Origin of the sequence: Streptomyces rectiviolaceus (genome assembly GCF_039533825.1) — a bacterium.
GTDB lineage: Bacteria > Actinomycetota > Actinomycetes > Streptomycetales > Streptomycetaceae > Streptomyces > Streptomyces rectiviolaceus.
In genome coordinates this window covers 1-56,819 of sequence record NZ_BAAAUG010000147.1, presented here as the reverse complement: position 1 = coordinate 56,819, position 56,819 = coordinate 1, and the positions used below count along the sequence as shown (strand labels likewise).

The 56,819-nt window shown below is 70.7% G+C and carries 51 protein-coding genes; 31 read left to right on the top strand and 20 right to left on the bottom strand.

From position 1 onward, the window contains the following. The coding region (locus tag ABD378_RS33930; protein ID WP_344527320.1) for an AAA family ATPase at positions 1 to 665 on the bottom strand (665 nt) is incomplete at its 3' end. Between the two features lie 184 nt (positions 666 to 849). Between ABD378_RS33930 and ABD378_RS33925 the strand changes: the two genes are divergently transcribed. The 3 genes from ABD378_RS33925 (at position 850) to ABD378_RS33915 (ending at position 4,016) form a co-directional block, all read left to right on the top strand. Beyond that, a complete protein-coding gene (locus ABD378_RS33925; RefSeq protein ID WP_386546167.1) occupies positions 850 to 2,652 on the top strand; it encodes an ABC transporter ATP-binding protein in 1,803 nt (600 codons plus the stop codon). A gap of 59 nt (positions 2,653 to 2,711) precedes the next feature. Continuing rightward, the gene (locus ABD378_RS33920; RefSeq protein ID WP_344527318.1) at positions 2,712 to 3,263 is read left to right on the top strand and encodes a DinB family protein; all 552 of its coding nucleotides are present in this window, start codon (positions 2,712 to 2,714) and stop codon (positions 3,261 to 3,263) included. 90 nt (positions 3,264 to 3,353) lie between these two features. Beyond that, the gene (locus ABD378_RS33915; RefSeq protein WP_344527316.1) at positions 3,354 to 4,016 is read left to right on the top strand and encodes a M15 family metallopeptidase; all 663 of its coding nucleotides are present in this window, start codon (positions 3,354 to 3,356) and stop codon (positions 4,014 to 4,016) included. On the opposite strand, the gene ABD378_RS33910 is transcribed toward ABD378_RS33915, so the two are convergent. Further along, positions 3,910 to 5,184, bottom strand: a complete 1,275-nt coding sequence (locus ABD378_RS33910; RefSeq protein ID WP_344527314.1) for an MFS transporter — start codon at positions 5,182 to 5,184, stop codon at positions 3,910 to 3,912. The two genes, ABD378_RS33915 and ABD378_RS33910, sit on opposite strands and share 107 nt — an antisense overlap. A 142-nt stretch (positions 5,185 to 5,326) precedes the next feature. Here ABD378_RS33910 and ABD378_RS33905 point away from each other — a divergent pair, with 142 nt between their 5' ends. Next, on the top strand, positions 5,327 to 6,283 hold the full coding sequence (locus tag ABD378_RS33905; protein ID WP_425583917.1) for a GlxA family transcriptional regulator: 957 nt from the start codon (positions 5,327 to 5,329) through the stop codon (positions 6,281 to 6,283). 13 nt (positions 6,284 to 6,296) lie between these two features. On the opposite strand, the gene ABD378_RS33900 is transcribed toward ABD378_RS33905, so the two are convergent. Next, entirely contained in the window at positions 6,297 to 6,950 is a 654-nt protein-coding gene (locus ABD378_RS33900) for a TetR/AcrR family transcriptional regulator (RefSeq protein ID WP_344527310.1), read from the bottom strand. Positions 6,951 to 7,085: 135 nt separating this feature from the next. Here ABD378_RS33900 and ABD378_RS33895 point away from each other — a divergent pair, with 135 nt between their 5' ends. Further along, the gene (locus ABD378_RS33895; RefSeq protein ID WP_344527308.1) at positions 7,086 to 7,646 is read left to right on the top strand and encodes an NAD(P)H-dependent oxidoreductase; all 561 of its coding nucleotides are present in this window, start codon (positions 7,086 to 7,088) and stop codon (positions 7,644 to 7,646) included. A gap of 4 nt (positions 7,647 to 7,650) precedes the next feature. Here the strand turns inward: ABD378_RS33895 and ABD378_RS33890 are convergent, their stop codons facing one another. Next, a complete protein-coding gene (locus tag ABD378_RS33890; RefSeq protein ID WP_344527306.1) occupies positions 7,651 to 8,577 on the bottom strand; it encodes an SDR family oxidoreductase in 927 nt (308 codons plus the stop codon). 141 nt (positions 8,578 to 8,718) lie between these two features. On the opposite strand from ABD378_RS33890, the gene ABD378_RS33885 reads away from it, so the two are divergent. Both ABD378_RS33885 and ABD378_RS33880 read left to right on the top strand, forming a co-directional pair. After that, positions 8,719 to 9,402, top strand: a complete 684-nt coding sequence (locus ABD378_RS33885; protein ID WP_344527304.1) for a TetR/AcrR family transcriptional regulator — start codon at positions 8,719 to 8,721, stop codon at positions 9,400 to 9,402. Positions 9,403 to 9,426: 24 nt separating this feature from the next. Beyond that, a complete protein-coding gene (locus tag ABD378_RS33880) occupies positions 9,427 to 9,888 on the top strand; it encodes an SRPBCC domain-containing protein (protein ID WP_344527302.1) in 462 nt (153 codons plus the stop codon). A 5-nt stretch (positions 9,889 to 9,893) separates the two neighbouring features. On the opposite strand, the gene ABD378_RS33875 is transcribed toward ABD378_RS33880, so the two are convergent. The 3 genes from ABD378_RS33875 to ABD378_RS33865 are packed head-to-tail and all read right to left on the bottom strand — an operon-like array spanning position 9,894 to position 13,157. Then, positions 9,894 to 10,583, bottom strand: coding sequence for a YoaK family protein (locus ABD378_RS33875; protein ID WP_344527300.1), 690 nt, complete (start codon positions 10,581 to 10,583; stop codon positions 9,894 to 9,896). Between the two features lie 55 nt (positions 10,584 to 10,638). Then, on the bottom strand, positions 10,639 to 12,183 hold the full coding sequence (locus ABD378_RS33870; RefSeq protein WP_344527298.1) for a carboxylesterase/lipase family protein: 1,545 nt from the start codon (positions 12,181 to 12,183) through the stop codon (positions 10,639 to 10,641). Further along, complete coding sequence (locus tag ABD378_RS33865; RefSeq protein WP_344527330.1) at positions 12,180 to 13,157, bottom strand: MBL fold metallo-hydrolase; 978 nt, start codon at positions 13,155 to 13,157, stop codon at positions 12,180 to 12,182. The genes ABD378_RS33870 and ABD378_RS33865 overlap by 4 nt, the downstream gene beginning before the upstream one ends. Before the next feature lie 187 nt (positions 13,158 to 13,344). On the opposite strand from ABD378_RS33865, the gene ABD378_RS33860 reads away from it, so the two are divergent. Beyond that, positions 13,345 to 14,289, top strand: a complete 945-nt coding sequence (locus ABD378_RS33860) for a helix-turn-helix domain-containing protein (RefSeq protein ID WP_344527296.1) — start codon at positions 13,345 to 13,347, stop codon at positions 14,287 to 14,289. On the opposite strand, the gene ABD378_RS33855 is transcribed toward ABD378_RS33860, so the two are convergent. Continuing rightward, on the bottom strand, positions 14,286 to 15,578 hold the full coding sequence (locus tag ABD378_RS33855; RefSeq protein ID WP_344527294.1) for an ROK family transcriptional regulator: 1,293 nt from the start codon (positions 15,576 to 15,578) through the stop codon (positions 14,286 to 14,288). The genes ABD378_RS33860 and ABD378_RS33855 overlap by 4 nt on opposite strands. Before the next feature lie 193 nt (positions 15,579 to 15,771). Between ABD378_RS33855 and ABD378_RS33850 the strand changes: the two genes are divergently transcribed. From ABD378_RS33850 to ABD378_RS33835, 4 genes are all read left to right on the top strand, one after another. Beyond that, positions 15,772 to 17,094 (top strand): ABC transporter substrate-binding protein, encoded by a 1,323-nt coding sequence (locus ABD378_RS33850; protein WP_344527292.1) that lies wholly within the window; start codon positions 15,772 to 15,774, stop codon positions 17,092 to 17,094. Positions 17,095 to 17,105: 11 nt separating this feature from the next. Then, positions 17,106 to 18,116, top strand: coding sequence for a carbohydrate ABC transporter permease (locus ABD378_RS33845; RefSeq protein ID WP_344527290.1), 1,011 nt, complete (start codon positions 17,106 to 17,108; stop codon positions 18,114 to 18,116). Next, entirely contained in the window at positions 18,109 to 19,005 is an 897-nt protein-coding gene (locus ABD378_RS33840) for a carbohydrate ABC transporter permease (RefSeq protein ID WP_344527288.1), read from the top strand. Before ABD378_RS33845 ends, ABD378_RS33840 begins: the two co-directional genes overlap by 8 nt. Positions 19,006 to 19,088: 83 nt before the next feature. After that, positions 19,089 to 20,453, top strand: a complete 1,365-nt coding sequence (locus ABD378_RS33835) for a GH1 family beta-glucosidase (RefSeq protein WP_344527286.1) — start codon at positions 19,089 to 19,091, stop codon at positions 20,451 to 20,453. A 117-nt stretch (positions 20,454 to 20,570) separates the two neighbouring features. Here the strand turns inward: ABD378_RS33835 and ABD378_RS33830 are convergent, their stop codons facing one another. The 3 genes from ABD378_RS33830 to ABD378_RS33820 all read right to left on the bottom strand — a co-directional run bounded on the left by ABD378_RS33830 (position 20,571) and on the right by ABD378_RS33820 (position 23,469). After that, positions 20,571 to 21,020: an SPW repeat protein gene (locus ABD378_RS33830; RefSeq protein WP_344527284.1), complete on the bottom strand. Its 450-nt coding sequence runs from the start codon at positions 21,018 to 21,020 to the stop codon at positions 20,571 to 20,573. A 113-nt stretch (positions 21,021 to 21,133) separates the two neighbouring features. After that, positions 21,134 to 23,029: an ATP-binding cassette domain-containing protein gene (locus ABD378_RS33825; protein WP_344527282.1), complete on the bottom strand. Its 1,896-nt coding sequence runs from the start codon at positions 23,027 to 23,029 to the stop codon at positions 21,134 to 21,136. Continuing rightward, complete coding sequence (locus ABD378_RS33820; protein ID WP_344527280.1) at positions 23,026 to 23,469, bottom strand: NUDIX hydrolase; 444 nt, start codon at positions 23,467 to 23,469, stop codon at positions 23,026 to 23,028. The genes ABD378_RS33825 and ABD378_RS33820 overlap by 4 nt, the downstream gene beginning before the upstream one ends. Positions 23,470 to 23,769: 300 nt before the next feature. Here ABD378_RS33820 and ABD378_RS33815 point away from each other — a divergent pair, with 300 nt between their 5' ends. Genes ABD378_RS33815 through ABD378_RS33805 form a run of 3 tightly spaced genes read left to right on the top strand, consistent with a single transcriptional unit; the run spans position 23,770 to position 26,098 of the window. Then, on the top strand, positions 23,770 to 24,450 hold the full coding sequence (locus ABD378_RS33815) for an ABC transporter permease (RefSeq protein WP_344527278.1): 681 nt from the start codon (positions 23,770 to 23,772) through the stop codon (positions 24,448 to 24,450). After that, positions 24,447 to 25,127, top strand: coding sequence for an ABC transporter permease (locus ABD378_RS33810; protein WP_344527276.1), 681 nt, complete (start codon positions 24,447 to 24,449; stop codon positions 25,125 to 25,127). The genes ABD378_RS33815 and ABD378_RS33810 overlap by 4 nt, the downstream gene beginning before the upstream one ends. Next, positions 25,124 to 26,098, top strand: coding sequence for an ABC transporter substrate-binding protein (locus ABD378_RS33805; protein WP_344527274.1), 975 nt, complete (start codon positions 25,124 to 25,126; stop codon positions 26,096 to 26,098). Before ABD378_RS33810 ends, ABD378_RS33805 begins: the two co-directional genes overlap by 4 nt. A gap of 10 nt (positions 26,099 to 26,108) precedes the next feature. Here the strand turns inward: ABD378_RS33805 and ABD378_RS33800 are convergent, their stop codons facing one another. From ABD378_RS33800 to ABD378_RS33765, 8 genes are all read right to left on the bottom strand, one after another. Next, positions 26,109 to 27,272, bottom strand: coding sequence for an ABC transporter ATP-binding protein (locus tag ABD378_RS33800; protein ID WP_344527272.1), 1,164 nt, complete (start codon positions 27,270 to 27,272; stop codon positions 26,109 to 26,111). Positions 27,273 to 27,294: 22 nt separating this feature from the next. Further along, positions 27,295 to 27,939 (bottom strand): LutC/YkgG family protein, encoded by a 645-nt coding sequence (locus ABD378_RS33795; RefSeq protein ID WP_344527270.1) that lies wholly within the window; start codon positions 27,937 to 27,939, stop codon positions 27,295 to 27,297. After that, entirely contained in the window at positions 27,936 to 29,423 is a 1,488-nt protein-coding gene (locus ABD378_RS33790; protein WP_344527328.1) for a lactate utilization protein B, read from the bottom strand. Before ABD378_RS33790 ends, ABD378_RS33795 begins: the two co-directional genes overlap by 4 nt. 23 nt (positions 29,424 to 29,446) lie before the next feature. Further along, positions 29,447 to 30,208 carry a (Fe-S)-binding protein gene (locus tag ABD378_RS33785; RefSeq protein WP_344527268.1) on the bottom strand — a complete coding sequence of 254 codons (762 nt, stop codon included), beginning with the start codon at positions 30,206 to 30,208 and terminating at the stop codon, positions 29,447 to 29,449. A 101-nt stretch (positions 30,209 to 30,309) separates the two neighbouring features. Continuing rightward, the gene (locus tag ABD378_RS33780) at positions 30,310 to 31,812 is read right to left on the bottom strand and encodes a rhamnulokinase (protein ID WP_344527266.1); all 1,503 of its coding nucleotides are present in this window, start codon (positions 31,810 to 31,812) and stop codon (positions 30,310 to 30,312) included. Between the two features lie 290 nt (positions 31,813 to 32,102). Next, a complete protein-coding gene (locus tag ABD378_RS33775) occupies positions 32,103 to 34,142 on the bottom strand; it encodes a bifunctional aldolase/short-chain dehydrogenase (protein WP_344527326.1) in 2,040 nt (679 codons plus the stop codon). Between the two features lie 5 nt (positions 34,143 to 34,147). After that, a complete protein-coding gene (rhaI, locus tag ABD378_RS33770) occupies positions 34,148 to 35,317 on the bottom strand; it encodes an L-rhamnose isomerase (protein WP_344527264.1) in 1,170 nt (389 codons plus the stop codon). Between the two features lie 33 nt (positions 35,318 to 35,350). Beyond that, the gene (locus ABD378_RS33765) at positions 35,351 to 38,548 is read right to left on the bottom strand and encodes an alpha-L-rhamnosidase (RefSeq protein WP_344527262.1); all 3,198 of its coding nucleotides are present in this window, start codon (positions 38,546 to 38,548) and stop codon (positions 35,351 to 35,353) included. Between the two features lie 342 nt (positions 38,549 to 38,890). Here ABD378_RS33765 and ABD378_RS33760 point away from each other — a divergent pair, with 342 nt between their 5' ends. The 8 genes from ABD378_RS33760 (at position 38,891) to ABD378_RS33725 (ending at position 47,704) form a co-directional block, all read left to right on the top strand. Next, positions 38,891 to 40,387 (top strand): sugar ABC transporter ATP-binding protein, encoded by a 1,497-nt coding sequence (locus tag ABD378_RS33760; protein WP_344527260.1) that lies wholly within the window; start codon positions 38,891 to 38,893, stop codon positions 40,385 to 40,387. Further along, positions 40,384 to 41,424 (top strand): ABC transporter permease, encoded by a 1,041-nt coding sequence (locus ABD378_RS33755; RefSeq protein ID WP_344527258.1) that lies wholly within the window; start codon positions 40,384 to 40,386, stop codon positions 41,422 to 41,424. Before ABD378_RS33760 ends, ABD378_RS33755 begins: the two co-directional genes overlap by 4 nt. Further along, complete coding sequence (locus ABD378_RS33750) at positions 41,417 to 42,415, top strand: ABC transporter permease (protein ID WP_344527256.1); 999 nt, start codon at positions 41,417 to 41,419, stop codon at positions 42,413 to 42,415. The genes ABD378_RS33755 and ABD378_RS33750 overlap by 8 nt, the downstream gene beginning before the upstream one ends. Positions 42,416 to 42,453: 38 nt before the next feature. Continuing rightward, entirely contained in the window at positions 42,454 to 43,545 is a 1,092-nt protein-coding gene (gene rhaS, locus ABD378_RS33745; protein WP_344527254.1) for a rhamnose ABC transporter substrate-binding protein, read from the top strand. A gap of 57 nt (positions 43,546 to 43,602) precedes the next feature. Next, positions 43,603 to 44,613, top strand: a complete 1,011-nt coding sequence (locus ABD378_RS33740; RefSeq protein ID WP_344527252.1) for a LacI family DNA-binding transcriptional regulator — start codon at positions 43,603 to 43,605, stop codon at positions 44,611 to 44,613. A 67-nt stretch (positions 44,614 to 44,680) separates the two neighbouring features. After that, positions 44,681 to 46,000, top strand: coding sequence for an alpha/beta fold hydrolase (locus ABD378_RS33735; RefSeq protein ID WP_344527250.1), 1,320 nt, complete (start codon positions 44,681 to 44,683; stop codon positions 45,998 to 46,000). Positions 46,001 to 46,040: 40 nt separating this feature from the next. Then, positions 46,041 to 46,793: a PIG-L deacetylase family protein gene (locus ABD378_RS33730; RefSeq protein WP_344527248.1), complete on the top strand. Its 753-nt coding sequence runs from the start codon at positions 46,041 to 46,043 to the stop codon at positions 46,791 to 46,793. A gap of 74 nt (positions 46,794 to 46,867) precedes the next feature. After that, complete coding sequence (locus ABD378_RS33725; RefSeq protein WP_344527246.1) at positions 46,868 to 47,704, top strand: enoyl-CoA hydratase/isomerase family protein; 837 nt, start codon at positions 46,868 to 46,870, stop codon at positions 47,702 to 47,704. A 32-nt stretch (positions 47,705 to 47,736) separates the two neighbouring features. Here the strand turns inward: ABD378_RS33725 and ABD378_RS33720 are convergent, their stop codons facing one another. Continuing rightward, positions 47,737 to 48,672 carry an SDR family oxidoreductase gene (locus ABD378_RS33720; RefSeq protein WP_344527244.1) on the bottom strand — a complete coding sequence of 312 codons (936 nt, stop codon included), beginning with the start codon at positions 48,670 to 48,672 and terminating at the stop codon, positions 47,737 to 47,739. Between the two features lie 129 nt (positions 48,673 to 48,801). On the opposite strand from ABD378_RS33720, the gene ABD378_RS33715 reads away from it, so the two are divergent. From ABD378_RS33715 to ABD378_RS33680, 8 genes are all read left to right on the top strand, one after another. Next, a complete protein-coding gene (locus ABD378_RS33715) occupies positions 48,802 to 49,482 on the top strand; it encodes a helix-turn-helix domain-containing protein (protein WP_344527242.1) in 681 nt (226 codons plus the stop codon). Between the two features lie 78 nt (positions 49,483 to 49,560). After that, positions 49,561 to 50,529 carry an NADPH:quinone oxidoreductase family protein gene (locus ABD378_RS33710; RefSeq protein WP_344527240.1) on the top strand — a complete coding sequence of 323 codons (969 nt, stop codon included), beginning with the start codon at positions 49,561 to 49,563 and terminating at the stop codon, positions 50,527 to 50,529. After that, positions 50,526 to 51,707: an acyl-CoA dehydrogenase family protein gene (locus ABD378_RS33705; RefSeq protein WP_344527238.1), complete on the top strand. Its 1,182-nt coding sequence runs from the start codon at positions 50,526 to 50,528 to the stop codon at positions 51,705 to 51,707. Before ABD378_RS33710 ends, ABD378_RS33705 begins: the two co-directional genes overlap by 4 nt. Next, the gene (locus tag ABD378_RS33700) at positions 51,704 to 52,831 is read left to right on the top strand and encodes an acyl-CoA dehydrogenase family protein (RefSeq protein ID WP_344527236.1); all 1,128 of its coding nucleotides are present in this window, start codon (positions 51,704 to 51,706) and stop codon (positions 52,829 to 52,831) included. Before ABD378_RS33705 ends, ABD378_RS33700 begins: the two co-directional genes overlap by 4 nt. A gap of 123 nt (positions 52,832 to 52,954) precedes the next feature. After that, a complete protein-coding gene (locus tag ABD378_RS33695; protein WP_344527234.1) occupies positions 52,955 to 54,550 on the top strand; it encodes an ABC transporter substrate-binding protein in 1,596 nt (531 codons plus the stop codon). 32 nt (positions 54,551 to 54,582) lie between these two features. Then, positions 54,583 to 55,548 (top strand): ABC transporter permease, encoded by a 966-nt coding sequence (locus ABD378_RS33690; protein ID WP_344527324.1) that lies wholly within the window; start codon positions 54,583 to 54,585, stop codon positions 55,546 to 55,548. Next, positions 55,541 to 56,419 (top strand): ABC transporter permease, encoded by an 879-nt coding sequence (locus ABD378_RS33685; RefSeq protein WP_344527232.1) that lies wholly within the window; start codon positions 55,541 to 55,543, stop codon positions 56,417 to 56,419. The genes ABD378_RS33690 and ABD378_RS33685 overlap by 8 nt, the downstream gene beginning before the upstream one ends. Before the next feature lie 41 nt (positions 56,420 to 56,460). Then, the coding region (locus ABD378_RS33680; RefSeq protein WP_344527322.1) for an ATP-binding cassette domain-containing protein at positions 56,461 to 56,819 on the top strand (359 nt) is incomplete at its 3' end.

Sequence of the window (56,819 nt, the reverse complement as noted above, 5' to 3'; positions counted from 1 at the left end):
AGCGGCTCGGCAGCCGCCCCGTGCCGGACGCCGCGCGCCCGCTCCATGAACAGCCGTACCGCCGGCCCCGGTTCCTCGTCCGCCCCCGGCGCGCCGACCGGGAGCGGTCCGAGGCGCAGCACCAACTCCTGGCCGAGGCCCAGTGGTTGACGCCCGGTGGCGAGTACGCGGACGCCCGGCGCGCGCTGCAGCAACGACTGCACCAGGCGCACGCACTCATCGCGTACGGGATCGAAGTCGTCGAGAACCACGAGCACCCGGCGCGACCTGAGCCGTGACATGAGCTCCCGCTCGCCGAAACCGCCCTGCTCACAGGCGTCCTGCTCATATGCACCCTGCTCACGGGCGCCCTGCTCGTTCCCGGCCGCGAGCGGGTCCTGCTCCTGCTCGCCCCCGCCCACTTCCCCGTCCATGGCCTCGATCACCGCCCGCGCCATCGACTGCCCCCGCGCCGGACCGCCGTCCCACCACCGCACGACCACCACGCCGTCCGTCAGCTGGCTGCCCACCGCCGCCGCGGCATGCGCCGCGAGGGTGCTCTTGCCGACGCCCGCACCGCCGACCACCGTCACCAGCCTGCTCTGGGCCAGCAGGCGGCGGAGCCGTGACAGCTCATCGGCCCGGCCCATCAGACCACCCCCGCGCACACGCACTCGCCCTGCCATCCCCTTCACGCTCGGGCCCTTCCACGCCGCGAGCCCTGCCGCCCGCCCCACCACACTCGCCGTGCAGAATCGTCACTGCATCGAATTCGACAGATCCTCTAACTCCGTGTCCCGATCTGGGTTACGGGGCGAAGGGCCCGGCGGCCAGTCAGGTAGATCAGCCGTCACCGGCGTCCTGCCTGACGTGACCAAGAAAGAGCCGGAGCAACCGGCCCACGAGAGGCCGACAGCGCAGAGACCCGCGCAGGAGCGGCTCTCAGCCGCCGAGACCTGGCGGGCGCTGTACCGCTACTTCCGCCCGCACCGCTGGGTCGTCGCGCTCGGCGCCCTGTGCACGCTGATCGGCGCGGCCACCGGCCTCGCCCAGCCGCTCGCCGCGAAAGCCCTGGTGGACCGGCTCGGCAGCGACGACTCGATCGCCGGGATCATCCTCCTGCTCACCGCGCTCGTGGTGATCGGCACCGCCATCGAGTCCGTCGGCGCGTACGTCCTCGAACGCACCGCCGAGTCCGTGGTCCTCGCGGCCCGGCGCACCCTGATCGGGCGACTCCTGAGACTGCGCGTGCCGGAGGTGGAGCGCACCCAGCCCGGCGACCTGATGTCCCGGATCACCTCGGACACGACACTGCTGCGCGCGGTCACCACGCAATCCGTGGTGTCCGCCGTCGCGGGCGGACTGACCTTCATCGCGACGATCGTGATGATGGGCCTCATGGACGTCGTCCTGCTCAGCGTCACACTCGGCGTGATCGTGCTCATCGGCGGCGCCGTGGCCCTGGTGATGCCCAAGATCGCACAGTCGACGGAGCGGGCCCAGGAGGCGGTCGGCACCATATCTACCGCGCTCGAGCGGGCGTTCGGTGCGTTCCGCACGCTCAAGGCCTCGGGCGCCGAGGCGCGCGAGACCGCCGCCGTGCAGGCCGCCGCGCAGGAGGCCTGGCGGCACGGCGTGCGCTCCGCCAAGTGGCAGGCGGTGGCCTGGAGTTCGGTGGGCTTCGCCGTGCAGGTCTCGTTCCTGGCCGTCCTCGGCATCGGCGGCGCGCGCGTAGCGTCCGGCGCCATCTCGGTCTCGACGCTCGTGGCGTTCCTGCTCTTCCTCTTCTACTTGATCGACCCCGTGTCCCGTCTCGTCGAGGGCGTCTCGCAGTACCAGGTCGGCTCGGCGGCCATCGCGCGGATCGTGCGGGCCGAACGCCTGGAGACGGAGGACGTCACCGAGCCCGACCGGCGGCCGGAGCGGACCGGCCCCGCCGCCGTCGCCTTCGAGGACGTGACCTTCCGCTACCGGGAGGGCCTTCCGTACGTCCATCACGGCGTGAGCTTCGACATCCCGGGCCCCGGCATGACCGCCTTCGTCGGCCCCTCGGGCGCGGGCAAGACCACGGTCTTCGGCCTGCTTGAGCGCTTCTACGACGCGACGGGCGGCCGCGTCCTCGTCGATGGCCGCGACGTGCACGAGTGGCCGCTCGCCGAACTCCGTTCCGTCATCGGATACGTGGAGCAGGACGCGCCCGTCCTCGCCGGCACCCTGCGCGAGAACCTCCTCTTCGGGGCGCCCGGCGCGACCGGCGACGAGATCCAGGACGTACTCGTACGCGCCCGACTGGACACGCTCGTCGACCGGCTGCCGGACGGTCTGGAGACGCTGGTCGGACACCGTGGCTCCCAGTTGTCCGGCGGCGAACGCCAACGCGTGGCGATCGCCAGGGCGCTGCTGCGCAAGCCACGCCTACTGCTCCTCGACGAGGCGACCTCGCAGCTCGACGCGGTGAACGAACTGGCCCTGCGGGACGTCGTCGCCGAGGTCTCACAGGAGGTGACGGTCCTCGTCGTGGCGCACCGCCTTTCGACCGTGACGCTGGCCGACCGGATCGTGGTGATGGACGCGGGGCGGGTCCGCGCGTCCGGCACCCATGACGAGTTGGTGGCGGCCGATCCCCTCTACGGGGAGCTGGCGGCGACGCAGTTCCTCGCGACGCCGGCATGATCGCCCGGGCCACCGATATCGGCTGGCCCCGGCGTGACACTCAGGGTTGGATGGCGGGCATGACCAGCGGACGCAGACGAGCGGAACTGTTCGTCGACGAAGAACGGGACGGCCGGCTGGGCGCACGCACCACCGGCGAGGAGCGCCTCATGCTCGCCGACTTCCTCGCGGCCCAGCGGGCCACGCTCGAGCTGAAGTGCGCGGGCCTGGAGGGCGAGTTGGCCCTGCGGTCCGTCAGGCCCTCCACGCTCTCGCTGCTCGGCATCGTCCGGCACATCGCCGATGTGGAGCGCCGCTGGTTCCGCCGTGTGCTGGCCGGTCAGGACGTGCCGCTCCTCTTCGGCTCTGACGTCGACCCCGACCAGGACTTCGACGGCGCCGTGCCCGACCCGGCCGTCATCGCCGCCGCCTGGGAGGCCTGGCGTGCCGAAGCGGCGTTCGCCGACCGCTTTGTCGCCGAAGCTCCCGATCTCGACGTCGAGGGCGACGACGGGTGGCGCGGAACGGTGTCGCTGCGCTGGGTGCTGATCCACATGATCGAGGAGTACGCCCGGCACAACGGCCACGCCGACCTGCTCCGCGAGCGGATCGACGGCGCGATCGGCGTGTAGCGGTGTACGTGCGGGACCGCCCTCACGACCGCCATGAACGACCTCGTACCTGGGAGGCGCTCGCCGGGCGGCAACGGCGATGATCTCTCCATGAGTACGAGTGAGATCACGCTGATGTCCGACCCGAAGGTGGCCGCCGTGCCGGTCCAGGAGTGCGGGGAGCGCCTCGTGGATGTACGCCACGGTGGCACGCTCCTGGTCGACACCCGCGCCCAGGACACCGAGGACGCCTTCGTCCGGCTGCGCGAAGGCGTCCTGGAGCGCCTCCTGCACGCCCAGACGCTGCTGCCCGACGGACTGCGCCTGCTGTTCGTCGAGGGCTACCGCCCGCCGTGGCTGCAGCGCGGCTATTTCGAGGAGTACGAGGGTCAGCTCAGGGCCATCCACCCCACGTGGCCCGCCGAGCGCCTCCACGCGGCGGCCAGCCGCTACGTCTCCCCTCCGGAGATAGCCCCGCACAGCGCGGGCTCCGCCGTGGACCTCACCCTCGCCGACGCCGACGGCCGCGAACTCGACCTGGGCACACGGATGAACGCCTCCCCGGAGGAGAGCGAGGGCGCCTGCTACACCGACGCCGGCAACATCACGCCCGGGGCCCGCAGGAACCGCGAGATACTCGGCACGGCCCTGCGGGACGCGGGCCTGGTCAACTACCCGACCGAGTGGTGGCATTGGTCCTACGGCGACCGCTACTGGGCCCTGGCGACGGGCGCGCCGCACGCCCTCTACGGGAAGGCTGAATCAGGGTGGTGAGCGCCGCGACGAGAGCGGTCGCGGTGAAGACGGCCGGGAGGCCGTGGTGTTTGGCCAGGGCTCCGAGAAGTGCCGGACCGGTCACGGTGCCCAGGCCGAGGAAGAGGACGGTGGCGGTGAAGCCCGGGGTCGGCAGGTCCGGGAAGACGCGGTAGCTCCACACCGCCAGGAGACCTGAACCGGCCATGAAGCACGGTCCGTAGAGGAGAGCGGAGAGCATGGCGCCGGGCAGGGCCATGCCAGGCAGCCCGGCGACGGCCAGCAGCCCCGCGGCTCCGCCGAGCCCGATGAAGATCCCCCGGTGCACCCGGCGCAGCCCGTACCGGGAGATGGCGTGCCCCGTCAGGACGCCGGCGGTGCCCGAAAGCCCCATCAGCGTCCAGAACAGCGGCGCGACGATGTCGGAACCGGCGCCCGCGTGCTCGGAGACCGCCTCGACGGCGAACGCCCAGTAGACGGCGCCGACCAGGCCGTAGGACAGGGCGGTCGCGTAGAGGGGGATGGCCGCGGCGCGCGTGAAACGGCCGAGGCCGGGCCGGTGCGTGGGGGAATGCCCCGGGGCGGGGGGATTCCGCTCGGCGCCGCGGGCTCCGCCGGGCAGGACGCGGGCGTTGTACAGCGTGGCCAGGAGCGCGGCGGCGGTGAAGGCCAGCCAGGCGTGGCGCCAGCGCGGCCCCTGGGCGACCAGTGCCAGAGGTCCGGCCACGGTGACCGCGAAGGCCGTGCCGGTGGCGATGGCGCCCATCGCCCGCTCCCGCAGGTGCGGCGCGAGCACGCGGTCGACCGCGTCGGAGTAGGGCGCCCACACCCAGCCCGGGCTCGTGCCGGCCAGGACGAGGCCGGTGGTCAGCGTGACCGGCCCGCCGGCGCAGGCCACCAGGCCCATGCCACCGGCCGCGGACAGGCCGCCGATGACGACCAAGGGGCGTGGCCCGAGCCGCGTGACGAGTACGCCGACCGACAGCAGGGCGATGACGTATCCGAGGTAGCTCGCGCTCGCGATCAGGCCGACCAGCGAGACCGGGAGGTCGAAGGCGCGCCGGAACTCGGGGAGGAACAGTCCGTAGCCGTAGCGCGCGAAGCCGAAGGTGACGCCGACCGCCGCCATCCCCGCCACGCTCACCTGCCACTGCCCGGGCGCGCCAGCCGCCCGTTCTTCTCGTCCCACGTCTGCCGCCTTCCGCTCATGTGCCGGCGGTCGTCGTGTGCACCGGCAGTACTGAGCCTGTGGCCTGCGGCGACGTCGGACCAGTGACGTAAACGTCAGGGAGCGCTAGATTTACGACATGCCTTCCCAGCGTCCGGTGCGTGTGGCCGTCACCTTGCTCTCGCCGTCCTCGCTCTTCGAACTGGCCGTGCCGTGCGCGGTGTTCGGCCAGGAGCGAGGGGAAATCCCCTCCCCGGGGTACGAGCTGGTGCTGTGCCAGACCGTGCCGGGCGCGCACCACGCGGTGGGCGGGTTGCGGCTGGAGAGTTCGCACGGCCTGGAGGCCCTGGACTCGGCCGACTTGGTGATCGTCCCGGCCTGTGTGATGGACGGCTACGAACCTCCTCCCGCGCTCCTCGACGCGCTGCGCGCGGCACATGCCCGTGGGGCCCGGATCGCTTCGCTGTGCTCGGGCGCGTTCGTGCTGGCGGCGGCCGGGCTCCTCGATGGCCGGGAGGTGGCGACCCACTGGATGTACGCCGCCGAACTGCGCCGCCGTCACCCCGGTGTCAGGGTCGACGACCATGCCCTCTACATCGACGACGGATCCATCCTGACCAGCGCGGGCACGGCGGCCGCGCTCGATCTGTGCCTGCACATCGTGCGCGGCGACCACGGCGCGGCCGCTGCCGCGGAGGTGGGCCGCCGGATGGTGGTGGCCCCGCACCGGGAAGGCGATCAGGCCCAGTACGCCCGGCCCACGGCGCGGGTGGGGCAGTCCGCCGCGGCCTCCGCCGGTCTGGCCCCGGTGCTCGACTGGGCCCTTGCCCGGCTGCACGAGCCGCTGCCCGTCGCCGAGCTCGCCGCCCGCGCGGGCATGAGCGTACGCACCTTCGAGCGCCACTTCGCCCGTGAGGTGGGCACCACCCCTCTGAAGTGGCTCAACCAGCAGCGGGTCACCCACGCCCGCGCGCTGCTCGAGACCACCGACCTGCCCGTCGACACCGTCGCCGAACGCGCCGGTCTGGGCACGGGAGACGGCTTGCGCCAGCATTTCCACCGTTCGCTCGGCACGACTCCCGCCGCCTACCGGCGTACCTATCGCGGCACGCCCGGCTGACGTCGCGCGGAGGCTAGCGGGCGGGCAGCAGTCGGCTGACGAGGTCGTGCCACCCGGCGTCCACGCGGTCGAGCGGCATGCCGAGCTCGACGGTCAGATGGTGGACCAGGACGCTGTCGATGGAGCCGAGCAGGGCGTGCGCGAGGAGTTCGGCGTCGCCCTCAACGCCCGCCTGGCGCAGCAGCATCGTGACGTGCGTGAGGCGCAGCCGGTTCGCCGGGACGGCGTAGGTGCGCAGCGGATCGGTCCGGGAGGACAGGATCAGCTCGTGGTGGTCGCGTTCGTGGCGGATGAGGGCGGGACCGAACGCGTGCAGGCGCTCCAGGGGCGGGGCGTCGGGGCCCAGCGGGGCCGGGCCAGAGAGGAAGGCGGCCTGGAGCTGCTGCTCGCGGTGGTCGAGCAGGGCGACGAGGAGGCCGGTGCGGTCGCCGAAGCGCCGGAACACGGTTCCCTTGCCGACGCCCGCCGCCGCGGCCACCGCGTCCATGGTCAGGTGCGCGGCCCCGCACCCGGCCATCAGCCGCGATGCGGCCTCCAGCAGACGCGTGCGGTTGCGCGCCGCGTCGGCCCTGAGCGACGGCGGCTCGCCGACCGGGGTGAGGGCGAGCTCGGTCGCCCCGCCCGGGGCGTCGGGCGAGGGGAAGGGCGGGGAAGCGGAGCCGGTCATGGATCCAGCGTAGCGCTCCGAGCAGCTAAGTGGACCGTGGTCCGAATAGGTGGTACAACTTTAAACGGACCCCGGTCCGCTTGATTTCGTACTTCGTTGATGAGTTCTGTCCGCACTTCTTTCAGGAGTTCCGCCATGTCTGTACGCATCCTCTCCCTCGTCGGCAGCCTCCGCGCCGGCTCCCACAACCGCCAGCTCGCCGAGGCCGCCGCCAAGCACGCGCCCACCGGTGTGGACGTCGAGCTGTTCGAGGGCCTTGCGGACGTGCCCTTCTACAACGAGGACATCGACGTCGAGGGCAGCGTCCCGGCCGCCGCGGCCCGCCTGCGCGAGGTGGCCGGCGCCGTCGACGCCTTCCTCCTCTTCTCGCCCGAGTACAACGGCACCATGCCCGCCGTCCTCAAGAACGCGATCGACTGGCTGTCCCGTCCGTACGGCGCCGGTGCGATCTCCGGCAAGCCGGTCGCCGTGGTCGGCACCGCGTTCGGCCAGTACGGCGGCGTGTGGGCGCAGGACGAGGCCCGCAAGGCCGCGGGCATCGCGGGCGGCGCGGTCATCGAGGACGCCAAGCTCTCCATCCCCGCCTCCCTGACGCGCTTCGCCGAGATCCACCCGGCCGACGACACCGAGGTCGCCACGGCCCTCACCGAGGTCGTCGCCCGCCTCACCGAGCAGGCCACGCCCGCCGCTGCCTGACCCGTCAGACGACGGGCGCGGGCAGGGCGACCCCGGTGAGGAGTTCAGCCTCGTGCCACAGGCGGGCGTTGGCCGCGGTGTCCAGGGCCCGCTTGGTCACCCGTGCGGTGGTGGTGGGGCCGACGAGGCCGAAGCGGCCGCCCGGACCGTAGTAGCCACCGGCGGCGGCGTCGGGGCTCGTCGCCGCGTACAGCAAGGGCTCCGTGCCCTGCTCGACCCCCTGCGAGGGCAGCAGGGGCAGCGAGGTGAGCGGGGCGGACCTCGGCTTGTCGCGGCCGAGACTCGCGCCCGCCGTCTGGAGGTTGGTGCGGGTGTACCCGGGGTGGGCGGCGGTGCTCAGGAGGTTCCAGCCGCGCTCGGCCGCGACGGTGGCCAACTGCCGGGCCAGCATCAGGTCGGCGAGCTTGGACTGTGCGTACGAGCGGTAGGGGCTGTAGCGGCGGCGCTCCCACTGGAGGTCGTCGAAGCGGATCCGGCCGTAGTCGGCCATGCCGCTGCTCATGGTGGTCACGCGCGGCGCCTTCGCGGCCAGCAGCAGGGGGAGCAGGCGCAGGGTCAGCGCGAAGGGGCCGAGGAAGTTGCTGCCGAGTTGCAGCTCGAAGCCGTCGGCCGTGGTCATGCGGGTGGGCGGCGCCATCACTCCGGCGTTGTTGACCAGCAGGTCGAGGGGCGCTGCGTCAGCGATGAGGCCGTCGGCGAACTCCTCGACCGACGACAGGTCCGCGAGGTCCACCCGGCGCACGTCGATGCGCGCCTGCGGGTGCTCGGTGAGGATCTCGGCGCGGGCCTGCTCGCCCTTGGCGACCGTGCGCACGGCCATCACGACATGCGCTCCGGCACCGGCGAGTCGGCGGGAGGTTTCCTTGCCGGTGCCGCTGTTCGCGCCGGTGACGACGGCGAGCGTGCCGGTCTGATCGGGAACGGCGTACATGGTGACTCCTTGAAGGGATGCGACGGGGAGGGCAGCGAGAGCCGACACCGAACGGCGATATCGGACCACCGGTCTCTTGTGTTCGAAGCTAGCAGACCGCCGGTCCGATAACAACAGACCGGGGGTCTGTAGACTCTGGTCATGACAGAAACGCCCTTCCGGCGAGCCCGCAGCGAGGAACAGCGCGCCGTACGCAGACAGGCGATCCTGGACACCGCGGCCACGATGCTGACCGAGATGCCGGTCGCCCAGCTGAGCCTCAACGAGCTGAGCCGTCGCGTCGGCCTTGCGAAGTCGAACGTGCTGCGCTACTTCGAGTCCCGCGAGGCCGTGCTGCTCGAACTGCTCGACGTAGAGCTGGGGGAGTGGCTTCGGGAACTGGACGGCGAACTGTCCGCCGCGGTCGACGCCGCCGCGTCACCCACCGAGCGTGGCGACCGGCTGGCCGCCACGCTCGCGACGTCCCTGGCGGCACACCCCGTCCTGTGCGACCTGGTCAGCGCGCAGGCCGCGGTCCTCGAACGCAATGTCTCCCCGGAGATCGCAGCGGAGTACAAGCGAGCCGCCATGGCGAACGTCGGCGTACTGGTCGGACTCGTGCGCGCGCACCTGCCGGAGCTCACCGAGGACGACGGAATACGGTTCGCCACCTACGCGGTCATGGTGACGGGCGGCGTCTGGACGCACTCGCAGCCGTCCGCCGCGATGCTGGCCGCGTACGAGGCCGATCCCGAACTGGCCGCGCTGCGGCTCGACTTCACCGCGGTCGTCCGCGAGGCGCTCGAAGTGCTGCTCAGCGGGCTGCTCGCACGGGCCGCGCGCTGAGCAGCCCGCGCCTAGATTGGTCCCATGTACTCGACACAGGTGTCCGGGCACGTGAACGCCCCGCGTACGGCCGTCTACCAGGCGCTTGTGGACGCGGACGCGATCGCCCGCTGGCGCGTGCCGGACGGCATGAGCGGACAGGTGCACACCTTCGACGCCCGCGAAGGCGGGCGGTTCCGCGTCTCGCTGACGTACGACGCGCAGTCCGGCACCGGCAAGTCGGCCTCGCACACCGACACGTACCACGGCCACTTCGCGAAGCTCGTACCGGACGAGCAGGTGGTCGAAGTGCTGGAATTCGAGACCCAGGACCCCGCGCTGGGCGGCACCATGACGATGACGACCACGCTCACCGACGCGGACGGCGGAACCGATGTCCTGGTCGTGCACGAAGGGATCCCTGACAGCATCCCTGCCGCCGACAACGAGACGGGGACGCGCATGGCGTTGGCGCATCTTGCCCGGCTCGTCGAGGGGACGCGGTAGGCGGATCAGCTCGCACGCGGCTCGGCAGGGCTCCGCAGGAACGCCGTGAGCGCGACGGCGGCGAGCAGCACGATCGCGGGCGTGAGCGCGGCGGCCGTGCCGTGCTGGAGCTGCAGCAGTCCGCCCGCGAGCGCGCCCGCGAACATCGCGGCGACGGACACGAACCGGCGCACGGCCGCGGGGCCGGGCCGGTCGGAGGCCAGTCCGGTCAGGGTGCGCGTGAGGACGGTGGTGGTCAGATCGGGTACGGCGAGCTTGCCGACCACGGCGTTCTGCAGCCCCATGCCGAGCGCGAGCAGCACGATCAGGACATGTCTGAGGCCTGCGGTGAGTTCGAGCACCAGGGCCGCCGCCGCCAGCACGGCGTGCGCCGCGACAAGGAGCGCGAACAGCCGCAGCGGCTCCGCGACCCGTGGCGCGATCCGGCCGCCCGCCCACGCTCCGGCCACGAAGGCGGCGACCGCGAGGAGCGACGCCGTCGCGGACAACTGCACGTCGCCCGCGAGCGCGAAGCCCAGGAAGACCACGTTGCCGGTCATGTTGGCGACGAAGACACGGTCGAGGCCCAGATAGCTGACGGCGTCGACAAGACCCGTGACGAAGGTCAACAGGACGAGGAGCGGAGGCAGCACGCCGTGATGGTCCTCGGTGTCGCGGAAGAGGAGCGCGGCGGCCCGGTCGAGCGGTGAGTTCATACCGTCTCTTCGGCAGGGACGCGCCGCGGCCCGACCGGGCACCGCCGACTTCACCTCACCGTTCCCACGCCCGGAGCGCCTCGCCCCCGGGGTCCTCACGAACGGTCCAGCGGTTGCCGATGACCGCGGTGGCCCGGCGCCGGGTGTCGTACGGGGCCCAGCCGGGGTCGCCGGTGCGGGCGAAGCGGATCCAGGCGGCATGCATGCGGGGGGCCAGGTCGCGGGGAGGGGTGCCGGGGCCGAACAGGGCGTCGGGGCCGCGTAGTTGAGCCGGGTCGAGGCCGAAGACGAAGGGGAGTTCCACCGTGTGGGTGGCGCCGAGCAGTCCGCCGAAGGCACTGGAGCGCCAGTCGAACAGATAGCTGTAGGTGGCGCCGGAGGAGCGCTCGGCGTGAGCGTCGGCCAGGGCCCGGCTTCCCGCGCCGAACAGCGCGTCGCCCATGACGGCGGAGCGAAGCTGCCCGGGGGCGGCCCCGGGGTACGCCGCGCGGTAGGCGGCGAGGAGCAAGTCCGGTTCGGGGTGGGAGCGTTCGGCGGTGGTGCGGACGTCGGCCATGGTCGAGGCGGCGTAGGCGCCGGAGGGGACGAGGTAGAGGTTGCCTTCCTCCGCGTTGGTGCCGATGAGGAGATCGATGCCGTCGCTGCCGAGTCCGGCGGCGACGGCATCGGCCGGCTGGCGGTCCGCGACCACGCTGAAGGGGCTGAGGCCGATCAGCGGGTCGTAGGCGCTGGTGGTCCGCAGGTCGATGCCGCCGAGTGCGGCCGCGGCCTCGACCAGACGCGCGTCGGGGACGGTGTCGAAGGCGTCGGTGCGCGGCGCGATACCCAGGGCTGCCGCTGCCGCCTTCGTCACCCGGGCGGCCTGTTCGGGCGAGAAGGCGCCCAGACCGCTGCCGCTCTGCACGATGGCGCGCTGGACGAGGCCCCTGCTCTCCGGAGCGGCGATGACGGCGCCGGTGAGGGTGGCTCCGGCAGACTGGCCGAAGAGCGTGACCCGGCCGGGATCTCCTCCGAACGCGGCGATGTTCTCCCGTACCCAGCGCAGGGCGGCGAGGACGTCGAGGAGTCCACGGTTGCGCGGAGCTCCGGGAAGATCGAGGAAACCGGCGATACCCAGGCGGTAGTTGACGGTCACCAGGACGACTCCGTCGCGCGCGAAGGCGGCGCCGTCGTACAGGCTCGCCCTGGTCGAACCCGCCACGAAGCCTCCGCCGTGCACGAAGACCATGACGGGCAGGGCCTGGTCCGGGTCCTGCCCCCGGCGGTTGGGGTCGGGGGCCCATACGTCGAGAGTGAGGTAGTCCTCGCCTGGCACCCAACCGGGGCCGAAGTAGGGCGACATGTCGATGCCGCCCAGGTTCCGTGCGGCCTGCGGCGCGGTCGGCCCCGCCGCGGTCGCGTCCCGGACGCCGTCCCACGGGGCGTGCCGCTGAGGTGCGGCGAAACGTCCGGCATGGGCAGGGGGTGCGGCGTACGGGATGCCGCGGAAGACCGTGATTCCTTCGTGCGGGGCGCCGGCGACCACTCCCTGTGCGGTGGTCACGGTGCGGGTGCCGGGGCGTTGCTCGGTGCGGTGCTCGGCGCGGTGCTCGGTGGTCATGCCTTCGTCACCCGGCCCTCGTGCGCTCCATGCCCCTCGTCGCGCTCGGCGGCCTCGTACCCCTCTGCGCGCCCGTACGGCGTGAAGGGGGCCCACCCCTTGATGGCGAACGCGCTCCCCGAGCGCTCGACCTCGGCGGCACCGTGCCCTCCCAGGTGGGCGGGCACGACGAGCGCGTTGTGGTCGGCGGCCCGGCCGAGGATCCGTCGGCGCGTGGCGCGGGCGCCGACGGGGTCCTCGCAGAAGCAGCTGTTGTGGTCCGGATCGACGAGCTGGACGGGACTGTGCAGCAGATCGCCGACGAAGACCGCACGGTCCGTCCCACTGGCGAGGGTGAGCACGCTGGATCCGGGGGTGTGCCCGGGGGCCGCTTCGAGCCGCAGGGCGGCGTCGATCCGGTGGTCTCCTTCCCACAGCTGCGCCTGTCCCGCACGGTGCACGGGGGCGACGCTGTCCTCGAAGACGTTCTGGTTGCCGCGGCCGAGCAGCGGCTTGTGGCCGTTCTCGGGGTTCCAGAAGTCGTAGTCGTCCTTGGGCAGCAGATAGGTGGCGTTCGGGAAGGTGGGGACCCAGTCCCTGCCGTCCAGACGGGTGTTCCAGCCGACGTGGTCGACGTGCAGATGTGTGTTGATCACGATGTCGACGTCCTCGGGGGCGACGCCCGCCCGCGCAAGGCCGGCGAGGAAGTCGGTGCGCAAGTGGCTCCACACCGGGGAGTAGGGACGCTCCTTGTCGTTGCCGACGCCGGTGTCGACGAGGATGGTCTTCCCTTCGCTGCGCAGCAGCCAGCTCTGGACCGCGGAGTTGACGATGTTGGTCCGTGGGTCGAGGAAGTCGGGTGCGTGCCAGGCGGAGTTCTCGCGCCAGGCGTCTTCGGGGACGGTGGGGAGGAACTGGCCGGGCGTCATGCCGACGGGGCCGTAGTACTCCTTGACGCGGGTGACGGTGACGTCGCCGAGTTCGATCTGACCCAGCTGCTCTGTCTGCTCTGTCTGCTCTGTCTGCACTGTTTGTTCCGTCTGTTCCATCGGGGTGCTCCATGGCCGGGGATGGGCTTCGGATCACCACCGTCGTCCTGTCCGCGCAGGTCAGCCAGACCCGCCGCTGCCTACCCCGGACAGGGTCAGGCTGCCGCGCACGGGCCGGTGCAGACTGGGGGCCATGAGCGAACGAGGCAGGCTCGGCGACTTCCTGTACGCCCGGCGTTCCCAGCTGCGTCCCGCCGACGTCGGCCTGAAGGACTACGGCGACCGGCGGCGCGTGGCAGGACTGCGCAGGGAAGAGCTCGCACTGCTCGCCGGGGTCAGCGCCTCGTACTACACGAGGCTGGAACAGGGCCAGTCGGTGGGAGCGTCCGCGGAGATCCTGGACGCGGTCGCCGGGGCTCTGTGCCTCGACGAGTCGGAACGCCGGCATCTGCACGACCTCGCCGACGCCGGCAGAAGGCGAGCCCCGGCCCGCCGGCCACGGCCCGAGCAGGCGGGGACCGCGACGCTCCATCTGCTGAGCACCCTGGAGAGTGTTCCGGCACTGGTCAGCGGCCGTCGTACGGACGTGCTCGCCTGGAACCGCCTTGGGCACGCACTGTTCGCGGCGCACGTGAGCCCCGACAGCCCCCAGCGGGCAGCCGAGCGCCCCAACCTGGCCAGGATGCTCTTCCTGGACCCCCACACCCGAGCGTTGTACGCCGACTGGACGGCGAAGGCCAAGGCCGTCGTCGAGAACCTGCGGATGGTCGCAGGGCGCTACCCCGACGACACGCTGCTGACCTCCCTCATCGGTGAACTCACCGTCAAGAGCCCGGAGTTCGCCGCCATGTGGACCGGCCACCAGGTGCACCCCTGCGACTTCGCGAGCTACGAGATGCGTCACCCTCTTGTCGGCACCCTCACCGTGACGCAGCAGAGCCTCAATCTCCCCCAGGTGACGGACCAGCACCTGGTGCTCGCCGTCACCGAGCCCGGCTCACCGTCGCGGGCGGCCGTGAGTCTCCTCGCCCAGGCCGCCACCACCGCCTCCGCCCACTCGGGGGAGCGAGCCGATCGCCACGCCCACCACACGGCGGACCAGGGGAGTGGCCCCGGCGGCCTCGGAGCGCGGCCCTAGGACGGCGAGCGCCCCTCCAACGCGGTCTGCCAGCCCGGCAGTTCGGCCTCTCGCGTCGGCGCCGCCCGCCGCCCGCCCCGCGCGAAGAAGTCGGCAAGCGGCAGCGTCGCCGCGCCGACCGTCACCGCGTCCGGCCCGAGGCGGCCCAGATCGATGGTGACGCGCCCCGCCGGGTAGGAGAGGGCGTAGGTGGGGATGTAGCGCTTCACCGCGGTCAGGAAGCGCTGCCCGAGCTGGAGTCCGGCCCAGCCGCCGACGAGGATCCGCTCCGGCTGGAAGAGGTTGATCAGGTCGGAGAGGCCCGCCCCCAGGTACTCGGCGGTCTCTTCCAGAACCAACTGGGCCGTCGGGTCGGCCGCGTCGCCGTCCTCCGGGTAGGCGGCGTTGAGCATGGCGGTGAGTGCGCTCTCCTCGTCCGTGTTCCCGGGCGGCCGCCCGCCCGCCTCCTGCCACCGTTCGAGCAGCGCCTCCGCACCCGCGTACGCCTCCAGGCAGCCAAGGGCACCGCACCGGCACCGTCTGCCCTGCACCCGTACGGTGAGGTGCCCCCACTCGACGGCGCGGCCCTGCTCCACGTCCTCGGTGACGACGCAGGCGCCGACACCCGAGCCGAACAGGACCATCACCGCGTTGCGCGTCCCGCGCCCGGCACCGAACCACATCTCCGCCTGGCCGAGTGTCTTTGCCCCGTTGTCGATGAAGTACGGGACGGAGTCGGGGAGTTGGCCGGTTTCCCGCAGCAGCGACTCCAGTGGGACCGCGTTCCAGCCGATGGTCTGCCCGTGCACGACGGCGCCGAGCTCTCCGTCACGCGCGACGATTCCGGGGACGCCGATCCCGACGCCGAGGAGCCCATCGGCCGTGCCGCCCGCCGCGCCGAGCACCTCGCCGATCCCGTCGCGGATGTGCTCCGCGATGCCGCCGACGTCATGGCCCTTGAGGGTCAACGGCCGCTCGGCCCTGGCGAGTTCGGCCAGGGAGAGGTCGAAGAGTTCGACGCGTACGCGGGTCTCGCCGACGTCCACGCCGATCAGCTGACCCCGGCCCGGCGCGACCCGAAGGAGCGTACGAGGGCGCCCGCCGTCGGACTCCACGCTGCCCGCCTCCTCCACCCATCCCTCCGTCACGAGATCGGCCACGACGTTGCTGATGGAACCTGAACTCAGCCCGGTGGCGGGGCCGAGCGTGAAGCGGCTCATCGGTCCCTCGAAGTACAGCCGCTGCAGTACGGCGGCACGGTTCTCCCGCCGCAGGTCGTGCACCGTACGCCCGTTGCGCTGCCCAGCCATGTAGTTCCTTCCGGCCTGCTCTGCCTCGAAGTTGGTTCTGTGTGACCCCTTGACGGTATCTTCCCTGCCGGTTTAACTCACGTCCTAAATTAAGTCATGAGGGCATTCAAGAGTTGAACGCGGCGCCCTGCTCGACCCGGCGCCCGGCCAGCCAACCTCCCCATGACTCCCTCCGGAAGGGACACCTGGAGCCATGCGCAGATTCCGAGCCGCCGCCTCCGTCGGCGCCGCCGCCCTCTCGCTCGCCCTCACCGCGACCGCCTGCGGCGGCGGTTCGACGACGGGTGGTGCGGGGTCCAACGACTCGCCGAAGACGCTGACCTACTGGGCGTCGAACCAAGGGCCCAATCTCGAGGCGGACAAGAAGATCCTCAAGCCCGAACTCGCCAAGTTCGAGAAGCAGACGGGGATCAAGGTCAAGCTCGAGGTCATCCCCTGGTCGGACCTGCTCACCAAGATCCTGACCGCGACGACCTCGGGCCAGGGCCCCGACGTCCTGAACATCGGCAACACCTGGAGCGCGTCGCTGCAGGCCAGCGGGGCCCTGCTGCCCTGGGACGAGAAGAAGTTCAAGAAGATCGGCGGCAAGGACCGCTTCGTGGAGTCCGCGCTCGGCTCGGCCGGGGCGCCCGACAAGGACCCGGCCGCGGTGCCGCTGTACTCGATGGCGTACGCCCTCTACTACAACAAAAAGATGTTCAAGGAGGCCGGCGTCGAGAAGCCGCCCGCCACCTGGGACGAGCTGGTCGAGGACGGCAAGAAGATCTCCAAGGGCGGCAAGTGGGCCCTGGGCGCGGAGGGCGCGAACCTCTCCAACAACATCCACCAGGTCTTCGCCCTCGGAAAGCAGCACGGCGCCGACTTCTTCACCCCGGACGGCAAGCCGGACTTCACCTCTCCCGGCGCGGTCGCGGCCGTGAAGCAGTACGTCGACATGATGGCGAAGGACAAGATCGTCGCCCCGGGCAACGCCGAGTACGCGCAGAACCAGTCCCTGAGCGACTTCTCCAAGGGCAAGACGGCGATGGTGCTGTGGCAGGCCGCCGCCACCACCTTCAAGTCGCAGGGCATGAGCGACGACGAGTGGGGTGTGGCCCCCGTGCCCGTCGAGTCCGGGACTCCGGGCCAGGGCAGGGCCACCAACTCGATGGTCGCCGGCATCAACATGGCCGTCTTCAAGAACACCAAGAACATCGACGGCTCGCTGAAGTTCGTGAAGTTCATGACGAGCGACGCGGAACAGAAGATCCTCTGCGCGTCCTACGGCTCCGTGCCGCCCGTCAAGGCCGCACAGGAGGACACCGCCTTCGACCGTCCCGAGCTGAAGGTCCTGCGCGACACCCTCGCCAAGAGCGCCGCGCCGCTGCCCCAGGTGGCCAACGAGTCGCAGTTCGAGACCGCGGTCGGCACCGCCGTCAAGAACCTCTTCGCGAACGCCGCGGCCGGCCGTGACGTGACCACCGCATCGGTGAAGGCCGAACTGGTCAAGGCTCAGCAGCAGATGTCCCAGCAGTGAACGACACGTCCATGACTGCTGGGACCACTGGAACCACGGCCCTCGTGCAGGACGCGAAGGAGCCGTCCGTGACCGCCCCGGAGAAGCAGCGCGGCCCGCGCCGTCGTCCCGGACGGCTCCGCCGCATCGGCCTCCCGTACCTCCTGCTGCTCCCCGCCCTCCTGCTCGAACTCCTCGTCCACCTGCTGCCGATCGTCATCGGCGGCTTGATGAGCTTCAAGGAGCTCACCCAGTTCTTCATCCGCGACTGGGGCGCCGCGCCCTGGTCGGGCCTGGACAACTACAAGGTGTCGGTGGACTTCGACGCGCCGGTGGGCGAGGCGCTGCTGCATTCGTTCTTCGTCACCTGCGCCTTCACGGTCCTCTCGGTCGGCCTCTGCTGGCTGATCGGGACGGCCGCGGCGATCTACCTGCAGGAGACGTTCAAGGGGCGTGGCTTCCTCAGGGCGCTCTTCCTCGTCCCGTACGCACTGCCCGTGTACGCGGCGGTGATCACCTGGGGCTTCATGTTCCAGCGTGACAACGGCCTCATCAACCACGTGCTTCACGACCAGTTGGGCCTCACCGACAGCGCGCCGTTCTGGCTCATCGGCGACAACAGCTTCGTCGCGCTGCTCACCGTGTCGGTGTGGAAGGGCTGGCCGTTCGCCTTCCTCATCATGATGGCCGGGCTGCAGAACATCCCCAGGGAGATGTACGAGGCGGCCGCGCTCGACGGCGCCGGCATGTGGCAGCAGATCCGCCGCATCACGCTGCCGTCCCTGCGCTCCGTCAACCAGGTCCTCGTGCTCGTCCTGTTCCTGTGGACGTTCAACGACTTCAACACGCCCTACGTCCTGTTCGGCAGATCGGCGCCCGAGGCCGCGGACCTGATCTCGATCCACATCTACCAATCGTCGTTCGTCACCTGGAACTTCGGCACCGGTTCCGCCATGTCCGTCCTGCTGCTCCTGTTCCTGCTCGCGGTGACGGGCGTCTATCTGTGGGTCACCTCACGCGAGAGGAAGTCCGTGCATGTCTAGCGTCCGCATGGCCGCGCGCCCCCGTCGGGCCGCTAAGCCCCGGTCGCCGATGGCGGCGCCCCGCTCGTTCCTCTGGTCGCGGCGGATCTTCCTGACGCTGCTCACCGGCTTCGTGCTCCTTCCGGTGTTCGTGATGGTGTCCAGCTCGCTCAAGCCCCTTCAGGACGTGTCGGGCAAGTTCCGCTGGATGCCGAGCGGGCTCACGATCCGCCCGTACATCGACATCTGGCACACCGTCCCGCTGGCGAAGTACTTCGTGAACTCGCTGATCGTGGCGGGCGCGGCCACCGTCTGTTCGGTGGTGATCGCCGTCTTCGCGGCCTACGCCGTCAGCCGCTACCAGTTCCGCGGCAAGCGCGTCTTCACGGTGACGGTCCTGTCCACCCAGATGTTCCCCGGCATCCTGTTCCTGCTGCCGCTGTTCCTGATGTACGTCAACATCGGCAACGCCACGGGGATCGCCCTGTTCGGCTCGCGGGGCGGGCTCATCCTCACCTATCTGACCTTCTCGCTGCCCTTCTCGATCTGGATGCTGATCGGGTACTTCGACTCGGTGCCGCGCGATCTGGACGAGGCGGCGCTCGTCGACGGCTGCGGGCCCATCGGCGCGCTCTTCAGGGTCGTCGTGCCGGCCGCGATCCCCGGCATCGTCGCGGTCGCCGTCTACGCGTTCATGACCGCGTGGGGAGAAGTGCTCTTCGCCTCCGTCATGACGAACGAAGCCACCCGCACGCTCGCCATCGGCCTCCAGGGCTACTCCACCCAGAACGACGTCTACTGGAACCAGATCATGGCAGCGTCGCTGGTCGTGAGCGTGCCGGTGGTCGCGGGCTTCCTCCTGCTCCAGCGCTATCTGGTCGCCGGCCTCACTGCCGGAGCCGTCAAGTGACCCGCTCCTCCGCGAACCGCCCCTCTGCGAACCACTCCGCTGCGAACCACCCCCTCGCCACAACCCCGTCTGAGAGGACGTCCGTGTCCGAGCTCATCGACCTTGCCGCACTTCCGCGCGACTTCGCGTGGGGCACGGCCACATCGGCGTACCAGATCGAAGGGGCCGTCACCGAGGACGGCCGTTCCCCCTCGATCTGGGACACCTTCTCGCACACCCCCGGAAAGATCGACAACAACGATCACGGTGACGTGGCATGCGACCACTACCACCGCTGGCGCGAGGACATCGCGCTCATGAAGCAACTGGGCACCAACGCCTACCGGTTGTCCCTCGCCTGGCCGCGCGTCGTGCCCGGCGGTGAAGGGCCGCCCAACCCCAAGGGCCTTGATTTCTATGACCAGTTGATCGACGGGCTCCTCGACGCGGGCATCACGCCGTCGGTGACCCTCTACCACTGGGACCTGCCTCAGGTCCTCCAGGACCGCGGTGGCTGGCCCGAGCGGGAGACGGCCGAGCACTTCGCGGCGTACGCGTCCGTCGCCGCCGAGCGCTTCGGTGACCGTGTCACCCAGTGGGCCACGCTCAATGAACCCCTCTGCTCGGCCTGGATCGGTCACCTCGAAGGCCGGATGGCACCGGGCCTGACCGACCTGACCGCCGCCGTGCGCGCCTCGTACCACCTGCTGCTCGGGCACGGTCTCGCCACCCAGGCGATCCGCGCGGCGGCGCCCGGCGCGCAGATCGGCATCGTCAACAACCTCTCCACGGTCGAGCCCGCGAGCGACCGCCCCGAGGACGTCGCCGCCGCCCGTCGCGTGGACGGACACACCAACCGCTGGTGGCTCGACCCGGTCCACGGCCGCGGCTTCCCCGCCGACATGCGGGAGGTCTACGGAGTCGAACTCCCGGAGCGCGCGGGCGACTTGGCGACGATCGCCCAGCCGCTCGACTGGCTGGGCCTGAACTACTACTTCCCGGCCGTCGTCTCCGACGACCCCGCGGGTCCCGCGCCCCATGCCCACCAGGTGCGCCGCGAGGGAGTGCCCCGCACCAGCATGGACTGGGAGATCGACGCGAGCGGCATCGAGACGCTCCTGCTGCGCCTCACGAACGAGTACGGCGCGCGCAAGCTGTACGTCACCGAGAACGGCTCGTCCTACCCCGACGTCGTACGTCCCGACGGAACCGTCGGCGACCCCCAGCGCACCGACTACCTGATCCGCCATCTCGCCGCCTGCGCGAGCGCCGCCCGCAAGGGAGCGCCCCTGGCGGGGTATTACGCGTGGTCGCTGCTCGACAACTTCGAGTGGGCCTACGGCTACGACAAGCGGTTCGGCCTGGTCCACGTCGACTACGAGACGCAGCGCCGCACGGTCAAGGGCAGCGGACTGCGCTATGCCGACATCATCCGTGGCCACCAAGGGCAGGTGAGCCGCGCCGCCTGACTCGCACACGGTCCGCGCGGCCGACAGCGGCTCCCGGCTCTCCGCCGCTCCGGGGGTCGCTGTCGGTGTCTTCGCTGTCGGCTTCCTCAGCCGACTTCCGTGGGTCGTCCTGCGCGGTCAGGTCGTGTTCGGCGCCTTTCGGCCCTCCTTCGCCGCCGCGCCGATGCACACGAGGCCCAGCAGGAAGGTGAGGGCGCCGATGATGACGTTGGTGAGGACGACGCCCATGTCGGGGCTCGTGCCGACGATCCACGGCGACACGATCATCCACACGCCCATGGCGCACATGGCCCAGCTCAGGCCGTACATCCTGGCCGGCGCGACGGTGAACCCGAGGCCCAGCAGGCCGATCGCGATGCCCATGATGAGGTTGTGCGTCGTGAGGACGGGCTGGCTCGTGGTGAAGTGGACCACCCACGGGGAGATGGCACAGAAGAGACCCGTGAGGAACACAGGCCCGTCCACGAGTGCCACATCGTGTCCACCGAGTACGCGGGCGTATCGATCCCGCATTTCGGATACGTCAGGGTGAGCGGCTATGTCTCCCCTGTGTGAGACGTCGGCCATGACACTCGTCTCCTCTGGTTCATGCAGGCCTGATCACATCGCGCGGCGGGATGTCGCGCATATCCATTCTGCTCTTATTTTTTCTTTATGTGTAGTTGGGGAGCATTTCTGGCCTACCGGTCCTTCGAGAGGGCGAGGAGCTCGGCGAACAGACCGCCTCCGTGGGCCAGCTCCTCGTACGGACCCTGCTCCGTGATCCGGCCGTGCCGCATGACGACGATCCGGTCCGCCACCTTGGTGTTCTCCAGCTGGTGCGTCACGACGATCGTGATCTGGTCCGCGGCGGTCGCCTTGAGCGCGTCGAGCACGTCGCGTTCGCCGCGGACGTCCATCTGCGAGGTCGGCTCGTCCAGGATCAGCAGGGGCGGGCGCCGGTAGAGCGCCCGGGAGCAGGCGAGCCGCTGCCACTGGCCGCCGGAGAGTTCGCAGCCGCCGAAGAGCTCGCGGGCAAGCAGGGTGTCCAGGCCGCCGGGCAGTTCCTCGATCGCTCCGCGCATGCCGACCGTGTCGAGGGCGTCCCACACCGGTCCGTCGTCGACCGTGCGGGGCTGGCCGAGCGTCACGTTCTCCCTGGCCCGCAGCGGCCACTGGGCGAAGTTCTGCGGGACCAGACCGGTGCGGGCCCACACGGTGTCCGGGTCCGCCCTGGCGAGATCGACTCCGTCCCAGGTCACCCGGCCCTTGTCGGCGAGGTAGATGCCGGTGATCAGGCGCGTGAGGGTGGACTTGCCCGAGCCGTTCTCGCCGACGACGGCCACGATCTCGCCGCGCCGGAGCGTGAGGGAGACGTGGTCGACGGCCGGGGACTCCTTGCCGGGGTATTGATAAACCGCTTCGTCGACGCGGATCTCCGCCACCCGCGCCGGGGCCGTCAACTCGCCGCGTCTGGGGGCGAGTTCCTGGACGAGATCGAGGAACGACCGCATGTCGGCGAGGTAGAGACTGGTGTGGAACATCGCAGCTCCGTGGATCACCAGCTGGGAGAGCGCGGCCAGTGACGTCTGCACGGCGACGACGGCCGTGGCCGCCGCGGCGAGATCCACGCGCCCCGTGACGGCGAGCCAGGCCAGCGTGGCCCAGGTGCCCACGAGGAAGACACCGCCGAGGGCCGAACTGGTGAGGACGATGCGCAGCATCCGGGGCGCGGCCGTCAGCGTGCGCCGGTCGATGCGGCCGGACAGGGCCCGGTACCAGTGCAGCAGGTACCCGGTCATGCCGTTCGCGCGCACCTCGTCGCTGTACTTCGGGGTCGTCGACCACCACCGCATCATCTGGCGTACGGTGCGGTCGCCGACGTTCGCGTAGTGCGTCTCGTAGGTCACGCGTGCCGAAAGGACCGCCCCGGCCCCGGCGGGCACGACCGCGAGGACGAGCAGCGGGAACATCAGCGGATGCAGCACGGAGAGCACACCTCCCGCGGTGACCATGCGCACCAGGGCGGCCGTGAACCGCGTCGCGTCCTGCACCATCATGCGACTGCGGGTCACCCCCATCTCGGCCGCTTCCTGCCGGTCGGCGAACCCCGGCTCCGCGTACGCGGCGGCCTCCGTCCGGCACACCGCCTCGACCAGGGCGGTGTCGGCACCGGTCGTCAGGCGCGGGGTGATGCGTCCGTCGGCGTACGAGGAGAGCGCGGTGGCGACGCGTGTGACGGCGGCGGCGACGGCGATGACCACGAGGGCGGGCAGCGCCGCGCGCAAGCGGCCGGCGGCGGGGCCGCTGCCGAGGACGGGCTGCATGGCCGTGGCGGTGAAGGCGAGCTGCACGGCCGCGCCGGCGCCGACGAGGAGCTGGCAGACCAGGAGCAGGAGCACGGCCCGCCGGTCGGTCTCCCACGCCATCCGGGTCGTCCGGGCAAGGACCGATGGCAGCCGCGAGCACATGTCCCTGAACGAGGCCTCGCCGAGCGGGTTCTTGCCGGGGTTCCCCTCGAACTTGAGCTCTGCCGGAGGGGGCGGGGGCAAGGGCGGGGGTGTCGCGGACGTCACGGGGGTCAGGGGTTTCGTCACGCCGACCACCCCATCTCCGTGTACGTGCGACCTGCGGCGATGCCGGTCAGGGCGACCGCGGTGTAGTCGACGAGCGGGGACGGCAGGGCGGCGTAGGGCCACCACTCCAGGGCGGCGCAGCGGTCGGGTTCGCGGATCGCGGGGGCGCCGGTGTGGGCGAGGACGTGGAAGAGCAACTGCATCCGCGCCCTGCCGTCGTCGCTGTCCCGGTGGTGGACGATGTGGACGAGCCGGAGGTCCTGCTCATGGATGGTGACGCCGAGCTCTTCGTGCGCCTCGCGCACGGCACACCCCGTGGCGGACTCCCGTTCGAGATGACCGGCCGGAAGGTGCCAGGTGTCAGGGGCGTAGGACGATTCGGGAGAGCGCAGGCCGAGCAGTACCTTGCCCGCCCGCTCGAACACAAGGTGAACACCGACGATGTTGGCGTGCAGTTCCAATGGGGCTCCCTGGCGGCATCGGTACGGACAGACGCTCGGAAAACCCCGCCGAGCGGTGGTGCGTAACGGTGACGCGGGAGCGAAGTCTCGTCCTAAAGTTCGATGCCGCACCCAGAGGGCCGCGCCGGTGGGCCGGAGGGCCGTGATCTTGCGTTCGATTCACTCTGGCGGATCGAACCACCCGATCCGGGGATTGCCGCTGCGGGGACTGCCCCGGTGCTCGTAAGGGCGAATCGCCCCGACGCCCGTACGGGGGACCAGAACGCGCCGACCCCCGCCCCCGCCCGCTGGAATGAACACGTGACCGCGCCCCCGGACGACTGCCTCGCGCGCAACGAGTGGATCTGCGGTGAGTATCTGAGCACCCGCCGCCAGATCATCGTCGACGCGGTCCTCCAGCATCTGGAACTGACCGCGGTCTCCGTGCTCATCGCACTCGTCATCGCCGTCCCGCTGGCCGTCGTCGCCCGCCGTTGGGCCCTGGCGGCCGGTCCCGTCCTGGCGCTGACCACAGTCCTCTACACGATCCCCTCGCTCGCGATGTTCTCGCTGCTGCTTCCCGTGTACGGCCTGTCCGCTTCCCTCGTGGTCGCCGGACTCGTCCTGTACTCACTGACGCTGCTCGTCCGCAACATTCTGGCCGGTCTGCGCGCCGTCCCCGAGGAGACTAGGCAGGCCGCCCGCGGCATGGGCTACGGACCGATCCGGCTGCTGCTCACGGTCGAACTGCCGCTCGCGCTGCCCGCCGCGATGGCGGGCCTGCGCATCGCCACCGTCTCCGCGGTCTCCCTCGTCACCATCGGTGCGATCGTCGGCTTCGGAGGGCTCGGCAACCTCATCTACACGGGCATGAACACCTACTTCAAGGCCCAGGTCCTTACCGCGTCCGTGCTGTGTGTCGTCATCGCCGTACTGGCCGATGTGCTGCTCCTGGGCGTGCAGCGGATCCTCACCCCGTGGACCAGGGCGGTCCGTTCATGAACACCATCAGCGACGCCTGGCAGTGGCTCACCGACTCGGCGCACTGGGCGGGCGACGACGGCATCTGGCACCGGCTCACCCAGCACCTGGTCCTCACCGTGGTGTGCCTGCTCCTGAGCTGTCTGATCGCGCTGCCCGTCGCGCTCGTCCTCGGCCACCTCGGCAAGGGCGGTGCGCTCGCGGTCAACATCTCCAACGTCGGCCGTGCGGTGCCGACGTTCGCCGTCCTGGTCCTGCTGCTCCTCACCCCCATCGGACGGTGGGGCGAGGGCCCCACCGTCGTCGCGCTCGTCCTGTTCGCCGTGCCGCCGCTGCTCACCAACGCGTACGTCGGGATGCGCGGGGTCGACCGCAGCGTCGTACAGGCCGCGCGCGGCATGGGAATGACGGGACGGCAGATGCTGTGGCGGGTCGAACTGCCGCTCGCGATGCCGCTGGTCCTCAGCGGGGTGCGGATCGCCGCCGTGCAACTCGTGGCCACCGCCACGATCGCGGCGCTCGCCGGAGGCGGGGGCCTCGGCCGGATCATCACGGCCGGGTTCAACCTCGCGAGTACCCCGCAGGTGGTGGCGGGAGCCGTGCTTGTCGCCCTGTTCGCGCTGATCGTCGAGGGACTCTTCGAGATCGGCGAACGGCTCGCCCCCGGGCGGGCGCGGGGGAGAGGGCGGACCGGATGAGGCGACGCGCGGGACGAGGTGCGGGGCGGGGTGCGGGCCGAGACGCGGCGGTCGTGGCCGGGGTCGTACTGCTGCTGGCCGGCTGTTCTTCGGGGCCGTCCCTGGAGACGCAGGGCCAGGTGACCGCGCCGCCAGGCGACAGCCGTCACCTGGTCGTCGGTTCGGCGGGATTCACCGAGAGCGACCTGCTCGCCCAGATGTACTCCCTGCTCCTGAACAAGGCCGGATACGGTGCGGAGATCCTCTCCGTGGCCAACCGCGAGCTGTACGAACCCGCCCTGGAGTCAGGGCAGATCGACGTCGTCCCCGAGTACGCGGCGACGTTCGCGGACTGGTTGAACGCCAAGAAGAACGGCGCGGACGCCAAGCCGGTCGGCTCGCCCGATCTCGACGCCACCATGCGCGCCCTGCGCGGCCTCGCCACCCCGCGCGGCCTCACCGTCCTCGACCCGGGCAGAGCCGTCGACCAGAACGCGTTCGCCGTCACGGCGTCCTTCGCCGGGCAGCACCGCCTGAAGACACTGAGCGACCTCGGAAAGTCCGGCCTGAAGGTCCGCCTGGCCGCGGGTGACGAATGCGTGCAACGCCCGTACTGCGAACCCGGCCTGAAGAAGGTCTACGGCATCGACATCACCTCCGTCGACCCCAAGGGCGTGGGCACGACCCAGGCCAAGAAGGCCGTGCAGAGCGGGCAGGACCAGATGGTCCTGACCACGTCGACGGACGCCACCCTCGACAACTTCGGCCTGGTCCTCCTGAAGGACGACAAGAAACTCCAGAACGCCGACTACATCGTCCCGGTCGTCAACCGCTCCCGCGCGGGCAGCGAGGGCGTCGCGAACGCGCTCGGCCGTCTCAACTCCGTACTGACGACAGCGGACTTGGCGTCCATGAACGAACAGGTGGACAGCTGGCGGCGGCTTCCGCAGGACGTCGCGCGGACGTACCTGGAGGAGAAGGGGCTGCTGTAGCCCATGACTTCTACGCGTCGGCGACCGAGTCGAACGCCACCTGGTCCCGTGGCACGCCCTGCGCGTCCGCGTCCACCGAGCGGCGCAGGGCCTCGTGCAGCTTCGCCGGGGTCAGCACACCGAGGAAGCGCGCCCCGTCGAGGACCGCGACCCAGCCCGCGTCGTGCTGGAGCATCACGCCGAAGGCCTGCTTGAGCGGGGCGCCGACCGGGACCCACGCCTTCATGCGATGGGCGAGATCGCCGACTCTGCCGCCCTCCCCGGCCATGGCCACCTCGTCGATGCCGACCCAGCCGTGCAGATCCCCGTCCGTGTCCAGGACGACGGCCCAGCGGGCGTCCTGCTCGCGCAGCCGGGCGGCGGCCTGCGCGGCGGGCTCCTCGAACCGGGCCACCACCGGCTGCTCCAGGTCCTCCGCCAGGATCTCGGTGACCGAGAGACGCTTCAGGCCTCGGTCGGCGCCCACGAACTCGGCGACGTACGGCGTCGCGGGAGTGCCGAGCACCGCCCCGGGCGTGTCGTACTGCTCGATGCGCCCCTGCCCGTACACCGCGATCCGGTCGCCGAGCCTGACCGCCTCCTCGATGTCGTGCGTGACCAGCAGGACCGTCTTGCGGACCGTCGCCTGCATCCGCAGGAACTCGTCCTGCAACTGCTCGCGCACCACCGGGTCGACCGCCCCGAACGGCTCGTCCATGAGGAGTACGGGCGGATCGGCGGCCAGGGCACGCGCCACGCCGACACGCTGGCGCTGCCCGCCGGACAGCTGCTCGGGGTAGCGGGAGCCGTACGTCTTCGGGTCGAGGCCCACCAGGTCGAGCAGCTCCGCCGCCCGTGCCCGCGCCTTCGCCTTCTTCCAGCCGACAAGCGCGGGGACGGTCGCCGTGTTGTCGAGGATCGTCCGGTGCGGGAAGAGCCCCACCTGCTGGATGACATAGCCGATGCGGCGGCGCAGGCGGACCGGGTCGACGTCCGCGATGTTCTCGTCGTTCACGAAGATGCGGCCCGCGGTCGGCTCGATGAGGCGGTTCACCATCATCATCGTGGTCGTCTTGCCGCACCCGGACGGTCCGACGAGCGTGACCAGTTCACCCTGGGCGACCTCGAAGGACAGCTCGTCCACGGCCATCGTGCCGTCCGGGTAGCGCTTGCTCACCTGCTCGAACCGGATCATGCACTCACGCTAACCGCGGCCCTCAGACTCCGCTCACCAGCACCACCTCCAGAGTGCGCGGGCCGTGCACGCCCTCCACCCGGTCCAGTTCGATGTCGCTGGTCGCGGACGGCCCCGAGATCCAGGTCAGCGGACGGGCGGGGTCGAGCCGTTCGAGTGCCTGCGGGACGGAGGAAACAACCTGGTCCGGGACCCGTACGACACAGATGTGGTGATCGGGGACGAGCGTGATGCGCCTGCGGCCCTGGTCGGCGCCGCCGTCCAGGACGATCGTGCCGGTCTCGGCCACGGCGACCGCGCAGCCGGTGACGACGCTGTCGGTGGTGTCCAGCTCCCGCGCGGTGTGTGCCGCGAGGTCCTGCACGAGAACGGCCGGGCCGCCGTCGGCCAGCCAGTGGGGTGGCAACGCGGGCGGTACGAGCACCGTGCGTGACCCCCGTTCGGTGAGCAGCCGCGCGAGGAGAGCCGGGAGCTGGTCGTCGTCAGCGCGGTGCACCGTCGCGCGATAGTCCGCCAGGTTCTCCGCGAGCAGGTCGACGGTCTGCTCGGTGGTGCGGTCGCCGTGCTCGCGCAGATAGTCGCGAGGGACGGCTGCGTCGCGTGATCCATTTGGTACGTCGGCCAGTGCTCGCCGCACCCGCCCCAGGATCAGGTCCCTGCTGCTCACTTCGTGCCGCCCTTCTCCGTCCGGCCGCCATTCGTACGTCGCCACCAGTCGCGGAACGGCTCCGCAGGCACCTTCGGCAGATCCCGCGTCGCGCTCCACGCCCTGCCGGGACCGGGAAGCGTGCGCGGATGGAAGCGCCGGGTGCCGGACGCCAGCCGCTGCCCGGCCCGCAGCGCCGCGGGACGCCCGAAGGCCCAGCCGGCCGCGCGCATCGCCGCCCGCTCAGCGGCGTGCCCTTTCGCGGGCCGCAGCGTCACCTTCGTGCCGTGCCGTGTCACTTCGCCGCCCTGGACCACTCGCTCCCGCAGGTGGACGAGGACTTCGGGGATGTCGATGGCCACCGGGCACACGTCGTAGCAGGCGCCGCAGAGCGACGAGGCGTACGGGAGCGAGGCGTCGATCTCGCTCTGGGTGCCTCGGAGTTGAGGGCTGAGGATCGCTCCGATGGGGCCGGGGTATACCGAGCCGTAGGCATGGCCTCCAGCCCGCTCGTACACGGGACAGACGTTCAGGCAGGCCGAGCAGCGGATGCAGCGCAGTGCCTGGCGGCCCACCTCGTCGGCGAGCGTGTCGGTGCGGCCGTTGTCGAGCAGCACGAGGTGGAAGGTGCCCGGGCCGTCCTCCTCGGACGTTCCTGTCCACATCGAGGTGTACGGGTTCATCCGCTCGGCCGTCGAGGAGCGGGGGAGGGTCTGGAGGAAGACCTCCAGGTCCCGCCAGGTCGGCACGATCTTCTCGATGCCGACGACCGAGATCAGCGTCTCGGGAAGCGTCAGGCACATGCGGCCGTTGCCCTCCGACTCGACGACGACCAGAGTGCCCGTCTCGGCGACCATGAAGTTCGCCCCGGATACGCCGACCTTGGCGCGCAGGAACTTCTCCCGGAGGTGGAGACGGGCGGCCTCGGCGAGCTCGGCGGGCGTGTCCGTGAGCCCGTCCGGGGCGGGGCGGCCCCACTCGCTCATCTCGCGGGCGAAGATCTCGCGGATCTCGCCGCGGTTGCGGTGGATGGCGGGTACGAGGATGTGCGAGGGGCGGTCCTTGCCGAGCTGCACGATGAGTTCGGCGAGGTCGGTCTCGTACGCGTGGATGCCCTCGGCCTCCAGCGCTTCGTTGAGGCCGATCTCCTGCGTGGCCATCGACTTGACCTTGACCACCTCGGCCTCGCCGGTGGCCTTCACGAGGTCCGTGACGATGCGGTTCGCCTCGTCGGCGTCCGCCGCCCAGTGCACGGTGCCGCCCGCCGCCGTGACCGACTCCTCCAACTGGAGCAGATAGCGGTCGAGATGGCGAAGGGTCTCGTCCTTGATCCGCTTGCCTGCCTCGCGGAGCTGGGCCCAGTCGTCCAGCTCGGCGACGGCGCGGGCCCGTTTGTCGCGGATGGTGTGCGTGGCGTGCCGAAGGTTGGCGCGCAGGGTCTTGTTGCCCACGGCCTCGCGGGCCGCCGTGGGGAAGGAGGGCATGCCGACGAACGTGCCGTTCATGCCGTTCACTTCGCTGACGCCGCTCATGACAGGGGTTCCTCTTCCGTGCTCGCCAGGATCTCCGCGATGTGAACCGGGCGTACGCCGCTCTTGAGTCGGGTCATCGTGCCCCCGATGTGCATCAGGCATGAGTTGTCCGCCGCGCACAGGGTGTCGGCGCCCGTCGACTCGGCGTTGCGCACCTTGTCCGTGCCCATCGCCGACGAGACATCGGAGTTCTTCATCGCGAAGGTGCCGCCGAAGCCGCAGCACTCGTCCCAGCCCGGGAGCTCGAGCAGTTCAAGGCCCTTGACCGCCTGAAGCAGCCGCGTGGGGCGGTCACCGAGGCCGAGGCTGCGCAGGCCGTGACAGGTCGGGTGGTACGTCACCGTGTGCGGGTAGTGCGCCCCGACGTCCGTCACACCGAGGATGTCCACCAGGAACTCGGTCAGTTCGTACGTCTTGGGGACGACGGGTGCCAGCGTGGCCGCCAGGCCGTCACCACGGCCCTCGGAGCGGGCTCGTTCTCCCATGCGTGGGTACAGCTCGCGGACCATCGCGCCGCACGAGCCGGACGGCGTCACGATCGCGTCGTACTCATCCGAGCCGAAAACATCGGAGAAATGACGGGCGAGCGGCTCTGCCTGGTGGCGGTAACCCGTGTTGTAGTGCGCCTGCCCGCAGCAGGTCTGCGCCATCGGGAAGTCGACCTCAACTCCTAGCCTGGTCAGCAGTTTCACCACCGCTCGGCCTGTGTCGGGATAGAGCGTGTCGTTGACACAGGTCAGGAACAGAGCGACACGCATCGCGGGTTCCTCCTCGTCGATCATCGGATGGATGCAGCGTATGCGCTGAGCGCGCTTTGCGGGAGTCATGGTGCGGGGATGCGTCATGCGGCGGCGCGTCGTCATGCGGGGACGCGTCGCGACGCCTCCTCCCACGCCGCCCGGCGCGCCGGGTCACTGGTCGGCTCGTAGCGCGTCAACTGCTGGGTGCGGGCCAGGAGGGCGCGCATCTCATGGCGGTCATCGCCCATCAGACCGTGCGCTCTTGCCTGCACGAGTACGTTGCCGAGCGCTGCCGCCTCTGCGGGGCCCGCGATGACGGGCAGTCCGCAGGCGTCCGCCGTCAGTTGGCACAGGAGCGCGTTGCGGGCGCCGCCGCCGACTATGTGGACGACGTCCACGGTTCGGTCCGCGAGGCGCTGGGCGTCCTCGATGGCTCGGCGGTGCGCCAGCGCCAGGGAGTCGAGGATGCAGCGTGCCGTCTCGGCGGGAGTGCGGGGGGCGGGCCGGCCCGCGGCCTCGCAGGCCCGGGCGATGCGGTGCGGCATGTTGCCCGGGGGCAGGAAGGTGGGGTCGGCGGCGTCGACGAGCGAGCGGAGGGCGGGGGCGGTGGCGGCCTCGCGGAGGAGTGCGTCCAGGTCGGGGGCGGCGGTGGGGCCGGTGGGGCCGGTTTCGGATCCCCAGGTGCGCAGGCATTCCTGGAGCAGCCACAGGCCCATGATGTTGCGTAGGTAGCGGACCGTGCCGTCGATGCCCAGCTCGTTGGTGAAGTTGGCCTCGCGGCTCTCCTCCGTGCGGACGGGGGCGGACAGCTCCAGGCCTGCAAGTGACCATGTGCCGGTGCAGATGTAGGCGAAGTTCTCGGTCGTGGCGGGAACGGCGGCCACGGCTGACGCGGTGTCGTGCGAGGCGACCGTGGTGATGGGGGTGGGCGTGGTCAGGCCGGTGCCGTCCAGGACCTGTGGGAGCAGGTGGCCCGCTGGGTCGCCCGGGTGCCGCAGGGGAGGGAACAGTCCGAGGCCGATGCCTAGGCGCGTCGCCACCTCGGGGGACCAATCGCCCGTGCCGGGGTCCATGAGCTGCGTGGTGGAGGCGTTGGTCAGTTCTGTGCCGAGTTCGCCTGTCAGCCAGTACGTCAGGAGGTCCGGGATCATCAACAGGTGGCGGGCGGCGGCTAGTTGGGCCGTGCCCTGGGCGGCCATGAGTTGGTACAGGGTGTTGAAGGGGGCGTACTGGATTCCTGTCGTGGCGTAGAGCTCGGTGGCCGGGACCGTTGTCCATGCCTTGGCCGCGATGCCGTCGGTGCGGGTGTCCCGGTAGTGCACCGGGTTGCCGAGGAGGACACCGTCCGCGTCCAGGAGGCCGTAGTCGACTGCCCAGCCGTCGATGCCGATGGAGGTGAGGGGGGCGGCGGAGCCTGCGGCGCGGAGGCCGTCGAGGACTCCGGCGTAGAGGGACAGGATGTCCCAGTGCAGGGTGCCTCTGGTGCGGACGGGGCGGTTGGGGAAGCGGTGTGCCTCCTGGAGGGTGAGGGTGTCGGGGCCGGTCCGGGCCACCATGACGCGTCCGCTGGAGGCGCCCAGGTCGATCGCGGCGAAGTGGTGGTGTGAGCGGGGGTTGGGCATTGGGGCTCGCAGGGTTGAAGGTCGGGTGCGGGTGTTCGTTGCGTGCCGGGTGCGGGGCTGCTCCGTCTTGGGGGCGGGGCCGCGCCGGTATGTCCGTCCTCGCTATCACGGTCCGAACGCCCGGCCACTGCGGCGGGGGAGTCCTGCGTACCGTGCTCCGGGCGGACATACCGGCACGTCCCCTCACGAGCGCCGCCGACTGCGGCCAATCGGTGGCGATGCGGGGTATTCGGGTGGGTGGGTGGGAAATGCTTGTTCGGGCAGAGGCGGTGCGGGGGACGGGGGTGTCGTTACCTGAGGAACGCCGCTGCGACGCCCGCGTCCACGGGTATGTGCAGGCCCGTCGTGTGGGACAGGTCGCCTGCCGTCAGGGCGAAGACCGCGTTGGCCACGTGCTCGGGGAGCACCTCCCGCTTGAGGAGGGTTCGCTGGGCGTAGAAGGCGCCCAGGTTCTCCTCCTCTATTCCGTACGTCGCCGCGCGCTGCGCGCCCCAGCCGCCCGCGAAGATCCCCGAGCCGCGGACCACGCCGTCCGGGTTGATGCCGTTCACCCGTATGCCGTGCTCGCCCAACTCGGCGGCAAGGAGGCGCACTTGGTGGGCCTGGTCCGCCTTGGTCGCGGAGTACGCGATGTTGTTCGGGCCCGCGAACACCGCGTTCTTGGACGTGATGTAGATGATGTCGCCGCCCAGGCCCTGGTCCCGCATGACGCGGGCCGCCTCGCGGGAGACCAGGAAAGAGCCGCGGGCCATGATGTCGTGCTGCAGGTCCCAGTCGCGGGCCGTGGTGTCGAGCAGGGGCTTGGAGACGGAGATGCCCGCGTTGTTCACCACCAGGTCGACTCCGCCGAAGGCGAGGGCCGTGGCGGTGAAGGCGTCGGCGATCTGCTTCTCGGAGGTGACGTCCATGGGGATGGCCACTGCCTTGTCGGGGCCGCCCAGCTCCTCCGCCACCGCTGCGGCGTTCTCCGCGTTGAGGTCCGCCACCGCGACGCAGGCGCCCTCCGCCACCAGGCGGTGCGCTATCGCCTTGCCGATACCGCTGCCCGCGCCTGTCACCAGGGCGACGCGGGTGGCCAGGGGCTTGGGCTTGGGCAGGCGCTGGAGCTTCGCCTCTTCCAGCGGCCAGTACTCGATGCGGAACTTCTCCGACTCGTCGATCGGGGCGTAGGTGGAGACGGCCTCGGCGCCGTGCATGACGTTGATGGCGTTCACATAGAACTCCGCCGCCACGCGGGCCGTCTGCTTGTCCTTGCCGAACGAGAACATTCCTACGCCGGGAACGAGGACGATGGCCGGGTCCGCGCCCCGCATCGCTGGAGAGGTCGGGTCGGCGTGCCGGGTGTAATAGGAGGCGTACTCCTCGCGGTACGCGGTGTGCAGTTCCTTGAGGCGGGTGATGGCCTCATGGAGCGGTGCGGTGGGCGGCAGGTCCAGGACCAGGGGCCTGACCTTCGTGCGCAGGAAGTGGTCGGGGCAGGAGGTGCCCAGGGCCGCGAGGCGCGGGTGTTCCGTGCGGGCCAGGAAGTCGAGGACGGTGTCCGAGTCGGTGAAGTGGCCGATCTGGGGGCGGTCCTGCGAGGCCAGCGAGCGGATGTACGGGGCCAGCTCCGCTGCGCGGTGGTGGCGCTCGGGGGTGGGCAGTGGGGTGTGGTCGTCCAGCGTCGGGCCGAACGGAGCGGGCTTGGCGTGTTCGGCCAGGAACGCCTCCGCCGTGCGGATCATGTGCAGCGAGTTGCGCTCGCACTCGTCCGCCGTGGCGCCCCAGGCCGTGATGCCGTGACCGCCGAGGACGCAGCCGATGGCGTCGGGGTTGGCCGCCTTCACCGCGGCGATGTCCAGGCCCAGCTGGAAACCGGGGCGGCGCCAGGGCACCCAGGCCACCGTGGAGCCGAAGCACTCGGCCGTCAGCTTCTCGCCGTCCGCGGCGCAGGCCAGGGCGATGCCCGAGTCCGGGTGGAGGTGGTCCACGTGCGGTGCGTCCACAAGGGCGTGCATGGCCGTGTCGATGGAAGGGGCAGCGCCGCCCTTGCCGTGCAGGCAGTAGTCGAAGGCGGCGACCATCTCGTCCTCGCGTTCCGCGCCCGCGTACACCTCCTTCAGCGCGTGGAGGCGGTCAAGGCGCAGGACCGCCAGGCCTTCCTCGGTGAGGGTGCCCAGGTCACCGCCCGAGCCCTTGACCCACATCAGGTCGGTGTCCGCGCCCGTGACCGGGTCGGGGGCCGTTCCCTTCGCCGACGCGTTGCCGCCCGCGTAATTGGTGTTGCGCGGGTCGGCACCCAAGCGGTGGGCGCGGTCCAGGAGTTCCTTGATCCGTGCGTGCTGTGTCATGTCGTTCATGCCCCCCATCCGGCCTGCTCGCCGCCCACTCGTTCCTTGACGATCTGCTCCTGCCAGCCTGACTGTTGATAGGCCCTCATGGGATCAGGGTCGAGCCCCGAGTCCTCCCTGACTTCTGCCAGTAGGGGACGGACGTCCGTGTTGAAGGCGTCCATCAGAACCGCGTTGGCCGCGAGGACATCGCCGGTGCGCTGGGCCTCGGCCAGCGCGTCGGCGTCGACGAGCAGCGCCTTCGCCGTGGCCTCCTGCACGTTCATCACCGAGCGGATGATCGCGGGGATCTTCGCCTCGATGTTGTGGCACTGGTCGAGCATGAACGCGATGTCGGAGGTCAGGCCTCCGCCGCGGACGACCTCGTACATGATCCGGAAGAGCTGGAAGGGGTCCGCCGCGCCCGCCATGAGGTCGTCGTCCGCGTAGAAGCGCGAGTTGAAGTCGAAGGCGCCGAGACGGCCCTCGCGCAGCAGCGTGGCGACGATGAACTCGATGTTGGTGCCCGGGGCGTGGTGGCCGGTGTCGACGACGACCTGTGCCTTCGGGCCGAGCTTCAGGCAGTGTGCGTACGCCGTGCCCCAGTCCGGGATGTCCGTCGCGTAGAAAGCCGGCTCGAAGAGCTTGTACTCGATGAGCATGCGCTGGTCGTCGCCCAGGCGCTCGTAGGTGGTGTGCAGAGCCTGCGACAGGCGGTCCTGGCGGCTGCGGATGTCGTCCTGGCCCGGGTAGTTCGTGCCGTCGGAGAACCACAGCTTCAGGTCGCGTGAACCCGTCGCGTCCATGATGTCCACGCACTCGAGAAGGTGGTCGAGCGCCTTGCGCCGTACCGTCGGGTCCGGGTTGGTGACCGAGCCGAGTTTGTAGTCGTCGTCCTGGAAGACGTTGGCGTTGATCGCGCCGAGCGTCACACCGCGTTCGGTGGCGTACTCCGCGAGCGCCGCGTAGTCGTCGACCTTGTCCCAGGGGATGTGCAGGGCCACCCTGGGCGCCACGCCCGTGTGGGCGTGCACCCGGGATGCGTCGTCGATCTTCTCCCGGGTCGTGCGGGGGACACCTGGCTGCGCGAAGACCTTGAAGCGCGTACCGGAGTTGCCGTACGCCCAGGACGGGGTCTCCAGGGCCTGGGTGGTGAGTGCCGCTTTCACGGCGTCCTTGCTGGTTCCGGCGGTCATCGCGCAGCCTTCCGAAAGAGCGGTCGAGGTGGGTCAGTTGGAGAAGCGGTGGGTGCCGGAGGCCGCGGCGAAGACGGCGCAGCCGTCCTCCATCCGCAGGAACTCCGCCGCGCCGTGCGCCACTTGAGAGCGCTTGTCGGCGGGGATCCACACCTCCGCCGTGGTGTTGGCGGGCAGGGTCAGGGTCAGACGGAACCCGTCGGAGTCCGTCTTCCAGTGGGTGGTGACCGGGCCGTAGAGCGCGTCGAAGCTGCTCTCCGCCTCCGTCACGCCGCCGCCGGGGCGCGGGCGGACGAGGATCTTGCGGAAGCCCGGGTCGGCCGGTGCGATGCCCGCGATGTTCGCGTACATCCACTCGCCCACCGAGCCGTAGGCGTAGTGGTTGAAGGAGTTCATGCCGGCGTCCTGGAAGCTGCCGTCCGGCTTGATGGAGTCCCAGCGCTCCCACATCGTCGTGGCGCCCTTGTCGATCTGGTACCCCCAGCTGGGGAAGGACCGCTGGACGAGGAGGCGGTAGGCGACATCCGTGTGGCCGGTGGAGGTGAGCACGGGCAGCAGGCGCGGCGTGCCCAGGAAGCCCGTCGACAGGTGCCATTCCTTGGACTTGATGAGCTCCACCAGGCGGGCGGCCGCCGGTGCGCGGTCGCTGTCGGCGAGCAGCTCCATGGACAGGGCAAGGACGTACGCGGTCTGCGTGTCACCCTTCACCCGGCCGCCGCCGGTCACGTACGCCGCGCGGAAGGCGTCACGGACGCTGCCGAAGAGCTTCTTGTACGGGGCCGGGTCCTTGCCGAGCGCTTCGGCGACCTGCGCCACCAGGTCGGCGCTGTGCGCGAAGTAGGCCGTGCCGATGACGTCCTTGGGGGTCTCGTCCTGGATGTTGAGCCAGTCTCCGTAGCCCTCGGCGGGGCGCAGATATCCGGTGCTGTGCTTCTCCAGGTAGTCGAGCCACTTCAGCATCGAGGCCCAGGACTGCTCCAGGACACGCTTGTCCCCGTATGCCTGGTACAGCGCCCAAGGGACGGTCACTCCGGCGTCGCCCCAGCCGGCCACGCCCTTGCCGACCGTGCCGACGAACGGGGCCACGTCGGGGAAGGCGCCGTCGTCGGGCTGCCCGTCGCGCAGGTCGTCGAGCCACTTGGTGAGGAAGCGGGCCGACTCCATCGTGTAGGCGGCGGTCGGCGCGAAGACGTTGATGTCGCCGGTCCAGCCGAGCCGCTCGTCGCGTGCGGGCGTGTCGGTGGGGATGGACAGAAAATTGCCGCGCTGGCCCCAAGTGATGTTGCTGTGCAGCTGGTTGAGCATGGGGACGTTCGTCTTGAAGTCCATCGTGAAGGGCGCCGACGTGTGGATCACCCGGCCCACCACGGCGTCGAGCGGCGGCTTGCCGGGGTAGCCCGTCACCTCCACGTAGCGGAAGCCGTGGAAGGTGAACCGCGGCTCGAACGTCTCCTTGCCGCCGCCCTTGAGCGTGTAGGTGTCCGTGGCGCGGGCGCTGCGCAGATTGGTGGTGTAGATCGTGCCGTCGGGGTTGAGTACCTCCGCGTGGCGCAGCTGGACCTTCGTACCGGCCTTCCCGGAGACGGTGAGGCGCACCGCGCCGACCATGTTCTGGCCGAGGTCGAAGACGAACACGCCGGGCTTCGGCTCGCTCACCTTCCGGGCGGACATCTCGCTCTCCACGCGCGTGTGCCCGTCGATCTGGGCCACGACAGCGGCCTTGACCTTGTCGACGGCGTCGGCCGCGATCCACTCCGAGTCGTCGAATCCGGCGCGCGTCCAGCCCGCGGTCTCCAGACGGGCGTCGTAGTCCTCGCCCGACAGGAGGTCGGCGGCGGTGACCGGCCCCGTGGCAGCGCGCCAATCGGTGCCGGAGAGCACGCGGTCGGTCGAGCCGTCGGTGTACGTGACCTCCAACTGGCCCAGGAACGCCGGTCGTTCGCCGTACTGATGCGGACCGAACATGCCGACATTGCCCGCGTACCAGCCGACCGCGACCGTCACGCCGAGCGCGTTGGCACCCGACTTGAGCTGCTTGGTCACGTCGTACGTCTGGTACTGGACCCGCTTGTTGTAGTCGGTCCAGCCGGGCGCCAGGCGGTCGTCGCCGACACGCTCGCCGTTCAGCCAGGCGTCGTAGAGGCCGAGGGCCGTGGAGTACAGGCGGGCCCGTGCGACGGTCCTGCCCGGCCGCAGGCGGAACTCGTGGCGCAGCTGGGCGGCGGGGCAGTGGTTGGCGGCGACCTTGCCCCAGGGGCCCGAGCCCCAGGGCGCGAGGACCTTGGCCGCGGCCCAGGAGCCGTCGTCGTACCCCGTCGACCGCCAGTCGCCCGATGGCTCCTTGTCGGTGGTCCTCCACGTGCCGTCCGTGGTGAGGGTGCGTACACCGTCGGCGGTCGTCAGCTCGAGCACGCCCAGTAGACCCGCGGGCCCGACCGTGGCGTTGGTGGCGGAGACGGCGACGACCGCGGCGCCGGGGCGCAGCTGGGCGGTCACGTCGACGACCGTGGGGCGGCGCCAGTTGTCGGCGGCGCTGTCCGCCTCGGTGTGCGCCACCTGCGTGCCGTTCACGTACGCGGTGTAGCCGTCGTCGGCCGTCATGACAAGGCGCGCGCGGGTGACCCCTTCGGGGACGTCGACGCGACCGCGGAACCAACGGGTGGCCGCCGGTGCGCTGGCCGCGGGGTCGCCCTCGGGGAACCAGATCCACGAGGCGCCGTCCAGGGCCGGGGCGCCGATGAGGGAGGCGGGTGCGCCGATCCACCGTGCCGTCCAGTCCTTCGCCGCGGAGAGACCGGTCTCCCACCAGGAGGGCTCACTCCACTCGGAGGCCTTGCCGTCGGTGCCCCAGACTCGGACCGACCAGTAGTAGCGCGTACGGGACTTGAGGTCGGGGCCCGCGTAAGAGACCAGCGCGGAGTCGCTCGACGCGACCTTGCCGCTGTCCCAGACGTCGGGCTTGGTGAGGCGGCCCGGGGCGGTTGCCACGTGCACCTGGTAGGCGGTCTGTGCCTGGCCCTCCTTCGTGGACGTCAGGGGCCAACTCAGCCTCGGACGCGGCACGTCGAGACCGAGCGGGTGTCTCACGTACTCGACGGTCGGTCTGGTCACGCGTAGGGCCCGGCCGCCCGCGGAGGGGGAAGCGTGGGCATTCGGAACGGCCCCGGCGGCCATCGCCGTTCCCAGGGCGGCCGTGGCGGTGGTGCTGAGCAGTCGTCTTCTGCTGATCACAACTCGACTCCGTAACGACTCGACGATGAATCGTTTCACGAGAGGCGAAGCTAGGGAGAGCGTCGTCTGATGTCAAGGGGTCTGGAGTGCTCCACCCATGGCACATCAAGTGGCGACAGGATTTTCAAGTCACGCCCATTGACGCCGTAGTTGGCGCGGGTTTAGCTTCCCTGAAAATTGATTGAAACCTTTCACGCCGGGTGTCCGGTAGGTGACTCCCGATGACACCCCGACGCCCGACGCCTGACGCCTGATCACTGGGCCGGTGCCCGACCACTGGGCCCGATGCCTGATTCCCCATGCCAGAAGACGCATGCCCTTCGTGACCGATCGGTGCTACCTATGAGAGAGCCCCCCGTCCTTGCCGTGCAGGGCCTCAGCAAGTCCTTCGGGGCCGTGCGCGCCCTGCACGACGTCTCCCTGGAGCTGTACGCCGGTGAGGCGCACGCCCTCGCGGGCGAGAACGGCGCAGGGAAATCCACCCTCATCAAGACCCTCGCCGGGGTTCACAGGCCGGACGCGGGAGAGCTGTCGCTCGACGGGTCCCCGGTCGTCTTCCACGGCCCCGGCGATGCCAGGGACGCGGGCGTCGCCGTCATCTACCAGGAGCCGACGCTCTTCCCCGACCTCTCCGTCGCGGAGAACATCTTCATGGGACGCCAGCCCCGCCGCTCGCTCGGCCGCGTCGACCACAAGGCCGTGCACGCGGCGGCCGACGCGCTCTTCAAGCGCCTGGCCGTGGACCTCGACCCCGATCAGCCCGCGCGCGGACTCTCCATCGCGGACCAGCAGATCGTCGAGATCGCCAAGGCGCTCTCCTTCGACGCCCGGGTCCTGATCATGGACGAGCCGACCGCGGCGCTCACCGGCAGCGAAGTGGCCCGCCTCTTCGGAGTCGTCCGCACCCTGCGCGAACAGGGCGCGGCGGTGCTTTTCATCTCGCACCGCCTGGAGGAGATCTTCGAGCTGTGCCAGCGCGTCACCACCCTTCGGGACGGCGGCCTGATCGCGAGCGAGCCCCTGGCCGGCCTGACCGAGGACGATCTCGTACGCCGCATGGTGGGCCGCGACCTCGACGAGCTCTACCCGAAGCAGGACACACAGGTGGGCGAAGTGGCTCTCAGCGTTCGCCGGCTGACCCGGGAGGGCGTCTTCACCGATGTGTCGTTCGACGTGCGGCGCGGCGAGATCGTCGGGCTCGCGGGGCTCGTCGGAGCCGGGCGCAGTGAGGTCGCGCGGGCCGTGTTCGGCGTCGACCGGTGGGATGCGGGAACGGTCGAGGTGCAAGGGAAGGCGCTGGTCAACGGCGCCCCGAGTACCGCGATGGCGGCCGGGCTCGCGCTCGTCCCCGAGGACCGGCGCGCCCAGGGCCTGGTGATGGACATGTCCATCGAGCGCAACATCGGGCTCACCGGACTGCGTACGACGGTGCGCGCGGGCCTCATGGACCGCGGCGCCGAACGCAGCCGCTCGCTCGACTGGGCGGTGCGGCTCCAGGTGAAGTACGCGCGCATAGCCGACGCCGTCGGCACCCTGTCCGGCGGCAATCAGCAGAAGGTCGTCCTCGCCAAGTGGTTGGCCACCCGGCCCCAAGTGCTGATCGTGGACGAACCGACCCGGGGCATCGACGTCGGCACCAAGGCCGAAGTGCACCGTTTGCTTTCCGAACTCGCTGCCGACGGGGTCGCCGTCCTGATGATCTCCTCCGACCTGCCCGAGATCCTCGGCATGGCCGACCGGGTTCTCGTCATGCACGAAGGCCGGCTCACCGCCGAGATCCCGCGCGCGCGTGCGACCGAGGAGTCCGTGATGGCGGCCGCCACAGGGAGGACGGCATGAGCGTGACCACCCAGAGCCCGGCACCCGCCGTGGACCCGGAGAAGGCCGGGGCCACCCGCCTTGTCGACCGCGTCTTCAAGATGCGTGAACTCGCCATCCTGCTGGTCTTCCTGGTGATGATCGGCATCACCCAGGCGGGCAACAGCGAGTTCCTGTCCGAGCAGGGCATCAAGGACCTGCTCCTGAACGCGACCATCCTCGTCCTCGTCGCGACCGGACAGGCCCTCGTCGTCATCACCCGCAACGTCGACCTGTCCGTCGGCTCCACGCTCGGGATCAGCGCCTTCGCCGCCGGGAACTACCTCCAGGGCGGCGGGAACTCGACGGTCGCGATCCTCCTCGCGGTCGCGCTCGGCGTCGGCTGCGGGCTGCTCAACGGGGCGCTCGTCAGCCTCGGCCAGGTGCCCGCGCTCGTCGTGACGCTCGGCACCCTCTACGTCATCCGGGGCGTCGACTCCATCTGGGTCGGCTCCCGGCAGATCACCGCGTCCGACCTGCCGGACGGCTTCGTCGACTTCGGCTCCGGCGGGATATCGGCCGTGCCGTATCTGGCGCTGATCGCGCTCGCCGTCCTCGTCGCGGTCGCGTACTACCTGCGGCACTTCGGCGGCGGACGCGAGCTCTACGCCCTCGGCTCCAACCCCGAGGCCGCGCGGCTCGCCGGCATCCCCGTGCGCAAGCGCATCCTCGCCGCCTACACCGCGTGCGGGGCGCTCGCCGGACTCGCCGGCGCGCTCTACCTGGCCCGCTTCGGCAACGTCGACTCCGCCACCGGCAACGGCTACGAACTCACCGTCGTCAGCGCCGTCGTGGTCGGCGGCGTCGTCTTCACCGGCGGCTCCGGCAGCGTCTACGGCGCGGCACTGGGCGCGCTGCTCCTGACCTCCATCAACAGCGTGCTTCCCGCGCTGGGCGTCAGCTCCGTGTGGGTGCTCGCCATCAACGGCGTGCTGCTCGTCCTGGCCATCGCCGTCGACCGGATCGTCGCCCTGCGCGTCGCCAAGGCCCTGAAGAAGAGGAACGCCCGCCATGGCTGACTCCAACCGGCTCACGCTCACGCGCGCCGTCCGCTGGGACACCGTTGTCGGCGCTCTCCTTGTCGTCCTCCTCCTGATGTCGTTCTCCTTTGTCGACGGTTTCGGGAACGCCCTCAACCTGTCGTTCCTCATCGGCAACACGCTGCCCATCGCGCTGATCGCCCTCCCGATGACGCTCCTCGTCGTCTCCGGAGAGATCGATCTCTCGGTGGCCTCGACGGCGGGGCTCTCCGGAGCCGTGATGGGCGCCCTCTGGAACGCCGGCATGGCCATCGAGACGATCATTCCGCTCGTGCTCCTCCTCGGAGTCGTCTGCGGGCTCATCAACGGCCTCCTGGTGACCCGTCTCGGACTGCCCTCGCTCGCCGTGACCATCGGCACCATGGCCGCCTACCGGGGCATCGCACAGATCGTCCTCGGCTCGGACGCCGTCACCGACTTCCCCTCGCAGTACCTGGACTTCGCGGCCGGACAGATCGGTGACACCTTCCTGCCGTACGCCTTCCTGCCCTTCCTCGCCCTGCTCGCGATCGCCGTCGTCGTCCTGCACGCCACGCCCTTCGGGCGCTCGCTCTTCGCGATCGGCGCCAACGAGGAGGCGGCGCGGTTCTCCGGCGTCCGCGTCAAGCGGCACAAGCTGTGGCTGTTCGTCTTCACCGGCCTTATGGCATCGCTCACGGGCGTCTTCTGGGCCCTGCACTACGCCAGCGCCCGCTACGACAACGCCACCGGCCTCGAACTGTCCGTCGTCGCCGCCGTCCTGCTCGGCGGCATCGACTTCGACGGCGGCAAGGGCACCCTCGGCGGCGCCATCGCCGGAGTCTTCCTGCTCGGCGCCCTGCAGAACGCGATGAGCCTGCTCAACGTCTCCGCACAGTCGCAGATCGTCGTCACCGGCGTGCTGCTCGTCGTGTCCGTGCTCGGGCCGCGCGTGGCCCGGCAGATCGCCGTCGCCAGAGCGGGCCGCCGCGCCGCCGCTCCCGCCCGCTGAACCCCTCGTACCGTCGACAAGTCCGAAAGGGACCAACGATGCTCTCTCCCCGCCGCTCCGCCCTCACCCGCGCCTGCGTGACCCTGGCCGCCGTCACCTCGCTCGCCCTCACCGCCACCGCCTGCGGAGGCACCACCAAGGATTCATCGAAGAACGACGACGCCGGCAAGGCATCGAACGCCAAGGCCGACCCGGACGCGGCCACCAAGAAGGGCCTCACCGTCGCCTTCCTGCCCAAGCAGGTCAACAACCCGTACTTCACGGTCGCCGACAAGGGCGGCGAGAAGGCGCTCAAGGAGCTCGGGTCGACGTACAAGGAGACAGGCCCCAACAGCGCCACCGACACCAGCGGACAGGTCTCCTACGTCAACACGCTCACCCAGCAGCAGGTCGACGCCATGGCCGTCTCCGCGCAGGACCCGGGCGCCCTGTGCACCGCCCTCAAGCAGGCGATGAAGAACGACATCAAGGTCGTCACTTACGACTCGGACACCAACCCCGGGTGTCGCGACGTCTTCGTCTCGCAGTCCAGCGCCGAAGCCCTCGGCCGCACCCAGGTGGAGCTGCTCGGCGAGCAGATCGGCTACAAGGGTGACATCGCGATCCTCTCCGCCGCCCAGACCGCGACGAACCAGAACACCTGGATCGGCTTCATGAAGGACGAGCTGAAGAAGCCCAAGTACAAGAACATGAAGCTGGTCAAGACCGCCTACGGCAACGACGACGCCCAGCAGTCCTTCCAGCAGACCCAGGGACTGCTCCAGGAGCACCCGAAGCTGGCCGGGATCATCTCGCCGACGACCGTCGGCATCAAGGCGGCCGCCCAGTACCTTTCGGGATCGAAGTACAAGGGCAAGGTCAAGCTCACCGGCCTCGGCACGCCCAACGACATGCGCCAGTACGTGAAGAACGGCACGGTCGAGGGCTTCGAGCTGTGGGACCCGGCCAAGCTCGGCGCGCTCGCCGCCCACACCGCGGTGGCCCTGAAGTCCGGCCAGATCACGGGCAAGAAGGGCGAGAAGTTCGAGGCGGGCGACCTCGGCAGCTTCACCATCGGTGACAAGGGAGTCGTCGATCTCGGAGAGCCGACCGTCTTCGACAAGAAGAACATCGACCAGTACAAATTCTGAGGGGATCGCACGCGGCGGTGCACGAGGCACCGCCCGAGCAACGGAACAAGGGGACGCATGGTCGGCATCAAAGACGTGGCGAAGCACGCCGGCGTGTCGGTGGGCACGGTGTCGAATGTGATCAACCGCCCGGACGTGGTCTCCGAAGAGACCCGGCACCGGGTGCGGTCCGTGATCGAACGGCTCGGCTACGTCCGCAGTGAGTCCGCACGGCAGCTGCGCGCGGGACAGAGCCGCATCATGGCGCTGCTCGTGCTCGACATGGGCAACCCCTTCTTCGTGGACGTCGCGCGCGGTGCCGAGCGGGCCGCGCGCGACGCCGGGCTCCGCGTCATGATGTGCAACAGCGGCCAGAGCCCCTCCGAAGAGGCCGAATATCTGGAGCTCTTCGCCGAACAGCGCGTACGGGGCGTCCTGCTGACCCCGGCGGACGCGACGGGACGGAACATCGAGGCGTTCCGCAGGCACGACATCCCGTTCGTGCTGGTCGACCGGGTCGCCGAGGGCGCCACCGAGTGCTCGGTCTCCGTGGACGACGTCCTCGGTGGTGCGCTCGCGGTGCGCCATCTCGTCGACGCGGGGCACCGCAGCATCGCGTACGTGAGCGGCCCGCCCGGACTCAACCAGGTCAAGGACCGCAGACAGGGGGCGCTGCAGGCCCTGGCCGAGGCCGGTCTGCCGGCATCGGCGCTGCGGGAACTGCCCACCGAGCGCCTCGACGTGGCGGCCGGACGTGACGCGGGCGCCCGCGTCCTCGGTCTCGCCGAGCGGCCGTCCGCCGTCTTCTGCGCCAACGACCTGCTCGCCCTCGGGGTGCTCCAGGCGATGTACGCGGCCGGGGTCAGCGTGCCCGAGGACATCGCGATCGTCGGCTACGACGACATCGAGTTCGCCGCCGCGGCCGTCGTCCCGCTCACCTCTGTACGCCAGCCCGCCATCAAGATGGGCGCGCTGGCCGCGGAACTTCTCCTGGAGGAGACCGAGTCGGACACGGACGAACACGATCACCGGCGTGTCGTGCTCCAGCCGGAACTCGTGGTTCGCCGCTCCAGCCTGGCGCCCCGCTGACCGCCCCCGAGACGGGTGTGCTGGACTGGGGCGAAGTGTCCCGTTCCGTAGTCGCCCAGGAGCCCCCTTGACCGCCACTGCCTCCTACCGCCAGCCCGGTGTGGTCCTCACCGACCACCGCTTCACCGTGCCCCTCGACCACGACGACCCCGCGGGGGAGCGGATCGAGGTCTTCGCCCGCGAGGCCGTGGCGAGCGAGCACGGGGGCGGCCACGGGGGCACAGACCTGCCGTGGCTGGTGTACCTGCAGGGCGGCCCGGGGTGCGGGGCCAACCGGTTCGTGGGCAAGGAGGCGTGGCTGGGCAGGGCCCTGCAGGACTACCGGGTGCTGCTCATCGACCAGCGCGGAACAGGCAGCTCCACTCCGGCGACGCGCCAGACGCTCCCGCTGCGCGGCGGCCCCCGCGAACAGGCCGACTACCTCACGCACTTCCGCGCCGACTCCATCGTCCGCGACTGCGAGCTGATCCGGCGCGAGCTGACCGGTGGCGCCCCCTGGACCGTCCTCGGCCAGAGCTTCGGCGGCTTCTGCGCGACCCACTACCTCTCGGCGGCCCCCGAAGGCCTGCACACCGCGATCGTCACCGGCGGCCTGCCCACCCTCGACGGTCACGCGGACGACGTCTACCGCGCCGCCTACCCGCGCATGGAGCGCAAGAGCGCCGCTCACTACGCCCGCTACCCCCAGGACGTCGAGCGCGCCCGCCGCATCGCAGACCACCTCGCCGAGCACGAGCCGGTCCTGAACGGCGGCTACCGCCTCACCGTCGAGGCGTTCCAGTCCCTCGGCATGCTGCTCGGCACGAAGGACGGCAGCCACCGCCTGCACTACCTCCTCGAAGACGCCTTCGTACGGACCCCGGCGGGGCTCGCCCTCTCCGACGCGTTCCAGGAGGACGTACAGGCCGCGCTGTCGCTCAGGAACCGCCCGCTCTTCGCGCTCCTGCACGAGTCGATCTACGGCCAGGGCGAGCGGCCCACCGACTGGTCGGCCGAGCGGCTGCGCGGCGAGTTCCCGCAGTTCGACCCGGGCAAGACACTCGCCGGGGACGCCCCGCTGCTGTTCACCGGGGAAGCCGTCCAGCGCTGGCAGTTCGACTGCGACCCGGCGCTGCGGCCCCTGCGCGAGACCGCCGACCTCCTTGCCGCACGCACCGGTTGGGCGCCCCTCTACGACACGGCGCGCCTCGCCGCGAACGAGGTACCGGCCGCCGCCGCCATCTACCACGACGACATGTACGTCGACACCGACCACTCCCTGCGCACCGCCCGCTCCATCCGCGGCCTGCGGACCTGGGTCACCGACGAGTACGAGCACGACGGCCTGCGGGTGGGCTCACCGCGCGTCCTCGACCGGCTCCTCGCCCTCGCCCGGGGTGAGGCCTGAGCCCTCCGCGACCGGGGCCCGCGGAGCTAGGCTGCGGGGCATGACAGAGCCGTTGAATGTGAACGACCAGCTCACCCCCATGCCCGAGGACTGGCAGCGGGCCCTCGCCGTCGTCGCCCACCCCGACGACCTGGAGTACGGCTGCTCGGCCGCGATCGCCGGATGGACGGACGGCGGGCGCGAGGTCGCCTACCTCCTGGCCAGCCGCGGTGAGGCGGGCATCGACACCCTCGACCCCGCCACGTGCGGGCCCTTGCGCGAGCGGGAGCAGCGGGCGAGCGCGGCGGTCGTCGGCGTGTCGACCGTGGAGTTCCTCGACCACAACGACGGCGTGATCGAGTACGGGACGGCGCTGCGCCGCGACATCGCCGCCGCGGTCCGCAGACACCGGCCCGAGCTCGTGCTCACGCTCAACCACCGCGACACCTGGGGCGGCGTCGCCTGGAACACCCCGGACCACGTCGCCGTGGGCCGGGCCACCCTTGACGCGGTGGCGGACGCGGGCAATCGGTGGATCTTCCCCGAGCTGATCGAGGAGGACGCCCTGGAGCCCTGGAACGGCGTGCGCTGGGTGGCCGTCGCCGGTTCGTCCTCGCCCACACACGCGGTGGACGCGACGGCCGGGCTCGAGCGCTCCGTGGCCTCCCTCCTCGAACACCGCACGTACATCGAGGCGTTGACGACGGAGGATCCCGAGAAGTACTGCCGTGAGTTCCTCATCGGCTACGCCCAGCAGCTGGCACCGCGCTTCGGCGGGAAGCCCGCCGTGGCCTTCGAGGTCTTCAGTCGCTGAGCGCCCGCCATTACGCTGACGGCACGTCACTTTCCTGACGGCACGTCAGAAACGTAGGCAGGAGCTGGTGCTGGATGATCGACACCATCGGCACGGACATCCCGGAGGGAGAGGAGCGGCTGCGCCTCGACATCGAGGACGGCCTCGGCATCCTCACCCTCTGCCACCCGCGGAAGCTCAACGCGTGGAGCTGGGAGTCCACGCGCCAGCTCGGCATCTTCGCCGACCGGATCCGCTTCGACGACTCGATCAGGGCGGTGCTGCTGCGCGCGGAGGGGCGGGCATTCTGCGCCGGCATCGACGTGACCGCGCTCAACGGCGGTGCGATCGAAGGCCGTTCGGTGTCCGAGCGCACCCGCAACTACTACGAGGGCATGCGCTGGGTCCATGAACGCTTCCGCACGTTCGCGCGCCTCCCGCAGCCGGTCGTCGCCGCCGTGCAGGGGTACTGCCTCGGCTTCGGCTTCGAGCTGGCGCTGATGGCTGACGTGCGGATCGTGTCGGACGACGCGGTGTTCGCGCTGCCCGAGGCGCAGATCGGCGTCGCGGTGGACGCGGGCGGCGATCTGCGCATCGCGCGCGACGCGGGCGCGGGCTGGGCCAAGCTGCTCTCGCTCACCGGACGCCGGATCGACGCGGCCACCGCCGAGCGGCTGCGCCTGGTCCAAATCGTCACGCCGGTGGACGAGTTGACCAAGACGGCACGCGAAGTCGCGGCGGAGATCGCGGCGAACGCCCCGCTGGCGGTCCAGGGCATCAAGCGAGGCATCGACGCGTACGCGGACGCGGGGATGGACGCGGCCCTCGACCGCGTCGCGCTGAACGCGGCGATCACGCTGACATCGGAGGACTCGCGCGCCGGGTACGCGGCGAAGGGGGAGCGGAGGGCGGCTACTTTCGAGGGGAAGTAGCTCCGGGAACAGGCCTGTTCCCGAGGGTCGGGCTACCCCTCGAAAGGCCCCCGCCCCATCTGCTCGCGAACCGTCACCACTTCCGGGCTCACCAGGCCACGCCGCTGCCAGTTCGCGCCGTCGACCACCAGCGTGTGCCCGGTGATGAAGCGGGCGTAGGGCGAGGCGAGGAAGGTCGCGGCCCAGCCCAGTTCACGCGGGGCGCCGACCCGGAGGGCGGGCTGGCGGGAGCCCAACTCCCGCTGCCGGTCCGCCGATTCGTGCATCCGTGAGGGAGTCGCCCGGTCGAGATTGCCGCGGATGTCGGCGGTCATGTCCTCGTGCGGCATCAGGCCCGGCACCAGGCCGTTGACCTGGACCCCGTACGGACCCCACTCCACCGCAAGGCTCTCGACGAGGCTCTGCACGCCCGCCTTCGCCGCCGCGCTGTGCGCGAAACCGGGGCCGCCCGTCCACGCGTACGACGCCCCGATGTTGATGACGGAACCGGGCGTGCCCGCGGCGAGATGGCGGCGGGCGAACTCCCGCGTCATGAAGAACGTCCCGGTCAGCGTGATGTCCACGACCGAGCGCCACGCATTCGGGGACATGTCCTCGGCGGGGACGGGGAAGTTCGCCGCCGCGTTGTTGACCAGGACGTCCGGCAGGCCGTACGCCTCCTGTGCCGCGTCGAAGACCTCGGCGACGCGGTCCGGGTCCCGGATGTCGCACGGCACGGCCGTCACCCGCCCGCCGAGGCCCGCGAGTTCGTCCCGCGCCGCCTTCAGCCGCTCCTCCTTGCGGCTCGCGATCACCAGATCGGCCCCGAGCCGCGCGAACTCCGCGGCGATCGCTTTGCCGAGGCCTGTCCCGCCGCCGGTCACGAGGACGACCGCCCCGTCGTACGTCCCCTCGGGCAGGGCGCTCGTGCCCGGCGGGGCAGGGGCCGGGAGCCCCGGAAGCGTCCCTTTGCTCATGTCATCCGTCATGGCCGCATCGATATCGCGTAACGCCTCAAAGCTCCATGGCTGCACGGAACTTCATGGCCGGGCCCTCGCGTCACGGGTTATGTCGTGTGCGCTATTGACAATTTAGTTTGCCAATACTGCAATGGACGTATGGCGGAGACCAAGGCCGAGAACAAGGCGGCGAGCAAGGTAGTGGGCAAAGTGGTGGACGGTGACGACGGCGGCGACGGCGCGAATCTGGACGGCGTGCTGGCCGAGGTCGGCCCCCGGCTGCGGAGAATCCGCAAGGAGCGCGGCGCGACCCTCGCGGGCCTCGCCGCCGCCACCGGAATCTCCGTGAGCACCCTCTCCCGCCTGGAGTCCGGCAACCGCAAGCCCAGCCTCGAACTCCTGCTCCCCATCGCCCGCGCCCACCAGGTCCCCCTGGACGAGCTCGTCGGCGCCCCGCCCGTCGGCGATCCGCGGGTGCGGTCGAAGCCGATCGTCCGGCACGGACGCACCATGTTCCCGCTGACCAGGCAGCCCGGCGGCCTCCAGGCGTACAAGATCGTTGAGCCCGCGCGCTCCGTACAGCCCGATCTGCAGACCCACGAGGGGTACGAGTGGCTGTACGTCCTTTCAGGGCGGCTCCGGGTCGTGCTCGCCGATCACGACGTGATCCTCGCGGCGGGCGAGGCCGCGGAGTTCGACACGCGCCTTCCGCACTGGTTCGGGTCCACGGGCGAGGGGCCCGCGGAGTTCCTCAGCCTGTTCGGGCCGCAGGGCGAGCGGATGCACGTGCGGGCGCGGCCCGCGAAGGGGTCCGCTCAGCAGAAGCACGAAGCGGACTGACGAGACGGTTCCCCTGCCTGCAAGCGACCGCTTAGTATGCGATGGAGCTTGGTCTACGAACGCCCGTGGAGGCCCCGCATGCAGGCATGGCAAGTGCACCAGAACGGCGAGCCGAGCGCGGTGATGCGCCTCGAAGACGTGGACCGGCCGGTGCCCGGCGACGGACAGCTGCTCCTCAAGGTCCGCGCCGCCAACATCAACTTCCCGGACGCCCTGCTCTGCCGCGGGCAGTACCAGATCACACCCCCGCTCCCCTTCACACCCGGCGTGGAGATCTGCGGCGAGACCGAGGACGGGCGGCGCGTGATCGCCAACCCCGCCCTTCCGTACGGCGGCTTCGCCGAGTACGCGATCGCCGACGCGGCGGCCGTCCTTCCCGCGCCCGACGCCCTGGACGACGCCGAGGCCGCCGCGCTGCACATCGGCTACCAGACCGGCTGGTTCGGCCTGCACCGCCGCGCGCACCTCCAGGCGGGCGAGACCCTCCTGGTGCACGCGGCCGCGGGCGGCGTCGGCAGCGCCGCCGTGCAGCTCGGCAAGGCCGCGGGCGCCAAGGTCATCGGTGTCGTCGGCGGCGCCGCCAAGGCCGAGGTCGCGCGCGAGCTCGGCTGTGACGTGGTCATCGACCGGCGTACGGAGAACGTGATCGGCGCCGTCAAGGAAGCCACCGGCGGCCGTGGTGCCGATGTCGTCTACGACCCCGTCGGCGGCGACGCGTACGCGCAGTCCACGAAGTGCGTCGCCTTCGAAGGGCGGATCATCGTCGTCGGCTTCGCGAGCGGCGTCATCCCGACACCCGCGCTCAACCACGCCCTGGTGAAGAACTACGCGGTCCTCGGCCTGCACTGGGGCCTCTACAACACCAAGGACCCGCAGGCGATCCTCCGCTGCCACGAGGAGCTCACCCAGCTCGCGGCCAAGGGCGCGATCAAGCCGCTCATCAGCGAGCGCGTGCCGCTTAGCGAGGCGGCCGCCGCCGTCCAGCGGGTGGCCGACGGTGTCACCACCGGGCGAGTGGCCGTGGTCCCCGCGGGAGGCGCCGCATGACAGATGCCGCTGAACTGCGCCGCCGCACCCGGGAGTTCATTGCCGTGCACCCGCCCGCCGCGACGGAACGGGCGGCATTCCTCAAGGCCCGCTTCGACGCCGGACTCGCCTGGGTGCACTACCCCGAAGGGCTCGGCGGGCTCGGTGCGCCCCGGTCCCTGCAGGCCGTCGTGGACGCCGAGCTGGAGGCCGCGGGCGCGCCCGACAACGACCCGCGCCGCATCGGGATCGGCCTCGGCATGGCAGCGCCGACCATCCTGCGCTTCGGCACCGAGGAGCAGAAGCGGAGCTTCCTGCGGCCGCTGTGGGTCGGCGACGAGGTGTGGTGCCAGCTCTTCAGCGAGCCGGGCGCCGGATCCGACCTCGCAGCCCTGGGCACGCGAGCCGTCCGGGATGGCGACACCTGGGTGGTCAACGGGCAGAAGGTGTGGACGTCCGGCGCGCACGCCGCCCGCTGGGCCATCCTCATCGCCCGCACCGACCCGGACGTGCCCAAGCACCGCGGCATCACGTACTTCGTCTGCGACATGACCGACCCGGGCGTCGAGGTGCGCCCGCTGCGGCAGATCACCGGCGAGGCCGAGTTCAACGAGGTCTTCCTCACCGACGTACGTATTCCGGACGCGCACCGCCTGGGTGAGATCGGCGACGGCTGGAAGGTCGCGCAGACCACCCTCATGAACGAGCGCGTGTCCATCGGCGGAGCCCGCATCCCGCGCGAGGGCGGAATGATCGGCCCGGTCGTCGAGTCCTGGCGCGAGCGTCCCGAGCTGCGGACGCACGATCTGCACCAGCGGCTGCTCAAGCTGTGGGTCGAGGCCGAGGTCGCCCGGCTCACCGGGGAGCGGCTCCGTCAGCAGCTCGTCGCGGGACAGCCGGGTCCCGAGGGCTCGGGCATGAAGCTCGGGTTCGCCCGGCTGAACCAGGAGATCAGCGGCCTGGAGGTGGAACTCCTGGGCGAGGAAGGGCTGTTGTACGAGGACTGGACGATGCGGCGGCCCGAGAAGGTCGACTTCGTCGCCCGTGACGCGGGCTACCGCTATCTGCGGGCCAAGGGCAACAGCATCGAGGGCGGCACCAGCGAAGTGCTGCTCAACATCGTCGCCGAGCGGGTACTCGGACTGCCCTCCGAGCCGCGCACCGACAAGGACGTCGCGTGGAAGGACCTCGCCCGATGAGTACGCAGACCACACAGAGCCCGCAGCCCGCGCAGCGCGACCTGTTGTACTCCGAAGAGGAGGAGGCGCTGCGCTCGGTGGTGCGCGGCCTCCTCGCCGACCAATGCGACGCCACCGCCGTGATCACACGCACCGAGTCCGCCGAGCCGCACGACCGCGAGCTGTGGAAGGCGCTCACGGACGGCATGGGGCTCGCGGGCCTGCTGGTGCCCGAGTCCCTCGGCGGCCAGGGCGCGACGCACCGCGAAGCCGCCGTCGTCCTGGAGGAGTTGGGTCGCGCGGTCGCCCCCGTGCCCTATCTGACCAGTGCCGTCATCGCGACCGAGACGCTGCTGGCCTGCGACGGCGAAGCGGCGAGGGAACTCCTCGGCGCGCTCGCGTCGGGACGCACGGTCGGTGTGCTCACCGTGCCGCTGGCCACCGCTCCTGGCGGTGTCCTGCCCGACGTACGCGTGGAGGGCGGGTCCGTGCACGGCACCGTCACCGGTGTTGCCGACGCGGTCGCGGCTGATGTGTTCCTCGTGCCCACACGCGCGGGGCTCTTCGGGGTGGACGCGGGCCAGGACGGCGTGACCGTCGCGCCGCAGACCTCGCTCGACCTCACGCGGCCGCTCGCCACGGTGACCTTCGAGGGGGCACGCGCGCGTGCGGTTGGTCCGGAGGCCGGGCCTGCCGTGCGGCGCGGGCTGCGGGCGGGAGCCGGGCTCCTGACGTCCGAGCAACTGGGCCTGGCCGACTGGTGCTTGACCGAGACCGTGCGCTACACGAAGGAACGCACCCAGTTCAACCGGCCCGTCGGCTCCTTCCAGGCGCTCAAGCACCGGCTCGCCCAGCTCTGGCTCGAGGTGGTCAACATCCGCGCCGCCGCCCGCAACGCGGCCGACACCCTCGCCGCCGGCAGTCAGGACGCCGATGTCGCGGCGGCTCTCGCGCAGGCCTACGCGTCACCCGCCACGGTGCACATCGCCGAGGAGGCGCTCCAGCTGCACGCCGGTATCGGCATGACCTGGGAGCACCCCGTGCACCTCTACCTGAAGCGGGCCAAGGCCGACTCCATCGCGCTCGGCGCAGTGGGGCGGCACAGGGAGGAGCTGGCCGCGCGCGTGAACCTGCCCGCTCCCTGACCCCCGGCGGCCCTGCTCCCCGTCATCCGTTCGGTACGGCCCGCACGTTTTACCGACCCATTACATGAGGCATAATTGCGACTCGTTCGCAATAACGTTTGATCTTCAGTAGGGGTGTGGAGCATGAGGGCCCGATCGATACGGGGCACGGGCGCGGTAGCGGCGGCCGCCTCACTGGCGGTCGCCGCTTCGGCCTGTTCGGCGCCGGGCGACGGCAAGAACGCGGGCGGCGCCAAAGACTCCGCGGTTGTCGGCATCGCGTACGAACCGGACACCCTGAGCCCGCTCCTCGGCTACGGCAAGGACGGCAACTCCAAGATCTTCGACGGTCTGCTCACGCACGACGCCGACATGAAGCTCAAGCCCGCGCTCGCGGCCGAGCTGCCCAAGGTCGGCGACGACGGCAAGACCTACACGTTCAAGCTGCGCAAGGGCGTCAAGTTCAGCGACGGCAGGCCCTTCACGTCCAAGGACGTCGTCTTCACGTACGAGACGATCCTCGACAAGAAGACGAACAACGCCGCCAAGACCGAGCTCGACGCCGTCAGAGACGTCGAGGCGAAGGGCGACGACACCGTCGTCTTCCACCTCAAGTACCCCTATGCGCCCTTCGCCGAGCGCACCGTCCTGCCCATCGCGCCCGAGCACATAGCGGGCAAGCAGGACGTGAACACCGGCGAGTTCACCACCAAGCCGGTCGGCACGGGCCCGTACAAGCTCGTGAAGTGGTCCAAGGGCGAGAAGCTCACCTTCAAGGCCAACCCCGGCTACTGGGGCGGCACGCCGAAGGTCAAGAACTTCACCATGGCGATCATCAAGGACGACGACATCCGCGCCACCCGGCTCGACGCCGGTGAACTCGACGGCGCGATCCTGCCGCCCAACCTCGCCAAGAAGTACGAGAGCGACGGCAACAAGAAGTCGTACGCCGCCAAGACCTTCGACTACCGCGTGGTGACCCTGCCCACCGGCAACAAGGTCGCGGGCGACACCGGCATCCGGCGCGCGCTCGACACCGGCGTCGACCGCAAGGCCATGGTCGACTCGATCCTGGACGGCGCGGGCAAGGAGGCCTACGGGCCTGTCCCGACCGACAGCCCTTGGTTCACGAAGGGGACTGAGCGCAAGCACGACCTCGCCGCCGCCAAGAAGATCCTCGACAAGGCGGGCTGGAAGCCGGGCAAGGGCGGCATCCGTGAGAAGGACGGCGTCCAGGCGAAGTTCCCCCTCTGGTACCTCTCCGGCGACAAGCTCCGCCAGGACCACGCCCTCGCCTACGCCTCCGACGCCAAGAAGCTCGGCATCAAGGTCGAGGTGCAGGCGGGCACCTGGGAGGTCATCGAGCCGCGCATGCCCAAGGACGCGGTCCTCGCGGGCGGCGGCTCCCCGGCCGACCCGGACTTCGACCAGTACACCCTCCTGAAGTCCTCGCTCGCCGGTGACGGCTTCAACAACATGGCCCACTACGACAACCCCAAGGTCGACAAGGCGCTCGACGAGGCCCGCGAGAGCGGCGACCATGCCGAGCGGCAGGCCGCGTACGACACCATCCAGCGCGAGCTCGTGAAGAACCCGGGCTACACCTTCCTCACCCACATCGACCACCTCTACGTCGTCGACAAGCGCTTCGGTGACCTGACCACCCAGACCGAGCCGCACGACCACGGCCTCGCGTCAGGCCCGTGGTGGAACGTCGAGGACTGGCAGCCGAAGCAGTGAAGTCCGCGCTCCAGAAGCTCCCCTGGGGGCCGATGGCGCGCATGACGGGACGGCGGGCCCTGTTCGCCGTCCCGGTCCTGCTCGCCGTGACCTTCGGCGTCTTCGCCATCGCAGCCGCGTCCCCCTTCGACCCCGTCAAGGCGTACGCGGGCACGGCCGGGCTCACCGCATCCCAGGAGAACCTCGACCAGCTGCGTCGCAACCTCGGCGTCGACCAGCCGCTCGTGCAGCGCTGGTGGGACTGGCTCACCTCGGCCGTGAGCGGCGACCTCGGGGACTCCAGCACCCTGCGCCAGCCCGTCTCCGACGTCATCGGCGAACGCATCGGCTGGTCCGTGCTGCTCGCCGCCACCGCGTTCCTGCTCGCGATCCTCGTCGGCACGACGCTCGGCGTGCTCGCCGCGCGCCGCCCCGGCGGCTGGCTCGACCGCGCCGTGACCTCCCTCGCGTACACGCTCGAAGCGGCGCCGCCGTTCTGGATCGGCCTGCTCGCCGTCTGGCTGTTCGCCCTGAAGCTCGGGGTGCTGCCCTCGGGCGGGCTGACGGACACCGCCAGTACGGCCGTGACCGCGGGGCAGGTCGCGAGCCATCTCGTGCTGCCCGCCGCCGTCCTGGCGATCTCGCAGCTTCCGTGGTTCGTGCTCTACGTACGCCAAGGGGTCGGCGACGCGCTCGGCGACGACCCCGTCCGGGGCGCACGCGCGCGTGGCCTCGCCGAACGGACCGTGCTCCTCGGGCACGCACTGCGTTCGGGCATGCTGCCGGTGCTCACGCTGATCGGCTCCCGCGTGCCCGAACTGATCACCGGTGCGCTCCTGGTGGAGACCGTCTTCAGCTGGCCGGGCATCGCGGCGGCCACCGTGTCGGCCGCGACCGCCGTGGACTTCCCGCTGCTCGCCGCGCTCACCGTCCTCGCCACGGCGGCGGTGCTCCTGGGCAACCTCCTGGCCGATCTCCTGTACGGCCTCGCCGACCCGAGGGTGGGATTCGATGGCTGAGACGACGACCTGGCGCGCCTCCCTCGGGAGCGCCTCGAAGACTCGCTCCACGCGCGCGTGGCGGGTGCGTTCCTCGGCGGTGATCGTCGCGGCGGTGGTCCTCGCCGTCCTCGTCGTACCGCCGCTCGTGAACCTCGACGAACAGGCCGTGAACCTCGCGGCCAAACTGCAACCGCCGTCCTGGGGGCATCCCTTCGGCACCGACGACGTGGGACGCGATCTTCTCCTGCGCTGTGTGTACGGGCTGCGGGTCTCGCTGCTCGTGGGCGTGGTGGCCGCCGTCGTCGCGACCGTCATCGGCACGGCCGTGGGGGCGCTCGCCGCCGCGTCGGGCGGCTGGGTGGACCGGGTCGTCATGCGGCTCGTGGACGTCTTCTCGTCCGTGCCGCACCTGCTGCTCGGCATCTTCATCGTGGCGATGTTCCGGCCGGGGGTGTGGCCGGTGGTCGTCTCGGTCGCGCTCACGCACTGGCTGTCCACGGCCCGCATCGTGCGCGCCGAGGTCCTGTCCCTGCGGTCACGTCCGTACGTCGACGCGGCCATCTCCGGCGGCGCTTCGCGGATGCGCGTCACCGTGCGCCATCTGCTGCCCGGCGTGCTCCCGCAGGCCGGACTCGCCGCCGTCCTGATGGTGCCGCACGCCATCTGGCACGAGTCCGCGCTGTCCTTCCTCGGGCTCGGCCTCCCCACCCACCAGGCGAGCCTGGGCACTCTCGTGCAGAGCGCGCGCGGCTCGCTCCTCGCCGGGGACTGGTGGCCGACGCTCTTCCCCGGCCTGTTCATCATCGTGCCCACCCTGGCGATAGCAGGCCTCGCGGGCGCCTGGCGGGAACGGATCAATCCCCGGCGCCGATCGGAGCTGATGCTGTGACTCCCGTGCTGTCCGTGCAGGGCCTTTCTGTACGTTTCCGCATGCGCGGCGACACCTTCGTCTCCGCCGTCACCGACGCCCACTTCGACCTGGCGGCGGGGGAGTGCCTCGCCCTTGTCGGCGAGAGCGGCTGCGGCAAGTCCGTGCTCGCCTCCGCCCTGCTCGGACTGCTTCCGGGGAACGCGGAGACGGCCGGGTCCGCGCACATCGGCGACGTGGACCTGCTGACCGCCGACGAGCGAACCCTGGCCCGCACGGTCCGCGGGCGTCGCGTCGGCCTCGTACCGCAGAGCCCGGCCGCGCACCTGACGCCGGTGCGCACGGTCCGTGCCCAACTGGAGGAGACCCTGCGGGAGCTGGCGGGCGTGCGCCGCCCTCAGCTGCGCAAGGCCGCCGAAGC

Coding starts and splice junctions, on each gene's coding strand:
- ABD378_RS33920 (WP_344527318.1), top strand. CDS start 2,712: ATGACCAGCGGACGCAGACGAGCGGAACTGTTCGTCGACGAAGAACGG.
- ABD378_RS33915 (WP_344527316.1), top strand. CDS start 3,354: ATGAGTACGAGTGAGATCACGCTGATGTCCGACCCGAAGGTGGCCGCC.
- ABD378_RS33900 (WP_344527310.1), bottom strand. CDS start 6,950: ATGACCGGCTCCGCTTCCCCGCCCTTCCCCTCGCCCGACGCCCCGGGC.
- ABD378_RS33895 (WP_344527308.1), top strand. CDS start 7,086: ATGTCTGTACGCATCCTCTCCCTCGTCGGCAGCCTCCGCGCCGGCTCC.
- ABD378_RS33890 (WP_344527306.1), bottom strand. CDS start 8,577: ATGTACGCCGTTCCCGATCAGACCGGCACGCTCGCCGTCGTCACCGGC.
- ABD378_RS33885 (WP_344527304.1), top strand. CDS start 8,719: ATGACAGAAACGCCCTTCCGGCGAGCCCGCAGCGAGGAACAGCGCGCC.
- ABD378_RS33880 (WP_344527302.1), top strand. CDS start 9,427: ATGTACTCGACACAGGTGTCCGGGCACGTGAACGCCCCGCGTACGGCC.
- ABD378_RS33875 (WP_344527300.1), bottom strand. CDS start 10,583: ATGAACTCACCGCTCGACCGGGCCGCCGCGCTCCTCTTCCGCGACACC.
- ABD378_RS33870 (WP_344527298.1), bottom strand. CDS start 12,183: ATGACCACCGAGCACCGCGCCGAGCACCGCACCGAGCAACGCCCCGGC.
- ABD378_RS33860 (WP_344527296.1), top strand. CDS start 13,345: ATGAGCGAACGAGGCAGGCTCGGCGACTTCCTGTACGCCCGGCGTTCC.
- ABD378_RS33855 (WP_344527294.1), bottom strand. CDS start 15,578: ATGGCTGGGCAGCGCAACGGGCGTACGGTGCACGACCTGCGGCGGGAG.
- ABD378_RS33850 (WP_344527292.1), top strand. CDS start 15,772: ATGCGCAGATTCCGAGCCGCCGCCTCCGTCGGCGCCGCCGCCCTCTCG.
- ABD378_RS33845 (WP_344527290.1), top strand. CDS start 17,106: ATGACTGCTGGGACCACTGGAACCACGGCCCTCGTGCAGGACGCGAAG.
- ABD378_RS33840 (WP_344527288.1), top strand. CDS start 18,109: ATGTCTAGCGTCCGCATGGCCGCGCGCCCCCGTCGGGCCGCTAAGCCC.
- ABD378_RS33830 (WP_344527284.1), bottom strand. CDS start 21,020: ATGGCCGACGTCTCACACAGGGGAGACATAGCCGCTCACCCTGACGTA.
- ABD378_RS33810 (WP_344527276.1), top strand. CDS start 24,447: ATGAACACCATCAGCGACGCCTGGCAGTGGCTCACCGACTCGGCGCAC.
- ABD378_RS33805 (WP_344527274.1), top strand. CDS start 25,124: ATGAGGCGACGCGCGGGACGAGGTGCGGGGCGGGGTGCGGGCCGAGAC.
- ABD378_RS33800 (WP_344527272.1), bottom strand. CDS start 27,272: ATGATCCGGTTCGAGCAGGTGAGCAAGCGCTACCCGGACGGCACGATG.
- ABD378_RS33790 (WP_344527328.1), bottom strand. CDS start 29,423: ATGAACGGCACGTTCGTCGGCATGCCCTCCTTCCCCACGGCGGCCCGC.
- ABD378_RS33785 (WP_344527268.1), bottom strand. CDS start 30,208: ATGCGTGTCGCTCTGTTCCTGACCTGTGTCAACGACACGCTCTATCCC.
- ABD378_RS33780 (WP_344527266.1), bottom strand. CDS start 31,812: ATGCCCAACCCCCGCTCACACCACCACTTCGCCGCGATCGACCTGGGC.
- ABD378_RS33775 (WP_344527326.1), bottom strand. CDS start 34,142: ATGACACAGCACGCACGGATCAAGGAACTCCTGGACCGCGCCCACCGC.
- rhaI (WP_344527264.1), bottom strand. CDS start 35,317: ATGACCGCCGGAACCAGCAAGGACGCCGTGAAAGCGGCACTCACCACC.
- ABD378_RS33760 (WP_344527260.1), top strand. CDS start 38,891: ATGAGAGAGCCCCCCGTCCTTGCCGTGCAGGGCCTCAGCAAGTCCTTC.
- ABD378_RS33755 (WP_344527258.1), top strand. CDS start 40,384: ATGAGCGTGACCACCCAGAGCCCGGCACCCGCCGTGGACCCGGAGAAG.
- ABD378_RS33750 (WP_344527256.1), top strand. CDS start 41,417: ATGGCTGACTCCAACCGGCTCACGCTCACGCGCGCCGTCCGCTGGGAC.
- rhaS (WP_344527254.1), top strand. CDS start 42,454: ATGCTCTCTCCCCGCCGCTCCGCCCTCACCCGCGCCTGCGTGACCCTG.
- ABD378_RS33740 (WP_344527252.1), top strand. CDS start 43,603: ATGGTCGGCATCAAAGACGTGGCGAAGCACGCCGGCGTGTCGGTGGGC.
- ABD378_RS33730 (WP_344527248.1), top strand. CDS start 46,041: ATGACAGAGCCGTTGAATGTGAACGACCAGCTCACCCCCATGCCCGAG.
- ABD378_RS33725 (WP_344527246.1), top strand. CDS start 46,868: ATGATCGACACCATCGGCACGGACATCCCGGAGGGAGAGGAGCGGCTG.
- ABD378_RS33720 (WP_344527244.1), bottom strand. CDS start 48,672: ATGACGGATGACATGAGCAAAGGGACGCTTCCGGGGCTCCCGGCCCCT.
- ABD378_RS33715 (WP_344527242.1), top strand. CDS start 48,802: ATGGCGGAGACCAAGGCCGAGAACAAGGCGGCGAGCAAGGTAGTGGGC.
- ABD378_RS33710 (WP_344527240.1), top strand. CDS start 49,561: ATGCAGGCATGGCAAGTGCACCAGAACGGCGAGCCGAGCGCGGTGATG.
- ABD378_RS33705 (WP_344527238.1), top strand. CDS start 50,526: ATGACAGATGCCGCTGAACTGCGCCGCCGCACCCGGGAGTTCATTGCC.
- ABD378_RS33700 (WP_344527236.1), top strand. CDS start 51,704: ATGAGTACGCAGACCACACAGAGCCCGCAGCCCGCGCAGCGCGACCTG.
- ABD378_RS33695 (WP_344527234.1), top strand. CDS start 52,955: ATGAGGGCCCGATCGATACGGGGCACGGGCGCGGTAGCGGCGGCCGCC.
- ABD378_RS33690 (WP_344527324.1), top strand. CDS start 54,583: ATGGCGCGCATGACGGGACGGCGGGCCCTGTTCGCCGTCCCGGTCCTG.
- ABD378_RS33685 (WP_344527232.1), top strand. CDS start 55,541: ATGGCTGAGACGACGACCTGGCGCGCCTCCCTCGGGAGCGCCTCGAAG.